This window comes from Mesorhizobium sp. B1-1-6 (genome assembly GCF_006443035.1).
Classification (GTDB): domain Bacteria; phylum Pseudomonadota; class Alphaproteobacteria; order Rhizobiales; family Rhizobiaceae; genus Mesorhizobium.
Map to the genome: position 1 here is coordinate 1 of NZ_VFWR01000018.1, position 57,671 is coordinate 57,671.

The 57,671-nt window shown below is 62.0% G+C and carries 49 protein-coding genes and 1 pseudogene (1 of these 50 running past the window's edge); 24 read left to right on the forward strand and 26 right to left on the reverse strand.

From position 1 onward, the window contains the following. Nucleotides 1-291: 291 nt before the first annotated feature. From FJ979_RS27775 to FJ979_RS27785, 3 genes are all read left to right on the forward strand, one after another. The gene (locus tag FJ979_RS27775) at nt 292-810 is read left to right on the forward strand and encodes a cytochrome b/b6 domain-containing protein (RefSeq protein WP_140584368.1); all 519 of its coding nucleotides are present in this window, start codon (nt 292-294) and stop codon (nt 808-810) included. A 4-nt stretch (nt 811-814) separates the two neighbouring features. Beyond that, nucleotides 815-1,510, forward strand: coding sequence for a VIT family protein (locus FJ979_RS27780; protein ID WP_140561951.1), 696 nt, complete (start codon nt 815-817; stop codon nt 1,508-1,510). 161 nt (nt 1,511-1,671) lie between these two features. Beyond that, a complete protein-coding gene (locus FJ979_RS27785) occupies nt 1,672-1,887 on the forward strand; it encodes a DUF1858 domain-containing protein (protein ID WP_140561952.1) in 216 nt (71 codons plus the stop codon). A 3-nt stretch (nt 1,888-1,890) separates the two neighbouring features. Here the strand turns inward: FJ979_RS27785 and FJ979_RS27790 are convergent, their stop codons facing one another. Continuing rightward, nucleotides 1,891-2,592 (reverse strand): Crp/Fnr family transcriptional regulator, encoded by a 702-nt coding sequence (locus FJ979_RS27790; RefSeq protein WP_128369138.1) that lies wholly within the window; start codon nt 2,590-2,592, stop codon nt 1,891-1,893. Nucleotides 2,593-2,743: 151 nt separating this feature from the next. Here FJ979_RS27790 and FJ979_RS27795 point away from each other — a divergent pair, with 151 nt between their 5' ends. Both FJ979_RS27795 and FJ979_RS27800 read left to right on the forward strand, forming a co-directional pair. Then, nucleotides 2,744-3,181, forward strand: coding sequence for a pseudoazurin (locus FJ979_RS27795; protein ID WP_023689271.1), 438 nt, complete (start codon nt 2,744-2,746; stop codon nt 3,179-3,181). 102 nt (nt 3,182-3,283) lie between these two features. Continuing rightward, nucleotides 3,284-4,459, forward strand: a complete 1,176-nt coding sequence (locus tag FJ979_RS27800; protein WP_140561954.1) for an NnrS family protein — start codon at nt 3,284-3,286, stop codon at nt 4,457-4,459. Nucleotides 4,460-4,516: 57 nt separating this feature from the next. Here the strand turns inward: FJ979_RS27800 and FJ979_RS27805 are convergent, their stop codons facing one another. The 12 genes and pseudogenes from FJ979_RS27805 to ccoN form a co-directional block, all read right to left on the reverse strand. Continuing rightward, a complete protein-coding gene (locus FJ979_RS27805; RefSeq protein WP_140561956.1) occupies nt 4,517-5,386 on the reverse strand; it encodes an SUMF1/EgtB/PvdO family nonheme iron enzyme in 870 nt (289 codons plus the stop codon). Nucleotides 5,387-5,438: 52 nt separating this feature from the next. After that, nucleotides 5,439-6,545 carry a copper-containing nitrite reductase gene (nirK, locus tag FJ979_RS27810; protein WP_140561958.1) on the reverse strand — a complete coding sequence of 369 codons (1,107 nt, stop codon included), beginning with the start codon at nt 6,543-6,545 and terminating at the stop codon, nt 5,439-5,441. Between the two features lie 446 nt (nt 6,546-6,991). Continuing rightward, nucleotides 6,992-7,534, reverse strand: a complete 543-nt coding sequence (locus tag FJ979_RS27815; protein WP_246679378.1) for a CBS domain-containing protein — start codon at nt 7,532-7,534, stop codon at nt 6,992-6,994. 68 nt (nt 7,535-7,602) lie between these two features. Next, nucleotides 7,603-7,731, reverse strand: a pseudogene (locus FJ979_RS33490) (CBS domain-containing protein); the annotation flags it as partial. A gap of 26 nt (nt 7,732-7,757) precedes the next feature. After that, nucleotides 7,758-7,928: a cbb3-type cytochrome oxidase assembly protein CcoS gene (gene ccoS, locus FJ979_RS27820; protein WP_140561960.1), complete on the reverse strand. Its 171-nt coding sequence runs from the start codon at nt 7,926-7,928 to the stop codon at nt 7,758-7,760. Continuing rightward, nucleotides 7,925-10,213, reverse strand: coding sequence for a cation-translocating P-type ATPase (locus FJ979_RS27825; RefSeq protein ID WP_140561961.1), 2,289 nt, complete (start codon nt 10,211-10,213; stop codon nt 7,925-7,927). The genes ccoS and FJ979_RS27825 overlap by 4 nt, the downstream gene beginning before the upstream one ends. Beyond that, nucleotides 10,210-10,707, reverse strand: coding sequence for a FixH family protein (locus tag FJ979_RS27830; protein ID WP_140561963.1), 498 nt, complete (start codon nt 10,705-10,707; stop codon nt 10,210-10,212). The genes FJ979_RS27825 and FJ979_RS27830 overlap by 4 nt, the downstream gene beginning before the upstream one ends. Further along, on the reverse strand, nt 10,704-12,263 hold the full coding sequence (gene ccoG / locus FJ979_RS27835; RefSeq protein WP_140561965.1) for a cytochrome c oxidase accessory protein CcoG: 1,560 nt from the start codon (nt 12,261-12,263) through the stop codon (nt 10,704-10,706). The genes FJ979_RS27830 and ccoG overlap by 4 nt, the downstream gene beginning before the upstream one ends. Before the next feature lie 178 nt (nt 12,264-12,441). Further along, the gene (ccoP, locus tag FJ979_RS27840) at nt 12,442-13,305 is read right to left on the reverse strand and encodes a cytochrome-c oxidase, cbb3-type subunit III (protein WP_140561967.1); all 864 of its coding nucleotides are present in this window, start codon (nt 13,303-13,305) and stop codon (nt 12,442-12,444) included. 2 nt (nt 13,306-13,307) lie between these two features. Next, the gene (locus tag FJ979_RS27845; protein ID WP_140522798.1) at nt 13,308-13,457 is read right to left on the reverse strand and encodes a cbb3-type cytochrome c oxidase subunit 3; all 150 of its coding nucleotides are present in this window, start codon (nt 13,455-13,457) and stop codon (nt 13,308-13,310) included. 11 nt (nt 13,458-13,468) lie between these two features. Next, complete coding sequence (gene ccoO, locus FJ979_RS27850) at nt 13,469-14,200, reverse strand: cytochrome-c oxidase, cbb3-type subunit II (protein WP_140561969.1); 732 nt, start codon at nt 14,198-14,200, stop codon at nt 13,469-13,471. Nucleotides 14,201-14,211: 11 nt separating this feature from the next. Next, entirely contained in the window at nt 14,212-15,822 is a 1,611-nt protein-coding gene (gene ccoN, locus FJ979_RS27855) for a cytochrome-c oxidase, cbb3-type subunit I (RefSeq protein ID WP_140561971.1), read from the reverse strand. Nucleotides 15,823-16,074: 252 nt separating this feature from the next. Between ccoN and FJ979_RS27860 the strand changes: the two genes are divergently transcribed. After that, nucleotides 16,075-16,485, forward strand: a complete 411-nt coding sequence (locus FJ979_RS27860; protein ID WP_140562004.1) for a hemerythrin domain-containing protein — start codon at nt 16,075-16,077, stop codon at nt 16,483-16,485. 2 nt (nt 16,486-16,487) lie between these two features. Here FJ979_RS27860 and FJ979_RS27865 read toward each other — a convergent pair whose 3' ends face one another. Further along, nucleotides 16,488-17,216 (reverse strand): Crp/Fnr family transcriptional regulator, encoded by a 729-nt coding sequence (locus tag FJ979_RS27865; RefSeq protein ID WP_140561973.1) that lies wholly within the window; start codon nt 17,214-17,216, stop codon nt 16,488-16,490. Between the two features lie 163 nt (nt 17,217-17,379). Between FJ979_RS27865 and hemN the strand changes: the two genes are divergently transcribed. After that, the gene (hemN, locus tag FJ979_RS27870; protein ID WP_140561975.1) at nt 17,380-18,729 is read left to right on the forward strand and encodes an oxygen-independent coproporphyrinogen III oxidase; all 1,350 of its coding nucleotides are present in this window, start codon (nt 17,380-17,382) and stop codon (nt 18,727-18,729) included. A 55-nt stretch (nt 18,730-18,784) separates the two neighbouring features. Here the strand turns inward: hemN and FJ979_RS27875 are convergent, their stop codons facing one another. From FJ979_RS27875 to FJ979_RS27890, 4 genes are all read right to left on the reverse strand, one after another. Further along, entirely contained in the window at nt 18,785-19,129 is a 345-nt protein-coding gene (locus FJ979_RS27875; RefSeq protein ID WP_128369011.1) for a DUF779 domain-containing protein, read from the reverse strand. A gap of 62 nt (nt 19,130-19,191) precedes the next feature. Further along, nucleotides 19,192-20,709 (reverse strand): aldehyde dehydrogenase, encoded by a 1,518-nt coding sequence (gene adh / locus FJ979_RS27880; RefSeq protein ID WP_140561977.1) that lies wholly within the window; start codon nt 20,707-20,709, stop codon nt 19,192-19,194. 143 nt (nt 20,710-20,852) lie between these two features. Next, a complete protein-coding gene (locus FJ979_RS27885; protein ID WP_140561979.1) occupies nt 20,853-21,821 on the reverse strand; it encodes a GAF domain-containing protein in 969 nt (322 codons plus the stop codon). Between the two features lie 192 nt (nt 21,822-22,013). Continuing rightward, nucleotides 22,014-22,520 carry a potassium channel family protein gene (locus tag FJ979_RS27890; RefSeq protein ID WP_246678482.1) on the reverse strand — a complete coding sequence of 169 codons (507 nt, stop codon included), beginning with the start codon at nt 22,518-22,520 and terminating at the stop codon, nt 22,014-22,016. A gap of 18 nt (nt 22,521-22,538) precedes the next feature. On the opposite strand from FJ979_RS27890, the gene FJ979_RS33415 reads away from it, so the two are divergent. Continuing rightward, on the forward strand, nt 22,539-22,670 hold the full coding sequence (locus tag FJ979_RS33415) for a hypothetical protein (protein WP_281061552.1): 132 nt from the start codon (nt 22,539-22,541) through the stop codon (nt 22,668-22,670). Between the two features lie 13 nt (nt 22,671-22,683). Here FJ979_RS33415 and FJ979_RS27895 read toward each other — a convergent pair whose 3' ends face one another. Both FJ979_RS27895 and FJ979_RS27900 read right to left on the reverse strand, forming a co-directional pair. Continuing rightward, nucleotides 22,684-24,321: an ATP-binding cassette domain-containing protein gene (locus tag FJ979_RS27895; RefSeq protein ID WP_140561981.1), complete on the reverse strand. Its 1,638-nt coding sequence runs from the start codon at nt 24,319-24,321 to the stop codon at nt 22,684-22,686. After that, nucleotides 24,318-25,811 (reverse strand): ATP-binding cassette domain-containing protein, encoded by a 1,494-nt coding sequence (locus FJ979_RS27900; RefSeq protein WP_181167308.1) that lies wholly within the window; start codon nt 25,809-25,811, stop codon nt 24,318-24,320. Before FJ979_RS27900 ends, FJ979_RS27895 begins: the two co-directional genes overlap by 4 nt. 265 nt (nt 25,812-26,076) lie before the next feature. Here FJ979_RS27900 and FJ979_RS27905 point away from each other — a divergent pair, with 265 nt between their 5' ends. From FJ979_RS27905 to cydX, 3 genes are read left to right on the forward strand one after another with little or no spacing between them, the layout of a single operon-like run. Then, entirely contained in the window at nt 26,077-27,651 is a 1,575-nt protein-coding gene (locus FJ979_RS27905; protein ID WP_140584369.1) for a cytochrome ubiquinol oxidase subunit I, read from the forward strand. A gap of 28 nt (nt 27,652-27,679) precedes the next feature. Continuing rightward, a complete protein-coding gene (cydB, locus tag FJ979_RS27910; RefSeq protein WP_140561986.1) occupies nt 27,680-28,834 on the forward strand; it encodes a cytochrome d ubiquinol oxidase subunit II in 1,155 nt (384 codons plus the stop codon). A gap of 24 nt (nt 28,835-28,858) precedes the next feature. Beyond that, entirely contained in the window at nt 28,859-28,990 is a 132-nt protein-coding gene (gene cydX, locus FJ979_RS27915; RefSeq protein WP_112618274.1) for a cytochrome bd-I oxidase subunit CydX, read from the forward strand. 36 nt (nt 28,991-29,026) lie between these two features. Here the strand turns inward: cydX and FJ979_RS27920 are convergent, their stop codons facing one another. Both FJ979_RS27920 and FJ979_RS27925 read right to left on the reverse strand, forming a co-directional pair. Next, nucleotides 29,027-29,356: a rhodanese-like domain-containing protein gene (locus tag FJ979_RS27920; RefSeq protein ID WP_181172808.1), complete on the reverse strand. Its 330-nt coding sequence runs from the start codon at nt 29,354-29,356 to the stop codon at nt 29,027-29,029. An 81-nt stretch (nt 29,357-29,437) separates the two neighbouring features. Continuing rightward, the gene (locus FJ979_RS27925) at nt 29,438-29,773 is read right to left on the reverse strand and encodes a metalloregulator ArsR/SmtB family transcription factor (protein ID WP_224518964.1); all 336 of its coding nucleotides are present in this window, start codon (nt 29,771-29,773) and stop codon (nt 29,438-29,440) included. A 125-nt stretch (nt 29,774-29,898) separates the two neighbouring features. Between FJ979_RS27925 and FJ979_RS27930 the strand changes: the two genes are divergently transcribed. The 7 genes from FJ979_RS27930 to FJ979_RS27955 all read left to right on the forward strand — a co-directional run bounded on the left by FJ979_RS27930 (nt 29,899) and on the right by FJ979_RS27955 (nt 48,887). Continuing rightward, nucleotides 29,899-31,191, forward strand: coding sequence for an FAD/NAD(P)-binding oxidoreductase (locus FJ979_RS27930; protein ID WP_140561989.1), 1,293 nt, complete (start codon nt 29,899-29,901; stop codon nt 31,189-31,191). A 31-nt stretch (nt 31,192-31,222) separates the two neighbouring features. Further along, a complete protein-coding gene (locus tag FJ979_RS27935) occupies nt 31,223-31,426 on the forward strand; it encodes a DUF2892 domain-containing protein (RefSeq protein ID WP_140561991.1) in 204 nt (67 codons plus the stop codon). Between the two features lie 89 nt (nt 31,427-31,515). After that, nucleotides 31,516-32,526 (forward strand): efflux RND transporter periplasmic adaptor subunit, encoded by a 1,011-nt coding sequence (locus tag FJ979_RS27940; protein WP_140561992.1) that lies wholly within the window; start codon nt 31,516-31,518, stop codon nt 32,524-32,526. Then, nucleotides 32,523-35,807 carry an efflux RND transporter permease subunit gene (locus FJ979_RS27945; RefSeq protein ID WP_140561994.1) on the forward strand — a complete coding sequence of 1,095 codons (3,285 nt, stop codon included), beginning with the start codon at nt 32,523-32,525 and terminating at the stop codon, nt 35,805-35,807. The genes FJ979_RS27940 and FJ979_RS27945 overlap by 4 nt, the downstream gene beginning before the upstream one ends. An 879-nt stretch (nt 35,808-36,686) precedes the next feature. Further along, nucleotides 36,687-48,266, forward strand: a complete 11,580-nt coding sequence (locus FJ979_RS27950; RefSeq protein WP_140562163.1) for an autotransporter-associated beta strand repeat-containing protein — start codon at nt 36,687-36,689, stop codon at nt 48,264-48,266. A 76-nt stretch (nt 48,267-48,342) separates the two neighbouring features. Continuing rightward, entirely contained in the window at nt 48,343-48,486 is a 144-nt protein-coding gene (locus FJ979_RS33200) for a hypothetical protein (RefSeq protein WP_246678488.1), read from the forward strand. Further along, complete coding sequence (locus tag FJ979_RS27955) at nt 48,483-48,887, forward strand: invasion associated locus B family protein (RefSeq protein ID WP_281406011.1); 405 nt, start codon at nt 48,483-48,485, stop codon at nt 48,885-48,887. The genes FJ979_RS33200 and FJ979_RS27955 overlap by 4 nt, the downstream gene beginning before the upstream one ends. Before the next feature lie 563 nt (nt 48,888-49,450). Here FJ979_RS27955 and FJ979_RS27960 read toward each other — a convergent pair. Both FJ979_RS27960 and FJ979_RS27965 read right to left on the reverse strand, forming a co-directional pair. Continuing rightward, nucleotides 49,451-49,732: an HU family DNA-binding protein gene (locus tag FJ979_RS27960; protein ID WP_140562159.1), complete on the reverse strand. Its 282-nt coding sequence runs from the start codon at nt 49,730-49,732 to the stop codon at nt 49,451-49,453. Between the two features lie 168 nt (nt 49,733-49,900). Further along, nucleotides 49,901-50,428, reverse strand: coding sequence for a MucR family transcriptional regulator (locus FJ979_RS27965; protein WP_140562157.1), 528 nt, complete (start codon nt 50,426-50,428; stop codon nt 49,901-49,903). A gap of 399 nt (nt 50,429-50,827) precedes the next feature. Between FJ979_RS27965 and FJ979_RS27970 the strand changes: the two genes are divergently transcribed. Further along, nucleotides 50,828-51,061: a DUF982 domain-containing protein gene (locus FJ979_RS27970; RefSeq protein WP_246678487.1), complete on the forward strand. Its 234-nt coding sequence runs from the start codon at nt 50,828-50,830 to the stop codon at nt 51,059-51,061. A 69-nt stretch (nt 51,062-51,130) separates the two neighbouring features. After that, nucleotides 51,131-51,724, forward strand: coding sequence for an SOS response-associated peptidase (locus FJ979_RS27975; RefSeq protein WP_140562155.1), 594 nt, complete (start codon nt 51,131-51,133; stop codon nt 51,722-51,724). Between the two features lies 1 nt (nt 51,725). Here the strand turns inward: FJ979_RS27975 and FJ979_RS27980 are convergent, their stop codons facing one another. Continuing rightward, nucleotides 51,726-52,106 carry a hypothetical protein gene (locus FJ979_RS27980; RefSeq protein WP_140562153.1) on the reverse strand — a complete coding sequence of 127 codons (381 nt, stop codon included), beginning with the start codon at nt 52,104-52,106 and terminating at the stop codon, nt 51,726-51,728. Then, complete coding sequence (locus tag FJ979_RS27985; protein ID WP_140562151.1) at nt 52,106-52,861, reverse strand: hypothetical protein; 756 nt, start codon at nt 52,859-52,861, stop codon at nt 52,106-52,108. The genes FJ979_RS27980 and FJ979_RS27985 overlap by 1 nt, the downstream gene beginning before the upstream one ends. Before the next feature lie 156 nt (nt 52,862-53,017). On the opposite strand from FJ979_RS27985, the gene FJ979_RS27990 reads away from it, so the two are divergent. The 4 genes from FJ979_RS27990 to FJ979_RS28005 form a co-directional block, all read left to right on the forward strand. Then, nucleotides 53,018-53,479, forward strand: coding sequence for a hypothetical protein (locus FJ979_RS27990; protein WP_140562149.1), 462 nt, complete (start codon nt 53,018-53,020; stop codon nt 53,477-53,479). A gap of 429 nt (nt 53,480-53,908) precedes the next feature. Then, nucleotides 53,909-55,852, forward strand: coding sequence for a DNA ligase D (gene ligD / locus FJ979_RS27995; RefSeq protein ID WP_140562147.1), 1,944 nt, complete (start codon nt 53,909-53,911; stop codon nt 55,850-55,852). 186 nt (nt 55,853-56,038) lie between these two features. After that, nucleotides 56,039-57,010: a zincin-like metallopeptidase domain-containing protein gene (locus FJ979_RS28000; RefSeq protein WP_140562145.1), complete on the forward strand. Its 972-nt coding sequence runs from the start codon at nt 56,039-56,041 to the stop codon at nt 57,008-57,010. A gap of 124 nt (nt 57,011-57,134) precedes the next feature. Next, nucleotides 57,135-57,671: the start of a ParB/RepB/Spo0J family partition protein gene (locus FJ979_RS28005; protein ID WP_140584370.1), read on the forward strand. The gene runs 1,596 nt beyond the window's last position; only the first 537 of its 2,133 coding nucleotides appear in the window; its start codon is at nt 57,135-57,137; its stop codon lies off the right edge, out of view.

A 57,671-nucleotide genomic window follows, 5' to 3' on the forward strand; every position in this document is an offset into this window, starting at 1 on the left:
TTTGCCGGATTCTTGCTGGCCTGATCCCAGACATAAGCGCCCGAGGCTGCGATCACGAAAAGTGACAAGGCGATCTGTTTCATCGAAATTGTGTTTCCACGTTGATTTCTCGCAGGCGGTCCATCCGCTTCGAAGGCAATATCCCACGACCAAGCTGACAACTGGCTGTCAGCCTAGGTCGAGCTGCGAGGTGGCGTGAAAGCTTAGGGAGACGGGAATTCATTTGTCCCAGATCAAGATTGTCGCATAAACAGCGAGGTAGGAAGGTTCCATCAAACGAGGTAACTGCCTATGACTGTGGCCAACAAGCCAGCCGGATACACCGCAACCCAGATATTGCTGCACTGGACTATCGCGATGCTGATCGTCCTTCAGCTTGTAATCGGTGAGGACATCAAGCCGGCTTACCGGGCGTTCTCACGCGGTACCGCACCGGCAGCGGACGACATCTTCAACGCGAACGTTCATGTCTATGTCGGTTTGGCCGTTCTGATGCTGGCGATCTGGCGGCTTGCGGTGCGTCTGCGGCATGGCGTGCCGGCGGCGCCGCCCGAAGAAAGCGTCCTGCTGAAACGGATTGCCGCGGCCGCCCATTTCCTGCTGTATCTTTTCATTTTCGGGATGCCGATCACTGGGGCGCTGGCCTGGTTCTTCAGCTTTCGAGCGATGGGTGAGATACACGAACTCGCCAAGCCGGTGATCATCATTGTCGTCGGCCTCCATGCCGCAGCGGCGCTATGGCAGCATTTCTATGTGAAATCGGATGTGCTGGTCAGGATGCTGGGACCTGCCGGACGGCGCGCGCGGTGATGACATGAGCCGCCTGCACAGTGAAAACCATCTTGTATCCCGCGTCGGCTGGCTGCGCGCTGCCGTGCTCGGCGCCAATGACGGCATCGTGTCGACGGCCAGCCTGATCGTTGGCGTGGCAGCAGCCAATGCGGCGGCCTCCAATGTGCTGGTGGCTGGCGTTGCCGGACTGGTCGCCGGTGCGATGTCGATGGCGGCGGGCGAATATGTATCGGTCAGTTCGCAGTCCGATACCGAACAAGCCGACCTTGCCCGCGAGAAAGGGGAACTGGCGACGCAGCCAGATTTCGAGCGACAGGAACTTGCGGAGATCTATGTCAAACGTGGCCTGGAGCCAACGCTGGCCTTGCAGGTCGCCGACCAATTGATGGCCAAGGACGCGCTCGGCGCCCACGCTCGTGACGAACTCGGCATTTCGGAGGTGACGACGGCCAGGCCGATCCAGGCCGCGCTGACCTCTGCAGCAGCATTTTCGGTTGGCGCTGCCATGCCATTGGCGATGGTGCTTGTTTCGCCGGCCGCCTGGCTTGCCGCAACGGTGTCTGTTGCCTCACTGCTGTTCCTGGCGGTTCTGGGCGCCATTGGCGCCAAAGCCGGCGGTGCCAATGTGTTAAGGGCAACTGTTCGCGTCACCTTTTGGGGGGCGCTGGCAATGGCGCTGACCGCCGGTATTGGAGCCGTCGTTGGGACTGCCATCTGACGGTCCTGCGACCTTGATCCCAGCGTATGCCGGAGGCGCCCGTTCTCTCGCAAAATAGCCCCGAGAGGGTTCGGCGCCGGTTCTGTGAAGTTGCGAAAGCGCAACGAAGGCGGCGCGGCGGGGATATATCACGAGGCTTCGCAAATCGCGGAGACCCCATCATGAAGGAACTCAGTTCGATCGGGAGGGACATGGTCGTTGACGAAATCATGAGGAAATGGCCGGCAACGGTGGCCGTGGTGCTGAGATACAAGATGCTGTGCGTCGGCTGCCCGATAGGCGCTTTCCATACGGTGACTGAGGCATGCCGGGAACATCAAGTCGATGAGGGCGACTTTCTGGTCGAACTCGAATTTGCCATTCGAGGAGAACGATGACTGTCAGTCCTTTTCCCGATTCTCCGCGAGAACGACAAGGCGATGCGCATCTTTGACCGTGACCCTCTGGCGCCCGCTGACAATTATTCCGTTCTCTTCCCATTTGCTGAGCAGCCGGCTGACGGTGTGCAGCGTCGTTCCCGTCATCTCAGCAATGTCCTGTCTCGAAATCGGGAAGTCGATTTCAATGCCACTGTCAGTCTTTCGGCCGGTCTGGTTAGCCAGTCGTAGAAGCGCATGCGCAACCCGCTGCTCTACCTGTTCCGTGGACATCTCCACCACCCGCGTCTGCGTCTCCTGCAGCCTGCTTCCAACCGTCCTGTAGGTGGCTGCCCCAAACAGGGGGAAGCGTCTCGACAGATCAGGCCACAGATCGTTTGACCAGGCCAGCACCACGCAGTCCACCGCCGCGACTGCGCTGGCAGGGTAGGTCGTCCGGCCGAGGGCCGCGGCGACGCCAAAGATCTCGCCTTCGCTGATGTATCTGGCGATGACCTGCTGTCCGTCCGGCGTTGTGCGGACCACCCGTATGTGCCCGGCGATCAGCACGAAGAAGGAATGGGCTTCGGCTTCCTGCTCGAAGATCATTGAGTCTTTGGCGTAGCGTGACGATCGGGCACTTCTGAGAATCTCGCTTTGCTCTTCGGGCGCCATCCCCTGGAAGAGGGGCAGCCGCGATATCAGCGATCGGTCCAGCGCAGCCAAGCGGATCCCTCACAGCCCTACGGTTCCGCATCAGTCATGCGGGAGATCTTTCTTACCCCGAGTTTGCGCCAGCGCAAATTGCCCACGGGCCAATCAGGCTAGATGGCATGGAACGGCGCAATGCCGCGAAGACGAAACAAAGGACAAACCGATGAAACTATCCATCCTCGCCGCCGCAATCTCCATCCTCGCGCTCGCCGGCGGTGCAAGCGCGGAAGAGCACGTGGTGCAAATGCTCAATAAGGGCGAAAAAGGCGCCATGGTCTTCCAGCCGGCCTTCGTCAAGGCGGCGCCCGGCGACACCGTGAAGTTCGTGCCGACCGACAAGACCCACGACGCCGAGTCGATCAAGGGCATGCTTCCGGATGGCGCTGAGCCTTTCAAGGGAAAGCCCAGCGAGGAAATCACCGTCACGCTGACAAAGGAGGGTGTCTACGGCGTCAAATGCGCGCCTCACTACGGCATGGGGATGGTCGCGCTGATCGTTGTCGGCAAGCCGGTCAATCTCGATACCGCCAAGGCGGTCAAGCATCCCGGGAAGGCAAAAACGGTGTTCGCCGACCTCTTCACCCAGGTTCCTGCCAACTGACAGCCATCGATACAGGCATGCCTGCCGCATAAAGGGTGGGCACGGGCCGGACGAACCGAGGGCGGCGGTTCATCCGGCCCTGTTCATTTGGAGACACAAATCATGGGAATTCCACGCCTGCGGGCCTATGCCGGGCCTGCACTCCTTTCCTATGGGTTCAGGCCCTTCTTTTTACTCGGGTCGCTGTATGCCGCGCTGTCCGTTCTGCTTTGGCTGCCGATCTATGCCGGCGAACTCGATGCTCATGGTGTTTTTGTTCCCGTCGACTGGCACATCCACGAGATGCTGTTTGGCTATCTGCCGGCGATCGTTACCGGGTTCCTGCTCACCGCCATCCCGAACTGGACCGGCCGGCTGCCGGTGCAAGGCCTGCCGCTGCTGGCGCTAGTTGTCCTGTGGCTCGCCGGTCGTGCCGCTGTCTTCTTCTCGGCCGATATTGGCTGGCAAGCAGCCGCGTTGATCGATGGTTCTTTTCTGCTTGCGGTCAGTGCTGCGGCGGCACGCGAAATCGTCGCCGGACGGAACTGGCGCAATCTCAAGGTGCTGCTGCCGCTTGCCGTGCTGGCCGGCGCCAACGGGGCGTTCCACATCGAGGTCCACCTTCACGGCACATCCGATATCAGCCGCAGGCTCGGCATGGCCGCCGCGATCATGCTCATTTCACTGATCGGGGGGCGTATCATTCCGAGCTTCACCCGCAACTGGCTCGTGCGCGAAAATCCAGGCAGGCTGCCTGCGCCGTTCGACCGCTTTGACATCGTATCGATAGCCATCTCAGCCATCGCGCTGGGGGCCTGGACGTTCGCACCCGTCAATAGCGTCTCGGGAACGCTCATGGCCATCGCGGCAGTCTGCCAGGCGTGGCGCCTGTCGCGCTGGGCTGGCGAGCGCACAGTGCAGGATCCGCTGGTGCTCATCCTCCATCTTGCATATGCCTTCGTGCCCACCGGTCTCGCCCTTGTCTCGGCGTCGATCTTCTTCCCGGATGCCGTTCCGGCCGCTGCAGGACTCCATGCGCTCGGAACTGGTGCGGTCGGCGCGATGACGCTCGCCGTGATGACCCGCGCGACGCTCGGGCATACCGGGCAAGAGCTCAAAGCTGGGAAAGGCGCCTTGTTCATATTCGTGAGCGTCCTCCTCGCAGGATCATTGAGAATCCTGGCCGCCTTCGTCCCCTTTGATGTGGCGATCGACATGGCCGGCACCGCATGGGTGGCGGCATTTGCCGGCTTCAGTCTGATCTATGGAACTGCGTTGATTAGGCCAAAGGCGCGGTGAGGCGGCAGGAGAGCAGGCGACCGTCCAAACGTGAATGGACAAGCCGCTTCTGATTTGTCAGGCAATGCCGAGGTAGCCGAGGAAACGGTTCGCCCACCCCCGGTGGGCCCGGACCAGCCTGAAACCCAGATTGTCGGGAGGCGTGCCAACGGCACAGCCGCCGCTTTTTCCGTCGCCGACGAAGTTGGACATGTAGGCTCTGTGAAGTCCTTCAAGGACGTGGACGCCGCAATTGTCGACCGAACTCGCAATGCCGCTTCCATCCGCAGCCAGCGTGGTGCGGACGTAGCAGGTCGAAGTCCACTCCCAGACGTTGCCGGAAAAGTCGGCGAGCCCGAGGGAATTGAAACCAAACGAGCCACGGCTCCTGGGCAATGGGTCCGGTTTGCGATTGAGGTCCGCCTCGGCCTTGTAGCTGGTGAGCCAACGTCTGGCGGGATTGTTGGCGTCGTTTTCGACACCCTCGAACTCACCCGCGAACCGTTCCGCCGCGGCAAACGCCCATTCCTCGTCGGACGGCAATCGCCAGTCGTCGCCGGTCGCTTGCGAATACCACCTGGCGTAGGCATTCGCATCGAGGTAGCTGACGCCGGTCACGGGAGCATTGCTCGGGATTGCGCGCGTCTCCTGTGCCGGCTGACAGGTTCCGCCCGACACGCAGCCCGCATAGTCGTCAGCGCTGACCTGATAGATCATGATTTCGAGCGGTTTGTTGAGCTGGCGCTTGAGGCGGGGATTGCCTTGCGGGCGGCCGTCCTTCATGAACTCGCCAGGCGTCGGATAGATTATGGAGCCGGATTGCAAGGTCGTCGTGGCAGCTGGGGAGTGAGGCTGCCGGTCCCAACTGGCCGCCTTTATCGACAGACCCACCGGCACAGAAGTGGCCGCCATGGCGACCGCGAGAATCTTCAGGATGTAACGAGACATGGCTGTTGTCCGTGCCCGGACAGCGACGCTGTCCGGGCAATCTGGAGTGCCGTCAGTTGGTGGCGATGGGTTTCGGCGCCTCGACCTGCGTCATCAAATCATCATTCCACTCGCCCTCGACCATGAAGTGAGCGGTCGCCCCGAGTTCCACGGCCTCGATCAGATTGTGATTGACGTAGGCGTAGACGCCGGGCTGCAGGAACGTATAGAGCGCGGATCCGGCAGAGCCGCCACGAATGAACCATGTTTCCAGATCCTTGGCCGGCGGGTTGGCGAATTTGCCCTGTTCCCAGACATAGTCGCCGTGACCACCGATCAGATGCGGCCGCGTATCGCGGTTGGCCTGCGAATGGACGACCAGCACGGTCTCGCCGACCTTCGCCTTCATGGCGTTGTCGCCGGTCAGCGAACCGACCTTGCCGTTGAACACCACATGCGTCGGGATCAGCCCGCGCATGACCTTGACGATATCGTCATACCCATCACCGGCCGATTCGTAACTCTTGAAGTTTCCCTTCTCATCGCGCGGAATATAGAAGTCGCTCTCGCCGATATAGAAGATCTTGTCGTATTTGACCGGCTCGCCCTTGTCGTTCCTGAGCCCGTCGCGCGGCAGCACCATGATGGCGCCGTTCATGCCGGAGACGACATGCCACGGGATCATCGGTCCGCCGGGGGCACAGTGATAGACGAACGTTCCCGTTCGCGTCGCCTTGAAGCGCAGTGTCACCTGTTCGCCGGGATTGACCAAGGTGAGCGCGCCGCCGCCCAGTGCGCCGGTCGCAGCGTGGAAGTCGATGTTGTGGGCAAGCGTGTTGGTATCGGGGTTGATCAGCGTCAGTTCTACATAGTCGTCCTGGTGCACGACCATCAGCGGGCCGGGGATCGAGCCGTCATAGGTCATCGCATTGAGCTTCGTGCCATCGGCATCGATGACAACAAGCTTTTCCTCGATCGTCATGGTGAACTCGAGGATCTTCGGTCCGCTCTTGGCGATCTGATCATGCGGATGCACGAAAGGCGGTGCCACGAGCTGGATCTTTTCGCGGGGAAGCCCGCGTATTTCTGCCTTTGTAACCGTGGCCGACAATGCTGGCAGTGCCGCAACGGCGGCAGCGCCAAGTGTTGCTCCAAAGAGGGCTTCGCGTCGCGTAATCATGTCAATCTCCTGTCTGTCGACCGTTGCGGATGAGCAGAAGCTAGATGACCCGACCCAGCGTTTCTTTGCGCTGGCGCAACTTGGTGGAAATTAATCGGGGAAACAACAGCCCTCGGATTGCCTCAGTCTTGTGAGCCAAGTTTGATATGCAGCAGTTTTGGTGTCGCATCTTTCTGCAAGCCTGCGCACTCACTGGCGGCTCTCTGAAGATCAGCCGCCGCTATTGCCTCACAGATCGATCAGAATTCGCTCGGTGGCCAAGCCCACTAAGAAAGAGGGCAACGGCCATCGCATTTCCCTCAGGACGGGTGCGTGCCGACAGCGTGCTCGCCAAGCATGAAGGGCGCTATACGCCGCAGGAACTCGCGGACGGCCTCACGTCCAAGAGATGTGAGAAGAGTGCAGAACCCAATAGGACTCTGCTTTGCGTCCCCGCTTCTCCGCAGCTACGAAACCATCATCACGGAGAGCGTATCTGTAGCGAGGAAGAGGCTGTCCTTGACTTGCCCGACGCCGGCAACGTTCTCCGCCGCAACGATTGCAGCTTTCCGTTGACGCTCGTCGACAATCGCCCCGGTCAGTTCGACGACGCCGTCGCTGACCCTAACATCAATCAAGTCACCACCGCCCCACGATTGTCCCTGCAGTCCGGCAAGTATCGCCTTGCGGATCAGGTCGTCATCGGGTGGCGTGGTGGCCTCTTTCGGCATGGCGCGGATCAGGACAGGCAGCAAATCAGTTCGCGTGATGATGCCGACGACCCTTTCCCGATCGACAATCGGCACATTGTTGATGCGGTGTTGCATCATCAAATTGACAATATGTGCAATCGAGGCGCCTGGAGCCGCCGAAATGACGGCTGTGGTCATCACCTCATGGATGATCCGTCCGTTCGAGCGCGCATAGTCATCGGCGATTGTGCCCGGGCCAAGATCAAACTCCAGCCAGCGTGGCCGCACACGCTGAGTCCCCAGTTCCTCCCGGCGCAAGAAGTCGCTTTGCTTACAATGCCAACCAAGACACCGTCGCTGTCGATTACCGGGAGGCAGCTGACTTTGTTTGAAAGCATGAGCTCGACCGCTTCGGCGATCGTTGCGTTCGCATCCGTCGTGATGACTGGCTTCGTCATTATGGCTTCGGCTTGCATCCTCACCCTCCTGATTTTCTTCGGAAGACGATGGGACATCCCGACCCGCAGCGCTTTGATCTAAGTCACTTGGAGCGAGGAGCATTCTCCGCGCCGTCGTCGCGTTCGATGAGAATGCGCTCTGCCGCGCCATCGAGATCGTCGTACTGGCCGCTTCTCAACGCCCACAGGAAGCCGGACAGGCCGAGTGCGCCAAGGAATAGCGCTACCGGAATGAGATAGGCGAGCGTCGTCATGACGATTGGGGCAAGGCGCTGGCCCGCGCGGGCCTGTCCTGCCGAGCGATTGCGGGCGACGCACCCGTCGCGAAGCCTTGCAGGCGCATGGCATTTCCGATCACGAGCAATGACGAGGCAGACATCGCTATCGCCCCGATAAGGGGGGTAACGTGGCCCAGAATGGCGATCGGCACCGCGACGGCATTGTAGACGATGGCGATGGCGATATTCTGCCGGATCAGGCTTCCCGCCTTGCGCGAGACGCTCAGGGCAAGGGGCACCGCCAGAAGGCTTTCGCGCAGGAATACGAAATCCGCCGCGTTGCGGCCAATGTCGGCGGCGGTGGCAGGGGCAATCGATACATGTGCCGCGCTCAGCGCAGGCGTATCGTTGAGGCCATCGCCGACCATCAAGACCTTATGTCCATCGCGCCTAAGGGACTCGATGCGTTCAACCTTGCCGGATGGCAGCAGACACGGAACGAAGTCGCCGACACCCAGCATTTTCGCAACATCCTGGCAGGCATGGGCGGTATCGCCTGACAGCATTTCCACCGCTATTCCAGCGTCGTTCAATTGGTGGACGGCAGCCCTGGCGTCGGCACGCAGCGCATCCTCGAAGGAGAAGGTAGCAACAATCAGCCCATTCCTGGTCAAAACCGTTCCGCCATAGCCATGCTTGCCTTCGCCACCGGTCCGGGCTTTCCATCCCGCCCATCCGCGCCGACCCAGTCGCCAGGTGGTCCCGGCGTGGGTGGCTTCGATTCCGAACCCTGCATGCTCGCTGACGGTATCGAATGTGAGTTGCCCGCCAGAAGTGGCAAAACCGGAGATGGCCTTTGAAAACGGATGACGCGAATGTGCGGCCATGCTGGCCGCAATCATCAACATTGCCGGATCGATCGAGGCCGCGTTGACGAGCCTGGGCTGTCCGAGCGTGAGCGTGCCGGTCTTGTCGAACACGGCCGTATCAATCGTTGCCAGACGCTCCATGGCCGACCCATCCTTGACCATGATTCCGTGCTCGAACAGGCGCCGCGCCGCGACCACCTGGACGATCGGCACGGCGAGGCCGAGCGCACATGGGCATGTGATGATCAGAACGGCAATGGCGATGGTTATCGCCCGGTGCCAGTCGCCGGTCGCCGCCATCCAGCCAAGGAATGTCACGAAGGCGGTGAGGTGGACCACAGGAGCGTAGAGAGCTGAAACGCGGTCGGCGATCCGGCGGTAACGTGCGCGACCGCCCTCGGCCGCCTCCATCAGCCGAACCATTTCTGCCAGGAACGAATCCTTCGCGGCGGCTGTGGCCTCTATCGTCAGCGGGCCGGTAAGGTTGAGCACGCCGGCCTGCACGGTATCTTCTGGCGCCACGCTTCTGGGCGTGCTCTCGCCGGAGACTAGGGAGCAGTCGACGTCGGATGTCCCACGCGCAATCCTGCCGTCGACAGGGATTCTCTCGCCGGCTGCAATGAGCAGCTGCATCCCTGGTTCGATCTCGCCAACCGGCAAATAGTCCCGTGCGCCGTCGCCGCGCAGCACCATGGCGCCACGCGCGGCCAACTGTGACAGACCTTTCACCGCGGTCCGTGCGCGCTCCCGCATCACGTGATCGAGCGTGCGACCGATCAGGAGGAAGAACAGCAGCGATACCGAAGCGTCGAAATAGGCGTGGTCGCCATGGGTGATCGTCTCATAGAGGCTCATGGCGTAGGCCAGCGAAACGCCGACGGCGATCGGCACGTCCATGTTCATGCGGCCGTGGCGCAGCGCATTCCACGCCGACTTGAAGAAGATGCCGCCGGCGAAGGCGAGGGCGGGAATGGCGATCAGTGCCGAGACCCAGTGAAACAAATCGCGCGTGGCGCCTTCGGCGCCGGACCAGACCGATACCGAGAGCAGCATGATGTTGCCCGCCGCAAAGCCGGCAACGGCGACGGCGCGTATGAGCTCCGATAGTGTCCTGTCCTTCGCATCGGTGTCGGCTTCGAACAGATGTGCCTGGTAGCCCAGGCGCCCGAGCACAGCGACGAATGGCGGAACCTCGTCGCCGCGCCAGCGGATAGAGACTCGCCTCGTTGACAGGTTGACGCGAGCGGCCTCGACGGGATCGAGTTTTCCCAACGCCGTCTCGATCGTCTGGATGCAGGCGCCGCAGTGAACAGTCGGTACCGACAGGTCGGTCTGATGAAGGTCGTCGCCAAGCGATCGGCTCGCCAGCTTGACTTCCTGGCTGGACGGCAGGACTGAAGTGAAACTGGTCAGATCCAGCGCCATTTGGGCGCCCGGCGCACAGCAGCTCATTTCAGCGCTCCATGGGAAATCATGATCCTGCGCACGTCGCGATAAGGTCTTGCCAGACCTGCATCGGCGTCGATTTCGATAATCCAAACACCATCCTTTGGCACGTGGTGTGCTGCAAACTCCTGGCCCGAGGCGAGGACGAGCGTGACCGACTCATCCTCCTTCTCGTAAGCCGGATGACGAAACAGCACCTTCACGCCATGCAGGGGTATCGGTTTGCCGGCGGTGTCGGTGAGGCCGTAGCGAACGTCACCCCATGCGATGGTCAGTTTGCCGGTCCAGCCGAGGGCTGCCTGCGCACGCCCTTCTTCCGCCTTCTTGTTGAATTGCTGGCTTGCCACATAGGTGTTTTCGACGACAAGGCCGGTCCAACTCGTATTGGCGAGCGTGGCCATTGTCAGGTTGACCGCGATGACCACCCCGAAAAAGGTGAGAATGATGGCCAGCATGTGCCTGCCGGTGAATTCGCGAGGCTTTTGGGCATTGGCGGTCATTTGGCGGCCTCTGGCGCATTGAATGTTGCGGTGTACTCGTTCGACTCGAAGCTCGCTCTGTCCTCGACACGGAACTTGAAGGTCTGTGCCGGGGCGTGGATCTGGTCCGCCGGCTGGCGAACGAAGACTTTCAGCATTTTCAGGCGGTCTGGTTCGACTGGAATGGAGAAGGAACGGCCTGCCGGGATGTCGTCGCCGACGATAGCCATGTCGGCACCTTCAAGACCCTGGATTGAGACTACTATCGTCCTTGGCTCGGGGATCATGTTGAGCAGCTTGACGGTATAGCCATTGCGGATGGACCCGTCGGACAGCGTGACGAACTGGGGATTGCGATCATGCAGCACGTTCAGTTCGAGCCGATCGCGCGTCAGCAGCGAATAGAGCAGGCCCAGCCCGATCAGCGACCACAGGCCCATGTAGACGTAGGTGCGCGGCCGGAAGATCTTGCGAATGTGAAAATGCGCCACCTGATCGGAGAAGGTGCCGACGGCAGTCCTGACCAGTGACGGATTGACTGAACTGGAGCCGCCCGCGGTCGCCAGCATCATGTTGGCGTTGAAGTCGGAGAGCGTCGCGTAGGAGATCAGCCCGCGCTCCTTGCCGAGCTTGTCCATGACGCCGTCGCAGGCGTCGATACACAGCGCGCAGGTAATGCATTCGAGCTGCTGGCCGTCGCGAATGTCGATCCCCATCGGGCAGACCGCGACACAGGCATTGCAGTCGACGCAGTCGCCGACGGACTGCCCCGATGCTTGCACCTTCTTCGCATGACGCGAGCGCGGTTCGCCGCGCCAGTCATTGTAGGTGACGGTGAGCGAATTCTCGTCGAGCATGGCCGCCTGGATGCGCGGCCATGGGCACATATAGGTGCAGACCTGCTCGCGCATCAGCCCGCCGAACGTGTAGGTGGTCGCCGTCAGGACGGCGATGGTGATGTAGGCGACAGGCGCGGCGGTACCGGTGAAAAGTTCGCCAACCAGCATCGGTGCGTCGGCGAAATAGAAAATCCAGGCGCCGCCGGTCGCCGCGCCGATGACCAGCCAGATCGTGTGCTTCGATACGCGCAGCATCAGCTTGCGGGCGGTCCAGGGACCTACATCGAGCTTCATGCGGGCGTTGCGGTCACCCTCTATCGCGCGTTCGACGACGAGGAACAGATCGACCCACACCGTCTGTGGGCATGTATAGCCGCACCAGGCACGGCCGACAGTCGACGTGATCAGGAAAAGGCCAACGCCGGCCATGACCAGGAGACCGGCCACGTAGAAGAATTCCTGGGGCCATATCTCGATGAAGAAGAAGTAGAAACGCCGATTGGCAACGTCGAGCAGCACGGCCTGGTCCGGGGCAAATGGACCGCGATCCCAACGCAGCCACGGCGTCAGGTAGTAGATGCCAAGCGTGATCGCCATCACCAGCCATTTGAAGCGGCGAAAGCTGCCCGAGGCGCGCTTTGGAAAGATCTTCTTGCGCGCGGCGTAGAGGGGCTGACGTGTCTTGGCGGAATTGACCGCCTCGGCTTCCAGCCGTTCTACCTGCGTCTTGTCCAGCAACGACTTTTCTCCACTTGCGCGCAGACGGTGATTTTGATTGCGCCGGGCAACATTGCCGCCGGGCGGATCGTCCCGCGTTGATGCAGGTCAATCTCCAGATGGCAGAAAGAAATCGAGGCCCGGCGGAGCCGGGCCTCGTCACTCAAGCGGTAAGGGCTGGAGAATAGTCCCTCGCTTCCTATTCTCCACCGCCGAGCGAATGCACGTAAACCGCCAGTTCCTTGACCTTGGTCTCGCCCAGGCGCGCGCCCCAGGCTGGCATGACGCCCTGCTTTGGTGCGCGAACCTGGTCGGCGATGGCGGTCTCGCCGGAACCGTAGAGCCAGATCGCGTCGGTCAGGTCGGGTCCGCCGAGTTCCTTGTTGCCTTTCGCGTTGTCGCCATGACAGGCGACGCAGTTTTCAGCGAAGACCTTGGCGCCGGGCTGGACCAGGCTGGCATCGCGGACCTTGCCGGACAGGCTGGCGACGTAGGCGCTGACCTGTGCGATCTGCTCGGCGGTGATGATGTCGCCAAAGGCTGGCATCTCCGACAAGCGCGTTTCTGCATCAGTCGCAAAGCGGATGCCATGCATGATCGTCTGCTGGATCTGCTCGGCCGTGCCGCCCCACAGCCAATCATCGTCATTGAGGTTGGGAAAGCCCTTGGAGCCTTGGGCGCCGGAGCCGTGGCACTGCGTGCAGTTGACCTTGAACGCGGCACCGCCGGCAGCGACCGCGAATTCTCGCAAGGCATCGTCCGCGGCGATCTCCGAGACGGTTTTCGACTCCACCGCCGCGACATATTTGCCCTTCGACACCTCTGCCGCCGCCAGCTCGTTCTTGACGTCCTTGCGGCTCGAATAGCCGAGTACACCGGTGGTCGCGGAGTGCAGCAGCGGCCATGCCGGATAGGCGATCGTGTAGCCGATCGCCCAGACGATGGTGACGTAGAAGGTTATGACCCACCAGCGCGGAAGCGGGTTGTTCAGCTCCCGGATGCCGTCCCACTCATGGCCAGTGGTTGAGACGCCAGAGATTTCGTCGATGTGCTCGTCGCTCATGATCACTCGTCCTCAAGAGGAATCCGGGCAGCTTCGTCAGCCAGCTTGCGGCTACCGGGGCGCAGGGCAAAGACAATTGCTCCGACAAAGAAAAGCGCCATGGCGACCAAACCCCAGCTGTCAGCAAACTCCCGCATCAAATTGTAATCCATGGATAACCTCCTCAGCGGTAGCCGGCGGCTTCGTCGTAGTTCTTGAAATCCACCAGCGTGCCCAGCATCTGCAAATAGGCGACGAGGGCATCCATTTCGGTGACCTGTTGCGGATTGCCGTCGAAGTCACCGATCTTGGCTTTGGGATAGCGTTTCTCGAGGCCGGAGGTATCGGCATTCGGGTCGGCCTGCGCCTTCAGATCGGCGTTGGCGTTGGCAATCATGTCATCCGAATAGGGGACACCAACGCGCGCATTCGCGACCAGATGTGTCGAGAAGTCCTTCACCTCGATCGGTGCGTCCTTCAGGAAGGCATAGCTCGGCATGACCGATTCCGGCACGACCGAGCGTGGGTCGGCAAGGTGCGCGACATGCCAGGCATTCGAATAGCGGTCACCGACGCGGGCGAGATCCGGCCCGGTGCGTTTGGATCCCCACTGGAAGGGGTGGTCGTACATCGACTCCGCAGCCAGACTGTAGTGGCCGTAACGCTCGACCTCGTCGCGGAACGGCCTGATCATCTGGCTGTGGCAGAGGTAGCAGCCTTCGCGCACATAGATGTTACGCCCGACAAGTTCGAGCGGCGAGTAAGGGCGCATCCCTTCCACCTTCTCGATCGTGTTGTCGAGGTAGAAGAGCGGTGCGATCTCGACGATGCCGCCGACGGTCACCACAAGAATGGAGCCAACGAGAAGAAGTGTGGCGTTCTTCTCGATGATTGCGTGTCTATCCATTAAGCCCATGGTCTGGCTCCTTATTCGGCAGGCTGAAGGGCGGGAATGGAGCCCGGCATTGCTTGCTCCTCGCGCTGGTGGCCGAGGATGGTCATGGTGATGTTCCAGGCCATGATCAGGGCGCCCGAGAGGTACATGGCTCCGCCCATGGCGCGCATGACGTAGTAGGGGTGCATGGCAGCGACCGTTTCGGCGAAGGAGTAGACCAGGAAGCCCTGCTCGTCGTATTCGCGCCACATCAGGCCCTGCATGATGCCGGACACCCACATGACCGCCGCGTAGACGACGATACCCAGTGTCGCCAGCCAGAAGTGCCAGGTGACGAGGCGCAGCGAGTAGAGCCGGTCGCGGTTCCATAGCTTCGGCACCATGTAATAGATCGCGCCGAACGAGATCATGCCGACCCAGCCGAGCGCGCCGGAGTGCACGTGACCAATGGTCCAGTCGGTGTAGTGCGACAGCGAGTTGACCGTCTTGATCGACATCATCGGACCTTCGAAGGTCGACATGCCGTAGAAGGCGATGGCCATCACCATCATGCGGATGATCGGGTCGGTGCGAAGCTTGTCCCAGGCGCCGGACAGCGTCATCAGGCCGTTGATCATGCCACCCCAGGACGGCATCCACAGCATGATCGAGAACACCATGCCGAGCGTCTGCGCCCAGTCGGGCAGGGCGGTGTAGTGCAGGTGATGCGGTCCGGCCCAGATGTAGAGGAATATGATTGCCCAAAAGTGGATGATCGACAGGCGGTAGGAATAGACGGGCCGGTTCGCCTGCTTGGGCACGAAATAGTACATCATGCCGAGGAAGCCGGCGGTGAGGAAGAAGCCGACGGCGTTGTGGCCGTACCACCATTGCGTCAGGGCGTCCTGGACACCGGAAAAGGCCGAATAGCTCTTGGAGCCGAGGAACGAGGCCGGCATCGACAGGTTGTTGATCACGTGCAACATCGCGATGGTCACGATGAAGGACAAATAGAACCAGTTGGCGACGTAGATGTGTGGTTCCTTGCGCTTCAGGATCGTGCCAAGGAACAGGATGAGATAGGCGACCCAGACGATCGTCAGCCAGATATCGACATACCATTCGGGTTCGGCGTATTCGCGGCTTTCGGTGATGCCGAGCAGATAACCAGTCGCGGCCATGACGATGAAAAGCTGGTAGCCCCAGAAGACGAACCAGGCGAGATCGCCACCGAAGAGGCGGGCGCGGCAGGTCCGCTGGACGACATACAATGATGTGCACAAGAGCGCGTTGCCGCCGAAGGCGAAGACGACCCCCGAGGTATGCAGCGGCCGCAAGCGGCCGAAATTGAACCAGGGCTGGATGTTGAGATCGGGGTAGGCAAGCTGCAGCGCGATGACGACGCCGACCAGCATGCCGACGACACCCCAAAACATCGTGGCGATGGCGCCGTAGCGGATCGGACCATCCATGTAAGCCGACGGATCGATTGGAGCAGCAGCTTCGAAGCTCGTGTTGCGGATGAGGATGCCGACAAAGCCTAGCAACACAAAGAACAGCACCCACATATGATGCCGGAACGGCTCGTCCACGCCGAAGCCAGCAGCCACCAGAGCCGCGAATGTGAAAAGGCTTAATGCGAAGATTTGTGTGCCGAACTTCATGACATATCCCCGACCTCGGATTTTGATGCGCGGACATCAATCCGCATCGACACCAATTCAGCAGTCGCTTCGTCGCCGCCTTGATCCATGTCAAAGTCATTTGCTTTTGGATTGGGCAGCCTTGATTTCACAAGGATTGGGAGATTGCCGTTGAACAGGGAGAAGGAGCCGGGATCGTCGCTGTCCGAGACAAGCCGCGAAAGTTCGATAATTGCGATTCGATCTGGGAGAGAGGTACTTCCGGCCGCGGTGATGAAACGTGCGCACCTCGAAAAGCTGCAACTGTGTGATGCTCTCGAAAGGATAGCAGACACGTTGCCGAAGGTTGACCGTTTGAAATGCCTAAGCACGGCAAACGCGATCGTCCCGTTGTTACGAAACATTCATCGATACGAAGAGACGATGATCTTCCCGGCCTACGAGGCTGCTTTGAACAGCCGCGACGCCAACCTCGATTCCACCCGGCGATTGCGCGCCGAACATGTCGAGGACGAATGCTTTGCCGGCGAGGTGACTGAAATTCTGCTGGCGATCGGCCATGGCAAGACCATCGACAATGCCGAAGCGGTTGGTTTCATGCTGCGCGGCTTCTTCGAAAGCGTGCGCCGCCACATCGCCTTTGAGCGCGAGCATGTCCTGCCGATGATTGGGATCGTCGGTTGATTCTAGGCGCCGGAGCGGCGCTGTAGCCGGTGCAGGCTATCGACAACAACATGCCGATTGTTCTCGATACGGATCACGTTGTCCGATCGCAGCCGGGTCAGCTGACGGCTGACAGTCTCGATCGTCAGACCGAGGAAATCGGCGATGTCGGCGCGGGTCAGTGGTAGCTCGAAACTTGTCGACTGGGCGGCGGGGTCGAGCGCGGGATCGATGTTTCTGGCGATCATCAACAGAAAGCTCGCCACCTTTTCCGAAGCACTCTTGCGCCCCAGCGTCACCATCCAGTCACGCGCCTCGTCGAGTTCGTTCAGCGTCTGTTTGAAGAGGCGGTGCTCCAGTCCCGGCGACTCTTTCATCATCCGTTCGATGGCGGCCATGGGGAATGAGCACAGGGAGACAGCGGTAGCGGCTTCGGCGTTGATCGCGCTTTCTACCTTGAAAGGCCGTCCCAGAAAATCGGGAGCAAATTGAAGCCCGACAATCTGCTGGCGTCCGTCCGAGAGGCTTTTCGTGAGCTTGACCACGCCGGAAAGCACATTCGAGTAACTCCCGACCGTCTCGGCGTCGCCAATCAATTCCGCGCCCGGTTCAACCGTATGTTTCGATGAGGTCTTGGCGAGACCCACCAGTTGTTCAGGGTCGAGCGCGCCGCAAACGCCATGGTGGCGCGCTTCGCATGATTGGCAAAGCACGGGAATGCCGGCGCTGTGTACATCCTGACGCACTGTCATCGTGGTCTTCCGCGGACGCAAAGTCCTGTCACGATATAGCATCGAGCCAAGAAAAAGGCGCTTGCGGCAGTTTGTCCGCAGCCGACGGGCTTTGACCGAAATCAAGGCGGCTATTGCCTCTCGTGAGCAGTGTCGTGCGAAACAGCCCGGAGCAGATTAGGACATGCGCCCAGATTTAGTTGCCCGACTTGGCGAGAACGTGCCGCGTTACACGAGCTATCCGACGGCGCCGCATTTTCATCCGGGTGTCGATGCTGCCGTTTGTCGCGGCTGGTTGCAAACGCTTGGCGAGGATGACGAGATCTCGCTCTATTTGCATATCCCTTACTGCGACAAGCTCTGCTGGTTCTGCGCCTGCCATACGAAGCAGACACGCCACTACGAGCCGGTGACCCAATATCTGCGCTCGCTGCATGACGAGATCGCGACCGTGGCCGGTCTTGTCGCAGGCAAGGGTCACGTGCGTGCCGTTCATTTCGGTGGTGGTTCGCCAACCATGCTCAAACCGCAGGATATCGTCGCACTGGCGGAAGTCTTGCGCGATAGATTCACATTTCTTCCCGACGCCAGGATCAGCGTTGAAATCGAACCCAACGACATGGACGAAGCCCGGCTCGACGCACTCGCCGAAATCGGCATGACAAGGGCGAGCCTCGGCGTCCAGGATTTCGATCCCAAGGTCCAGAAGGCCATCAATCGCGGGCAGACCTTCTTGCAAACGAAAGCTGTCGTTGACGGCGTTCGTTCGCGCGGCGTTGAATCGGTCAACTTGGACCTGCTCTACGGCTTGCCGCACCAGACCCGGGAGAGCGTTTCCTCTACGGTCGCGCAAGCGTTGAGCCTGGAGCCGGATCGGATCGCGCTTTTTGGCTATGCGCATGTGCCATGGTTCAAGAAACATCAGACAATGATCGACGAGGCCTGGTTGCCGGGCCCGGAAGAGCGGTTTGCCCAATCGCAACTGGCAGCGCGCGCTATCCTCAACCAGGGATACGAAGCAATCGGACTCGACCATTTCGCCAAACCTGACGATGCGTTGGCGCATGCCGCACGTTCGGGAACTTTGCATCGGAACTTTCAGGGCTACACCGAAGATCGCTGCGAGACTTTGATCGGCCTTGGCCCTTCGTCCGTCAGCCAGTACCGGCAAGGCTATGCACAGAACATGCCGTCGACAGCTGAATATGGCCGCATGGTCGGCAACGGCGAGTTGGCGACCGTCAGAGGCATCGCGCTCTCCGTTGATGATCGCGTTCGCGGCTGGATCATCGAACGGCTGATGTGCGACTTCGCCTTTTCCGCGATCGACCTGGTTGAGCGCTTCGGCGAAGCCGGCGAAAAGCTTCTCAGCAAGGCAAGCTCGACTGCCCTTCTTGATCCTGCACGCATGCTTGAATTGGACGGTGACCACTTCGTCGTGCCGGTGGAAAGCCGCCCCTTTGTCAGAAGCGTCGCGGCGAAATTCGACAAATATTTCGAAACCGGCAAGGCGAGACATTCCGTAGCGGTCTGAGCATCGGGTTTCGTTTCAGAAATGCTCGCACAAGTCGGCAACTCGGATGGGAAGCCTACAGCCCGATCTGAACGGTGCAAATCGTCGACCGCGTCAGGAATCGCTTCTCACGTCCATTGTCGAGCGAGAACATGCCGCCACGACCAGGCACAACGTCGATAATGAGATCGGTGTGCTTCCAGGCTTCGAATTGCGAGGCCCCGATGTAGAAGGGGGCGTCACCGATGTGGCCAAGAAGCACATCCTGGTCACCGATGATGAAGCCGGCCACCGGATAGCACATTGGCGAAGAGCCATCACAGCAGCCGCCGGACTGATGGAACAGCACCGGGCCATGATCGGTGACAATCTCCGCGATCAGTTCAAGGGCCGCCGGCGTCGCCGTAACTTTTGCATGCATGGTCTTATCCGGTTTCCAGTCATGCGCGCGGCCCCGTGGAGCCGCGCGCATGGGCGCGGTGATCAGAAGAAGCCGAGCTTCTTCGGGCTGTAGCTGACCAGCATGTTCTTGGTCTGCTGGTAGTGGTCGAGCATCATCTTGTGGGTCTCCCGGCCAATGCCGGACTGCTTGTAGCCGCCGAAGGCCGCATGCGCGGGGTAGGCATGGTAGCAATTGGTCCAGACGCGGCCAGCCTGGATTGCCCGGCCGAAGCGGTAGGCGCGGTTGGCATCGCGTGTCCAGACGCCGGCGCCGAGACCGTAGAGCGTATCGTTGGCAATCGCCAGGGCTTCGTCGTCGTCCTTGAAGGTCGTGACCGATACCACCGGCCCAAATATTTCCTCCTGGAAGATGCGCATCTTGTTGTGACCCTTGAACACCGTGGGCTGGACGTAGTAGCCGCCTGCCAGATCGCCGGGCAGAAGATTGCGCCCCCCACCGGTCAGCAGCTCGGCGCCTTCCTGGCGGCCGATGTCGATGTAGGACAGGATCTTTTCCATCTGCTCGGACGAGGCCTGAGCACCGATCATCGTCGCCGGATCGAGCGGATCACCCTGCACGATCGCCTCGACGCGCTTGAGGGCGCGTTCCATGAACCTGTCGTAGATCGATTCATGGATGAGCGCGCGGCTCGGGCACGTGCAGACCTCGCCCTGGTTCAGCGCGAACATGACGAAGCCTTCGATCGCCTTGTCGAAGAAATCGTCGTCTTCGGCGACGACATCCTTGAAGAAGATGTTGGGTGACTTGCCACCGAGCTCGAGCGTCACGGGGATCAGATTCTGGCTGGCATACTGCATGATCAGCCTGCCTGTCGTGGTCTCGCCGGTAAAGGCGATCTTGGCAATGCGCGGCGACGACGCGAGCGGCTTGCCGGCCTCGAGGCCGAAGCCGTTGACGATGTTGAGCACGCCCGGCGGCAGCAGATCGCCGATCAGATCGGCCCACAGCAAGATGGCAGCCGGGGTCTGCTCGGCAGGCTTCAGCACGACGCAGTTGCCGGCCGCCAGCGCTGGTGCAAGTTTCCAGCATGCCATCAGCAACGGGAAGTTCCAGGGGATGATCTGGCCGACCACGCCGAGTGGCTCATGGAAATGATAGGCGACGGTGTCGTCGTCGATCTGGGAGAGGCTGCCTTCCTGGCCGCGCACCGCTCCTGCGAAATAGCGGAAATGGTCGATGGCCAGAGGCAGGTCGGCCGCTGTCGTTTCCCGGACCGGCTTGCCGTTGTCCCAGGTTTCGGCACAGGCGAGGAGATCGAGGTTCTCCTCCATGCGGTCGGCGATGCGGTTGAGGATGAGCGCGCGCTCAGCCACGCTGGTGCGTCCCCAGGCATCCTTGGCCGCGTGCGCGGCGTCCAGAGCCGCCTCGATGTCGTGGGCATCCGAACGCGCGACTTCGCACAGGAGTTGACCGTTGACCGGTGAGTAGTTCTCGAAGTAGCGGCCGGACCGCGGCTCGGCCCATTTGCCGCCGATAAAATTGCCGTAGCGCTTGTCGAAGGGCGCCTTGACCGAGCGTGAAAATTCAACCTTGTTCATAAGTCTTCCTCCCAAAGCTGACGTCGCGGGATGCGACGCTTCGGAAGAGACTTGCGATTTCCGCCCGCAGTTGTCACGGCACCGGTCACCGCGGTCGGATATGATGTGTCGCAGAATTGCGACAGTCATGATCGCTTGGGTGTTCAGTGAGACCGGTGGACATCCAGGCGGTTGAGTTTGCGGTGAAGCGTCGCGCGGCTGATGCCAAGCGCTTGAGCCGCGGCGGACACGTTTCCGTCAGCGCGCGCGAGGGCACGCTGCAGCGCTCCGCGCTCTGCCTCGGCGAGGACTTTGGAGTCACTCTCAGCCCAGCCGAGCAGATCGGCGGCGGGCATCGGTTTGTCGAGACACTGCTGCGTAAGGCCAAGCGCCAGGCGGGCCGCACGGGTCGCGCCGACCACGAGATCGTCCGCGTCGACGGCAATCAGCACGCCGGAACCTTTGTCGATCACCGGCGCGAGCAGAATGCGCGCCTTTGGAAATGCCATCTTGAAGTTTTCACTTTCGATCCGACGGGCCGCGTCGACGACAGCCATCGAGATGAGATTGGCGAAGGCCTCCGTCAGATCTGCCCGGCAGGACGATACGTCAAGCGCTGCCACTAGATTCCCTTCATGATCATGGATCGGAGCAGTGGTACAACTGAGCAACGTGTTGCGCGTATGGAAATGCTGGTCGCGGTGAATTGTCAGCGCGCGCCGCTCGACCAGACAGGTACCGATACCGTTGGTTCCCTGGCTCTCCTCATTCCAAACGGAGCCAGTCCACAAGCCCCAGGAGTGAAACGTCTCGTCATCGACGACCGCGCCGCGCCGTTCGACCGGCACGCCGTTACGATCGGCGAGCAGGACACAGCATCCGACGCCGCCAACAGCAAGATAGAGACGGTCGAGACTCGATTGGGCAGCTTGGATGAGAGGTTCGATGCGTTGCCGGGCGTGCCCCAGTTCGGCCTCTGTCAGATAGGGTGGGGGACTGCAGTCCGCTGGATCGAGCCGATGCAAATTGGACGACCGTCGCCAGGAGGCTACCAGCGCGGACTTCGCTGCAGCGTCCGAGGCAATCGCCACCTGGATGCGGTCAGCATGATGACCGTATTGATCGTCGCGCATTACTTATCCTCCCGCAACCTGATGTCTTTCCTCCGTCCTGGCCGACCGGTTTGCGGTCCGATCAGCACGTAGTCAATTCGTCGAAAGAAGCAGAAAGGCAGATCGCTTCCTGTTGCCTAAGCTCCCAACGACAAAGCCTACCAACAGAATGCCACGCAATCATTGATCAGGAGCAAGTCTGAGCATCGTTGGTCAGAAATGCTCGCCGGCCTTGAACGGCCCGATACGGGTGCCGGCCGCGATCAGATAAGCCGTGGACCAGCCGATGAGCAGGAACCCGTTTACGCCTTCAAGCGCGGCCAGGACCCGCCACTGATGGGCGGGTACGATGTCGCCGTAGCCAACCGTCGAGAAGGTAATGGTGGAAAAGTACAACGCCGTTTCGAAATCAGCGAAGATATCGAGCAACCTGTAGAGCCCGGCCCAAAGCCAGACCTCTACGGTCATAACCGCAAAGAGCCCCATCACCACGCTGATCATCGCGACGATGCGGCTGCGGCGCCCGTGCATGCGAAACCGGGCGACCAGGTGCCCCATCGCGTGTGTGACGGCTATCAGACCAAATGTGTGGACGAGAACGGTCAAACTTATGACGACAGTGCCGATGAGCAGATTTAGGACCATGCGCGGAAGGTAGAAATCGCAGCGGCAAACTTCCTTGCGCAAAATCAAAAGCTGGCGGCGGCCCGCGAATTTCAAGAATAGCCAGCAGATTGGGTGCTATTGCTCAGCCAGATCGATCTCTACCTTGCGTCCTTTCTTCGCGAGGACGCCAAGGTCGAGATCGGCTCCGAGGAGCGGAGATCGGTACCGCGCGGCAAGGATGCCGCCTTTCTTCGACGGCTATAGCGGATTTCATTATCTACCCCCGCAGTCTAATCGCTGTGGCCCCTTTCGGTGTCAGGTCGTCATGGCTCGAGAAGATGACGATGCGTTGCCGCATCCGCTGCAGCAGCGCATCGAGGATGCGCTTGCCCTGCTCGGCCGCAAGATGCTCGGTCGGTTCGTCCAGGAGGATGACGGGCCTGTCGGAAAGCCAAACGCGGGCGAGGTTCAGTCTCTGCGCCTCGCCGAGCGACAGCACATCCTGCGTGATCCAGCCATCCAAGCCGCCAGCTGACCTGATCCGACCCTGAAGTTCCACTGCGTCCAGCGCACGCCACAATTCATCTTCGCTGGCGTGTGGCGCAAATAGGTTCTCGCGTACCGTATCGGCGAGAACCGTCGCGTCGTGGGTGCAGAAGCAACTCATGGCGCGCCGCGCGTCCTCACTCAGTTCGATGCCATCGCCCAGGACGCATTCGTCACGAGCGTCTAGCCAGCCAGCCACTTGCTTCAACAGGGAAGTCTTGCCGCAGCCACTGGCACCATGCAGGACAGTTGGCCTGCCGGCCCTGAGAGTCGCGCTGATTGGCCTGCCGATCAGCCGGCCATCCGGTGCGTGGCGCGGCAATCGGTCCAACGTCAACGACGAAATCCGTTCCGCGACATGCTTGTGCGTTACGCCGTCCGGCGTGTTCCATTGAGCCAGAGCCGACCGGGCTGCTTTCTCGCGTGCGAAGGCGACAACAATCTTCGATGCGCCCAATACAGATTCAGCAGCGGCCAGCCAGGCGAAGGCCAGTAGGGCAGTCGGCAGCAGGGCCTCACCACGCAGGCCCGACAACCAGGCGGACACCAGAATGCTCAGCATGGCGCATGGCGCCAAGCAGTTGGCCAGCGTATCGTACAGCGCCTGCCCGTGGCGTAGCACCAACGCGCGCGTCTGGGCATTGGCATAGCCATCGAACGGCGCTTCAAGTGTGAGACCCCAGCGGCGTTCGCCCTGCAACGGCACCACGGCTTGTATAGCGGTGCCAAGCAGGCGGGAGGCCTCTTGCCTGCTTTCGCGCGCGGCCGCCAGATCTGCCGTGGCTCGCTTTGCGAGGCAACGCGCCCCGACCATGTTTGCCGTGATGAGCAGCAGGATCGGCACGAATGCCAATGGCGTCATCCACAGGGTTGCCGCGACAAGCAAGACAATGGCGACGCCAAGCGTCGCCGACGGCAGGCTGACGCGCAGGCGCGCATAGTCAACGTCCTCGACGTCGTCGAGATAGTCGGCAAGGCGGTCCTGATTGCCAAGCTGCCAGCCGGCCCTGCGCACGGACGGTGCTGACGCCATTGCGGTGAAAAGCGTCGAGCGGCGCAGAACCTGATCAGTGAGCGCCGCCCGATGGCCGACAACGCGCTCGCCGTACTTGGCTGCCGTCCGGGTCAAGGCGAAGAGGCGTATGAATGCGGCCGGCACATGGAAGTTGAACGTCAACGCCGCAGGCGTCAGGCCCACCAGGGCGACCGCGCCAAGAAACCATATGGACACGCCGGTCAGCAGGATTCCGCCCGCCAGGGCGGCAAACGCCAAAACCAGGGCGAGGCGCCACGGAGCTTTGGTTTGGGCGAGCTCTTCCGGCGAGCCGGTCTTGGTTTCGGGGACAATCGGAGAAGCGCTGTCAATCATGCGGCACGCTCCCGTGCTTGCCTGTTGCCCACCCCGAGGTCGATCGTTTTGCCGGCAAGCAACGCTAGACTCCTGTCATGCGTGGCCACCAGTACGAGCCGGCTGCGCGCCGCCTGCACAAGCGCGTTGCGCACCATCGCGGCATTGGCGGGGTCAAGCTTGGCGGTCGGCTCGTCGGCGAAGATAGCGCGGCCCGAAATCAGGGCGCGCGCCAGGCCGATACGCAGCCGTTGCCCACCAGATAGGTTTTCACCGCCGGCCTTGATCGACGCGTCAAGCCCGCCGGGCAGAAGCACTTCGTCGAGAAGGCCGACATTGCCTGCCGCCAGAAGCAGGCGGGTCCGGCAACACGGTCCGGTTCCCCAGCCGATGGCGTCGCCGAGCGTGCCTTGCGGAACATAGATGTCGGTGGAGCACCATGCGATCTCCGGCCGTTCATCAGCGTCCTGTTGGATGGATGGCGCGGAGCCGATCCTGGCAAGATGGCGCAGCAGGGTGGACTTGCCCGATCCGCTCGGTCCGGTGATGGCCACCAGCCCGGTCCGCGACAGGGGTGGTGCGGCAGAGACCAGATTGCGGGTCAAGATGGCGGCTTCGAAAGCCTGGGATTGCGGGCGAGCAGCCAGAACGAGCGTGTCGAGCGCTGCGGCGGCGGCGAGGCCTTCAGCCTTGGCGTGATATTGCTCGGCGTAGCGACGGAACGGAGCGAAATACTCCGGCGCAATCATCAGGATGAACAGGCTTTGCCAAAGCTGAAGGTTGGCAAAGCCAGGTACACTCATGAGCTTGAGATGTCCGAGGCCAAGAAATACGGCAAGGATGGCTATCGACAGCGAAGAAAAGAAATCGATGATGCCGGCGTTGAGGAAGGCAATCCTGAGCACGCTCATCGTGCCCGAGGCATAGATGTTTAGTCGCGCCGTGAGCTTGCGCGTTTCGCGCGTTAGCGCATGGTTTCCAAGGATTGTCGGCAAGGTGCGGATGCGATCGGCGAACTGGGCGGCGAGGCGACCGAAGGCCTTCTCCTGCGCTTCGGCGCCGCTGCGGATCGCACCGCCGATGAGGACGAAGAAGACAATCATCACGGGGGTTAGCACGATGAGCGCCAGTGCCGCCTCCCACGAGATGGCCATGATCGCGGCTGCGGCAAGCAGGGGCCCCAGCCCCAGCATGATCGACGCCAGGCGATGCCCGACCGCCAGGCCTGCCACGGCCCGCGGATAGCGTTGAAGTCCTGCGATCAATGTTCCGAGCGGCATCACCTGGATGTCGCCGGGAGAAGCCGCGGCGAGGGCGCCGCGCGCCGCCTCAAGCAGGCCGTTGGCGACTTTCGTTTCGGTATTGGCGACAGCGCGGTCGGCCACCAGGCCGATGACCGAGCCGAGGATCAGGCTGGCCAAGGCCGCGCCGAGCAGCTGCCAGTTGGCTCGGCCCGAGATCATCTCGCCAACAAACATGGCCGCCAGACCGATGAAGGCAAGCCGCAGCACAGTGCGCGCTGCTTGCAATGCAAGGGAGGAACGCAAGCCCGGAGCGGCAAGGCCGTGCGCGACGCAAAGCGTTCGGCCGCGGGTGGGCGCCCCAGAATTGGTTTCCACCGGCGGACTTGCCACCGCTGGGCGTTTGTCGCGACGATGCAGAACGGCTTTAAGCATGACAGTTCAATCTCATGCCAGGGCCACGAATGAATTGATTCACGTCAAAGGCTCGGCGCCAGAACAGAGTTATCGAGATGATGTTTAACGGAGTTTTCGCATGACCAGCCCATTGCTCGTGGAACTGTCGCGGTTGCAATTCGCGCTGACGGCCATGTACCACTTCCTATTCGTCCCGCTGACGCTGGGCCTGTCGATCATGCTTGCGATGATGGAGACGGTCTACGTCATGACCGGCCGCACGATCTGGCGCGACATGGTCAAGTTCTGGGGTGTGCTGTTTGGCATCAATTTCGCGCTTGGCGTCGCCACCGGCCTCACCATGGAATTCCAGTTCGGCATGAACTGGGCCTACTACTCCCACTATGTTGGCGATGTGTTCGGTGCGCCCTTGGCGATCGAGGGCCTGATGGCGTTCTTCCTGGAGGCGACCTTCGTCGGCCTGTTCTTCTTCGGCTGGGAAAAGCTCTCGGCGCGCGGGCACCTTGTCGTCACCTGGCTTGTCGCGCTGGGCACCAATTTTTCGGCGCTGTGGATTCTGATCGCCAATGGCTGGATGCAAAACCCCGTCGGCTCGGCCTTCAATCCGGACACGATGCGCATGGAAGTGACCGACTTCGTGGCCGTCATCTTCAACCCGGTCGCACAGGCCAAGTTCGTTCATACGGTTTCGGCGGGCTATGTCTGCGGCGCTGTCTTCGTGCTCGGTGTGTCGGCCTTCTATATGCTGCGCGGGCGACACATCGATCTTGCCAAACGCTCCTTCGTCATTGCCTCGGCCTTCGGCATCGCCTCGTCACTGTCGGTCATCGTGCTCGGCGACGAGAGCGGCTACGCGATCACCGACAACCAGAAAATGAAGCTCGCCGCCATGGAGGCGATGTGGGAGACCGAGCCGGCGCCTGCCTCCTTCACCGCGTTCGGCATCCCCAGCATGGCCGATCGCACGACCCATTTCGCCGTACATATTCCTTGGGTCATGGGCCTTATCGGTACGCGCTCGATCGACAAGGAAATTCCTGGCATCTTCGAACTCGTCCAGAAGGCCGAGGGGCGCATTCGCGACGGGCTGACCGCATACGATGCGCTTGAAAAGCTCAAGGTCAACCATTCCGACACGGTGGCACGCGCAACGTTCGACGCGACAAGCAAGGATCTCGGCTACGCCCTGTTGCTGAAGCGCTACATCGAGGATCCGCGCCTGGCCAATGACGACCAGGTCAAGCAAGCGGCGTGGTCGACCGTGCCAGAAGTGCCGGCGATCTTCTTCACTTTCCGGCTGATGGTGCTGTGCGCCTTCCTGCTGCTTGCGGTCTTTGCGCTCTCGCTCTGGCACACGATGCGCGAGACGCCGGCGCCGCGCTGGCTGTTGCGCATGGCGCTGATCGCGATGCCGCTGCCATGGATTGCCGCCGAGGTTGGCTGGTTTGTCGCCGAATTCGGCCGGCAGCCATGGATCATCGAGGGTACGCTGCCGACTTTCCTGGCGACTTCCGAGCTTGGCATCCCCGACCTCCTGATCACCATCCTGGGCTTCACCCTCGTCTATGGCGTGCTGGCCGTGATCGAGGTGCGGCTGATGCTGCAGGCGATAGCAAAGGGTCCGGTCATCGACGGGGATGTCGCGCCTCCCGTCGGCGAAGGCACACGGATCCATCTCGCGGCCGCGCAATAAGCCCCCCGACCTGCAAGGAACAACGACGATGCTCGATTTTCTCTTCAACTACGAAATGCTGCGGATCACATGGTGGGTACTGCTGGGCGTTCTTTTGATCGGCTTCGCGGTCACCGACGGCTTTGACATGGGTGTCGGGGCATTGCTGCCCTTCGTGGCAAAAACCGATATCGAGCGTCGTGTTGCCATCAACACCATCGGGCCGGTCTGGGAAGGCAATCAGGTCTGGTTCGTGCTCGGCGGCGGCGCCATCTTCGCTGCGTGGCCGGCGCTCTACGCGTTGAGCTTCTCCGGTTTCTACCTCGCCATGTTCCTGGTGCTGTTCGCGATGATCCTGCGGCCGGTTGCCTTCAAATACCGCTCCAAACGGGAAGACGCCCGCTGGCGTTCGAACTGGGATTGGGCGCTGTTCATCGGCGGCGCCGTGCCGGCGCTCATCTTCGGCGTGGCGGTGGGCAATGTGCTGAGGGGGGTGCCGTTCCACTTCAACACTGATCTGCGGCCGTTCTACGAGGGCACCCTGTTTGGCCTGCTCAACCCGGTGGCGCTCTATTGCGGCCTGGTTTCGCTTTCCATGCTTGTCATGCACGGCGGGGCGTGGCTGGCCTTCAAGGCGGAAGGGCCGGTGGCTGACCGCGCCCGTATCATCGGCGGCAAGGCCGCGCTGGCCGCTGCTGTTTTATTCGCCGGCGGCGGCGTGCTTGTCTGGCTCGGGCTGCTCGGCGGCTATGAGGTCACGAGCGCCATCGTCTGGGATGGCCCGTCCAATCCGCTTGGCAAGACCGTGATTACAAATTCAAGCGGCTGGCTGCGCAACTTCTACGCCACGCCGGCTCTGTGCCTAGTGCCCGCACTGGGCATCGTGGCGCCGCTGATCGCCGCCGCGGGCTTCCGCGCGCGTCGCGAAGGCCTCACCTTCCTCGCGTCGAAACTTGGCATTTTCTGCATCATCGCGACTGTTGGGCTGGCGATGTTCCCGATCCTTCTGCCGTCAAGCACCAATCCGGGCCATTCGCTTGCCGTGTTCGACGCATCCTCAAGCCGGGCGACGCTGCGCAACATGCTGATCGCAACTGTTATCTTCCTGCCGCTGATCCTTGCCTACACGGCCTGGGTCTACAGCGTGCTTTGGGGGAAGGTCAGCGAAGCCTCAGTGCGCGAGGCAGGTACGTCGGCTTACTGACGACACAGACTGGAGTTTGCAACGATGTGGTACTTCGCCTGGATTCTCGGCCTCGGACTGGCCACCACGGTCGGCATCCTGAATGCCCTCTGGTACGAGCTGCGCGCGGTTCGCGCGCAACCTTCCGAACAGATTGAGCACTTGAAAGCACCGTGAGACGCCGCAGCCATACCTGTTGCGACAACGTCGCTGTCAGCTTGCCGACGGGAAACCTTGCGCACGCCAGGCGCTGATGCCGCCGCCCATATGCGTGTCGTGCGCCTGTCCTGCAGCCATGGCGATGGTGATCGCTTGCGATGACCGGCCGCCAGCGTGGCAATAAAACACGACGGGTTTGCCGGATGGAATGCGGTCCAACTCGTCACGAAGGCTGCCCAATGGAATATGGATGGCGTCCGCTATATGCCCGGACGCCCACTCGCCGTCCTCCCTGACGTCCACAAGCGTGACGGTGTCACCCATCTGCCGCACCTGCGTCGGGGTCAGCGTCCTGGCTGCCGACCGGGTTCCAAATCCAAACATTGTAATTCTCCTGTCTCCTGCAGATACGTCATGCTGTGCCAGCTTTGAGGCCTTCGGCGAGGGTGTCGCCATCGCTTATCGTCAGGAACAGAAAGCCGAGTGAAGCGCTTCGACAACCGTCAGTACTTCTGGCCGGGTGATGCGGTAGTAGACGGTCGTGCCATCGCGGCGCGATTCAACCAGGCCGTCAGCGCGCAAGCGCATGAGCTGCTGCGACATCGGCACCTGGTCGATGCCAAGCAATTCGCGCAGCTCCGCCACCGATCGCTCATCCTTCCCCAACGCGCAAAGGACCAGCAGCCGTTGCGGATGGGACAGGCTCCTGAGCAGGTCCGCTGCCTTTCCCGAAGCCGGGATCATCTCTTTTACATTCATACTCTTGAATTTATAATATTTGAATGTTAAATGCAAGCCCATCAGTCTGGCTTGCGAACGGTACGACCTTGCAAGCGTTCCGCCCGGTTTGGGAATTGAGCCAGATCAACACAAGCCTGCTGCATCGCTGTCAATTTGTTGGAACGAGAAACATCGGGAGGAACCCCATGTCACACATCGTCGTCCTTGGAGCCGGTCTTGGCGGAACCATCATGGCCTATGAAATGCGCGCGAAGCTGCGCGGCGAGGACTGCCTCACCGTCGTCAATCTTGGCACATCCTATTCCTTCGTGCCTTCCAATCCCTGGATAGCGGTCGGCTGGCGCAAGCGCGCCGACATCACAGTCGATCTCGCAGCATCCTTCAAGCGGCGAAACATCGCGCTCAAACCCGAGGGCGCCAAGAAAGTGTATCCCAAGGAAAACCGGATCGAGCTCAACGACGGGACGTTTGTCGACTACGACTACCTGATCATCGCGACGGGTCCCGACCTCGCTTTCGATGAGGTGCCCGGCCTCGGCCCTGCTGGTTATACGCAGTCGATCTGCCATATCGACCATGCGAGCGCCACCAAGGCGAAGGTCGATGAACTCGTCCGCAATCCGGGCCCTGTTATCGTCGGCGCCGTCCAGGGGGCGTCCTGCTACGGCCCCGCTTACGAATTCGCCTTTATCCTCGACACAGCACTACGCAGAGCCAAGGTGCGCGACCGGGTACCAATGACCTTCGTGACGCCGGAGCCTTATATCGGTCATCTTGGCCTGGATGGCGTTGGCGATACCAAGGGTCTGCTTGAGAGTGCCATGCGCGATCGCCACATCAAGTGGATCACAAACGCCAAGGTGTCATCAGTCGACGCTGGAACCATGCATGTGGAGGAAGTGAACGAGGACGGTTCGGTGAAGGCCAAGCACGACCTGCCATTCGCGTTCTCGATGATGCTTCCGGCCTTCCGCGGCGTACCGGCGGTGAAGGACATAGAGGGCTTGGTCAATCCGCGCGGCTTCGTCACCATCGACAAGCATCAGCGCAACCAGACCTATCCGAATGTCTTTTCGATCGGTGTCTGCGTCGCCATTCCTCCAGTCGGCAAGACGCCGCTGCCGGTTGGCGTTCCAAAGACCGGCTTCATGATCGAATCCATGGTCACGGCGACGGCGGAAAACATTGGCGCACTGTTGCGCGGCGAGGAGCCGCGGGCTGTCGCGACCTGGAACGCGGTCTGCCTGGCCGACTTCGGCGACGAAGGCATCGCCTTCGTGGCGCAGCCGCAGATCCCGCCACGCAACGTCAACTGGTCATCGCAGGGTAAGTGGGTGCACGCGGCCAAGGTCGGGTTCGAGAAATACTTCCTGCACAAGGTCCGACAAGGCAAGAGCGAGACCTTCTACGAGGGATTGGCACTCGACTTGCTCGGCATCAAGAAGCTCAAGGCCATTCAGATTGAGCCGGCCGAATAGGCACGGCACAGATTTCAGAGGAGACAAGATTATGACGATCGACAAAGCAGTTCTGATGTTCGCGGGTTTCATGGTGCTGATCTCGCTCGCGCTCGGCTATTACTATTCTCCCTACTGGTTGCTGCTGACCGCCTTTGCCGGGCTCAATATGGTGCAGGCTTCGGTGACGGGGTGGTGTCCGGCAGCTATTGTCTTCAAGAAAGTTGGCTGCAAGAGCGGCGTCGCCTTCAAGTAACACCTGACTTTCCAGGATTGGCGTCCCATGCGGGAGGTGCCTTCGCGCCCTCCCGTCCTTTCAATTCGTTGCGAGAATGGCACATTGCGATGAGATACGTACGATCCATCCTGGCCAACGGGCTTCTGCTGGGCATCACGGTGTTCGCCAGCGGTGGCGCTCTTGCCGGGGACTTCACTGTCGCGGCTGCCACCATCACAGAGATGAAGGCCGTTTTCGGCCAGGTCGAGAGCCGCACGATCGTGCCGGCGCGCGCGCGCATTTCCGGTACCATCACCGAGGTGCGGGTGACGGAAGGCCAGGTCGTCAAGAAGGGTGATGTGGTCGCTACCGTTGTCGACGACAAAATAGCTCTGCAGCTTCGCGCAGCCGATGCCAAGATCGGCGCCCTCAATTCCCAGATGGAGAATGCCAAGACCGATCTGCAGCGCGCCCAGGACTTGCTGGCCAAAGGCGCCGCGACCCAGAGCCGGGTCGATGCGGCTCAGACCCAGTTCGACGTGATCACGAGCCAGCTGGCCGCCGCGGTTGCCGAAAAGGCCGTTACCCAGCAGAGCGCCAAGGAAGGCGATACCCTGGCACCAGCCGACGGTCGGGTGCTGACGGTTCCCGTGACGGCCGGTTCGGTGGTCATGGCAGGCGAACCGGTCGCCCGGATCGCGTCGGGACAATATTATCTGCGACTGTCGCTGCCCGAGCGACATGCGACGGAGATCACGGAGGGGGCCCAGGTAGATATCGCCGAACGCGGAGCCGGTGCGGATGGCGGATTCGTCAAGGCCCGTCAGGGCCGCATCGCCAAGGTCTATCCGGAGATTGAGAACGGGCGCGTCATCGCCGATGTCGAGGTTGCCGACATCGGCAGCTTCTTCGTCAACGAGCGCACGCTGGTGTCGATCCCTGTCGCGAAGCGGACCATTCTGGGCGTGCCGCCACAGGCGGTCAACACGGTTCACGGGATCGACTACATCACCATCAATACGGCCGACGGACCACTCGGCGTCGCAGTCGTGCTGGGCGAGCGATACGAGGATGGCGGACAGCCACGGGTCGAGGTCCTGACCGGCCTCGCCGAAGGCGACAAGGTCGTCCTGCCATGAAACTTGGCATCGCCGGCGGGCTCACCCGCTCGTTCATCGGCTCGCCGCTGACGCCGCTCTTCCTGTTGGCGGCGCTGGCGCTCGGGCTTGTCGCCCTGGCCACATTGCCACGCGAGGAAGAACCGCAGATTTCCGTGCCAATGGTGGACATCCATGTCGCGGCCAACGGGCTGAAGGCGGAGGATGCCGTCAAGCTCGTGACCGAGCCGCTGGAAACGATCATCAAGGGCATCGACGGTGTTGAGCACGTCTACTCGCAAACCGTGGACGACGGTGCGCTGGTGACTGCCCGCTTCAAGGTCGGCACCAGTTCCGACGCCGCCGTTTTGCGTGTTCACGACAAGGTGCGCGCCAACATGGATCGCATCCCGGTCGGCATCCCCGAACCGCTGATCGTCGGGCGCGGCATCGACGACGTCGCGATTGTAGTGGTGACATTGACGCCGACACCCGAGGCGGCCGGCCGCTATTCCTCGGCCGATCTAAGCCGGCTGGCGCACGAGCTTCAGGTCGAGGTCGCCAAGCTGCCTGATATTGGCCTGACTTACATCGTCGGCGAGCAGCCGGAGGCGATCCAGGTCGAGCCTGACCCGGAAAAACTCTCTCTCTACGGCATCACGCTGCAGCAGTTGACGGCCAAGATCACCGGCGCCAACAGGTCCTTCCAGATCGGCACGGTGCGCGACGAGGGCAAGCAGCGTGTGCTGGTCGCCGGCCAGACCCTGCAAACCCTCGCCGACATCGGCAACCTGCTTCTGACTGCGCGGGACGGGCGGCCTGTCTATGTGCGCGACGTGGCCAGAATTGTGTTGGCTACGTCGCCGGCGGAGAACCGGGTCACCAACTTCGTCAAGTCCGACAAGGGACTTGAACGAGCCCCGGCCGTGTCGCTGGCGGTGGCCAAGCGGCCGGGCACCAACGCCGTCGTCATCGCGGATACCATCGTCAAGCGCCTTGACCAGGTGCGCGGCGAAATTTTCCCAAAGGACGTCGAAATGGTTGTGACTCGCGACTACGGCGAGACCGCTAACGAGAAGGCAAACGAACTGCTCTTCCACCTCGGCCTTGCCACGATCTCCATTGTCGTGCTGGTCGCAATCGCCATCGGTTGGCGCGAGGCGTTGGTGGTGGCTGTCGTCATCCCGACAACGATCCTGCTCACATTGTTTGCCTCACGCATCATGGGCTACACGCTGAACCGCGTCAGCCTGTTCGCGCTGATCTTCTCCATCGGCATCCTGGTCGACGATGCGATCGTGGTGATCGAGAACATTGCCCGCCATTGGGCCATGGATGATGGGCGGTCCCGCAAGCAGGCGGCGATCGACGCCGTCGCGGAGGTGGGCAATCCGACCATCGTGGCGACGCTCACCGTGGTCGCGGCGCTCCTGCCAATGCTGTTCGTGTCGGGTCTGATGGGGCCGTATATGAGCCCGATCCCGGCCAACGCCTCGGCGGCGATGCTGTTCTCCTTCTTTGTCGCGGTGACGCTGACGCCGTGGCTGATGATGAAGTTTGGCAAGAAGGACCACGCCTCGGCGCATGCCCATAACGCCAGCAGCCCCGGCGGCGCGCTCGGTCGCGCCTATATCGCAGTTGCAAGACCCATCCTGAAGTCGCGGTTCCGATCGTGGACCTTTCTACTTGTCGTTGGCGCGGCGACCATGGCTTCGATGGTGCTCATCTACACCAGGCACGTCACGGTCAAGCTCCTGCCTTTCGACAACAAGACCGAATTGCAGGTGGTTGCTGACCTGCCCAAAGGCTCCTCGGTCGAGGACACCAACCGGCTGTTGCAGGCTGTGGTGAATCGTCTCGCCGACGTGGCCGAGGTGGTCTCGTTCCAGACCTATGCCGGGACAGCAGCGCCTTTCAACTTCAACGGCCTGGTGCGCCATTACTATCTTCGCTCCGGATCGGAGCAGGGCGACGTCGCAGTCAATTTGACGGGGAAGGGGGAGCGCAGTCGTCCAAGCCATGCCATCGCCCTCGACATCCGCGAACGGCTGAAAGGCATTGCCATGCCAGAAGGCACCGTGCTCAAGGTGGTCGAGCCACCGCCTGGTCCGCCAGTGCTTGGGACATTGCTCGCGGAAATCTATGGGCCTGACGCCGAGACGCGCCGCGCGGTGGCGGCAAAGGTGCGCGAGACGTTCGCGTCTATCCCGTTTATCGTCGACGTCGACGACAGCTTCCACAACCTGCCACAGCGCGTGCGACTGGCGATCGATCAGGACAACCTTGAATATTACAAGGTCGAGCAGTCCGACGTCTACGATACGCTGACCTACCTCTATGACGGCACGACGGTCGGTTACTCACATCGCGGCGGCGGCCGCCAGCCGGTCCCGATCCGCGTGTCGCTCTCGAAGAGCGACGGCGTGGTCGACCAGCGCGCCCTTACGACGCCGGTCCCGGCGAACGCGCTACCCGGCGCACGCGACGTGGTGGAACTGGGCGACGTCGTGCGGGTGACGCGGGAGCCGGCATCCTACCCGATCTTCCGCCACAACGGCCGGCCCGCCGAGATGGTGATGGGTGAACTCGCGGGCGCGTTCGAGGCGCCGGTTTACGGCATGCTCGCCGTCGACGATGCCATCGCGAAAGCCGATTGGGGTAACCTCCCGAAACCGACGATCGCATTGCACGGGCAACCAGATGACGAGTCCAAGCCGACGCTTCTGTGGGACGGCGAGTGGGAGGTGACGTGGGTCACCTTCCGCGACATGGGCGCGGCCTTCATCGTCGCGATCCTGGGCATCTACATTCTCGTTGTCGCGCAGTTCGGTTCGTTCAGGCTGCCGCTGGTGATTCTGACGCCGATCCCGTTGACCCTGATCGGTATCATGCTCGGCCATTGGGCCTTCGGCGCGCCGTTCTCGGCCACCTCTATGATCGGCTTCATCGCGCTCGCCGGCATCATCGTGCGCAACTCGATCCTGCTGGTGGACTTCATTCGCCATTCCAAGGGAACCGAAAGGCCGCTGGTCGACGTGTTACTCGAGGCCGGGGCAATCCGCTTCAAGCCGATCCTGCTCACCGCGATCGCAGCGATGATCGGGGCAGCGGTCATCCTGACCGACCCGATTTTCCAGGGGTTGGCGATTTCGTTGCTGTGCGGCCTCGCCTCGTCGACGCTACTGACGGTGCTCGTCATTCCCGCCATTTACGTGGCGCTGCGCGGCGGTTCTCCGCGGGACACCGACAGCGACACGCCGGCAGTGCTCAATGCGACCGACGAACCAACCACAACGTACAGAAAGATGCCGGCTTCGGCATGATCACCGGGATCGACGTGCAGGACCTAGGCGGCGGCAAGGTCGAAGTCGCGGCCATCGATCGAAAGCCTTTGAGCCCAAAGGCGGGCATTCCGAGTCATCACGGGCAGCTCGAGCCAGAGGCCGGCACTCGATGCGGGTTCCCGGCGGTAGCGGCCGTCCATCAGGACTGGCCAGCGCTAAGAGTGAGGTCATTCAAACCAATTTGACCCCCTGATCTTGTTGTCTGCCCAGTGGTTCGATTGCAGGGCAGAGATACAGCGTTCCAGCCGTTGGAGCCGCGATTTGGAAGAATGGATGTGATAGCCGAGTTCGATGAGCCTTCTTGGCTTGGCGGGTCCTCGACGGGTAAGTAACTCAGTTTCCAGCTGGGCGATTTGTTCCCTGAGCTGTTGGGCGTCGGCAAGCCGCTGTTGCCGGATCCAGCTTCGACCGCGCATTCTCTCCGTTGTTGCGGCGGTAACCGTCCCCAGGCTCGGCTTCCAAACAGAGAATTCTAGGCGCATAATATTCGCGCACACTAATATAAAAGCGAAAATCCGTATTCGAGCGCGCCTATTCAGCTTTTGTTGAGCATAGACTGTGGCGCATTCGCCACAATGTCACGTGTCAGCTTGCATCTGCCGAACAGGTCATTGATTCTCGAGCATATCCTTTCATTATGCGGTCTAAGCGAATCTGGGGAGGCGATGATGATACGTTGCGGCGTATTCATCCATGCGGGGGGCAACGGACGGTGACGAGCGTCGTGCGCCGTTTGCTCTCCGGCACCAACCTCCCAGATCGAGCGCCTTCCGACAGCATACAGCTTCGAATTTGCAATGGCGGAGGCAGGCCGGCGGCTGCGGCTAGCGTGCTTCCGGCGCCGGTTAGGTAGACTCAATGAGCACGCGAACCAATTCCATGAAGTCTCGCTCCCAGGCGCAAGAGCCGCAGGTCTCTATGGCGCACCGTCGCGAAATGCAGCTTCTGCGCGGTGGCCGCATGACCAAGTGGAAGGGCGAGGCGGCGAGCTTCGCGCCCAATCTCACTCAGCGTGTTTCAGCGGTCGAGAAATTCTCGTCCGGCCGCCTGTTGGCTGCAGTGCTCCTCGCCGGATTTGCCGCTAGTCCAGCCGGGGCGGCGGACCGGTATTGGGACGTGAACGGCACCGGAGTCGGGCTCGGCGGCGCAGGTGCCTGGAACACTTCCTCTCTGTTCTGGAATGAGAGCAGCAACGGCGTGTCGGGTCCGATGGACGCCTGGAACAACGCCGGGGGCGACAATGCCATTTTCGACGGCACTGCCGGAACGGTGACGATCGGCGGATCGATTGGGGCAGGCAGCCTGATCTTCAACACCGGCGGCTATACGATCGCTGGCGGCACGCTGACGCTCACTGGTGCAGCGCCGACCGTTTCGGTCGTCACCGGCGCCGCCGCCATCAACTCGATCATCGCCGGCAACGCGGGCCTGACGAAGGTGGGTAGCGGTACCTTGACACTGGGCGGCGCGAACAGCTTTACGGGCGACCTCAACGTCAATGCCGGTGCGCTGACCCTTGCCGGTTCCGGCACGTATACGGCCAACATCAACCTCAACAGCGGCGCTCTTACCGTTGCCAACAACGCGGCCCTCGGCAATGCCGGCAATGGCATCTTCACGGCCGCCGGCACGCAACTGACGATCAACGGCGCTCTCGGCGCAGGCCACGTGGTCACGCTTGGCGCTGGCGGTCAAACCACCGTCTCAGGTGCTGGCGCTGCATCGACCCGCTACACCGGCGCGGGTGGTCTCACTGCTGCCCGGACATCGCTGACCAACAATGCCAACGACTACACCGGCCAGACCATAGTCCAGATCGGCACCAACGATGTCATAGGTTTCAGCTCGGTTGGCAATCTCGGCCAAGCGAGCGCGCTCGGGGCCGGTACAGGTTCCAGCGGAACGATCATCATCCAGCGCCAATTCGGCGCCACCGGCACGTTCTCGTACACCGGCACGGGAAGCGATTCCAATCGCGACTGGCAATTGCCCACTGCCGGCGGCAACCTGATCTTCCAGAACAACGGAAGCGGGACCCTGACGCTGCGAGGAAATATTGCCGTCAATGGCCCGGCGGGCACTGGCGTGGGCTTCTCGGCGATGTCCGCCGATCTGCAACTCCTGGGGCAGATCAGCGGCACGGTCGGGTCGGTCAATTTTTCAGGCAGCAGCAATGCGCGCACCATAACGCTTGGCGACACCAGCAGCTTTAACGCGGGGGTCTCGATCGGCGCCGTCACCGTAAAGGCTGGCGTCCTGGCGAATGCCGGTTCAAACAGCTCGCTTGGCGCCGGAGCCAATGTGACTTTGGATAATGGCGGCATTCTGAGCTACGCTGGCGCCGGTGCCTCAAGCAACCGCACCTGGACGGTCTTGTCCAATGCCAACGGAACCGTCAGCAATGATGGCACGGGGGCGCTGGCACTGAGTGGCGCGGCCGCGCTCAACGCCAATTCGACCCTGACCTTTGGAGGCGCCTATCTTGGCGGCCCCAACACTTTCTCCGGCGTGATCTCCGGCTCAGGCAATCTTGCCAGCAGCGGCCCCGGGACGTGGCTACTCTCCGGCGCCAACACCCGGACAGGCGGCATTACTGTGAATGGCGGCACGTTGCGCGCCGGCAGCGCCTCGGCCTTCGGCACGACCACGACGGTCACCGTCAATGGCGGCACGCTCGATCTCAACAATTTCAACCTGACGGCCACCAGCCTGGCTGGATCGGGCGGAACCGTCGCCCTCGGCAGCGGCAATCTCACAATCAATCCAGCGTCCGGCAGCACGACGTTCGCTGGAAGCGTAACCGGTAGCGGCGGCAGCCTGACCAAACTCGGCGCCGGCACGCTGACGCTGACCGGAGCCAATTCCTATAGCGGCCCCACCAATATCGGCGGCGGTACGCTGGCCTTGAACTTCACGGCGGGCGGGGCGCCGGCGAGCAACATCATTTCCAGCGCCTCCACGCTGAACATGGCGGGCGGAACGCTCGCAGTGACCGGCTCGGCAGGCCAGACGCAAAGCTTCGCGGCGACCAACATCACCGCGGCCAGCAACACCATTGCGGGATCGGGCAACGTCAACATTAATCTCGGCGCGATCAACCGCTCCGGTGGCCTGGTCAACTTCGTCCTGCCCACAACCGGCAACATCACGACCACACCCGCCACCGTCCTGGGCGGCTGGGCCACGGTGACCAGCGGCATAACCACGGACTACGCACAGGTCGATGCTTCCGGGAACGTCATTGCCCGTACCAGCTATGCGACCAAGGATGACGCCGGCAGCTGGCTGACGGGCGATGTCGTCAGCGACACGGCCGGAGCGGCGAACACACCTTACTTCGGCACGGTCGCAAGCGACATACATCTCGGCGGCCTTAAATACACCGCGGCTGCGAATTCCACAGTGACGATCGGCAGTGCCAACACGCTCGGCATCGACGGCACCATCATCGTGTCCGCTTCTGTGGGCAACACCGCGCAGAATATCACCGGCGGCAAACTGACCGGACCCGCAGGCGGCGGCGCGCTCGCCATCCTGCAGAACAGCCCAGGCGGTTTCAGGATCTCCTCGACCATCGTTGACGCCAGCGGCGGCACAACAGGGTTTACCAAGGCGGGCACCGGCGGCGTCATCCTCGCCGGTGCAAATACCTATAGCGGCGCCACCGTCGTGAGCGGGGGCGTGCTGTCCGTCAACACGATCGCGAATGGCGGGACGGCAAGCGCGATCGGCGCTTCCAGCAATGCATCCTCCAATCTTGTGCTGCAGGGGAGCACACTCAGCTACACCGGGAACTCGACATCGAGTGATCGCGGCTTCACGCTTGCCACCAACGGCGCCGTCACTGCGGGCACGATCGACGTCACCCAAGCGACGGCCAACCTGCAATTCTCGGGTGTGGTCACAAGTCCGGACAATGCCGGGCTCACCAAAATAGGCGCCGGCACCCTGACGTTGTCGAACGCCAGCAGCAACTACACAGGCGTGACCACCGTGAGCCAGGGCACGCTGGCTGTCAGCACGCTGGCTGATGGGGGCGTAAACAGCAGCATCGGTGCGTCTTCGAACGCCTCGTCGAACCTGGTGCTGCAAGGTGGGGGCGAACTGGAATACATCGGAGGGACTGCGGGGAGCAACCGCGGATTTACCCTGGGCGCAGGCGGGGGCGCCATCGACGTTGCCCCAAGCGCCACGACGCTGACACTCAGCGGCGTAGCAACAGGCGCAGGCGCCCTGACCAAAAATGGCGCGGGCACCTTGGTGCTGTCAGGCGCGAACAATTATACTGGCGGGACCGTTGTGAGCGCGGGCACGCTGCGTGCGGGGTCGACCGGCGCGTTCGGCACTGGTCTCATGACCGTGAACTCCGGCGGAACCCTGGATCTCGCGGGCCGGGCCAACACTGTGGGTGGGCTCAGCGGGACAGGCAATGTGCAACTGGGCGGCGCCGCGCTGACGACGAATGGCGTCGGCAGTTTTTCGGGAGCCATCAGCGGTACGAGCGGCGTCAACATCGGCATCTTCGGCCAACCGAGCAACCAGACCTTCAGCGGCTGCGGCAACAACTATCAGGGGCCCACGACGATCCAGAGCGGCAGCACGCTCAACGTCGACTGTCTTGCCAACGGCCTGGCGCCCAGCGACATTGGGGCATCGAGCAGCGCCTCGACCAACCTCGTCCTCATCAACGGAACGCTGAATTACACGGGCGCCACCGTGACAACCGATCGCGGCTTCTCGATGCCGGGATCGGTGACTGGTGCAATCGGCGTGCAGAACGCCGCGACAACGCTGACGTTTACCGGTCAGGTCACAGGAGCAACTGGCGGCGTCGCAAAAAGTGGCGCAGGCACGCTCGTGCTCTCCGGCAACAACACCTACGGGGGCGGGACGAATGTCTCGGCCGGAACGTTGCGGGCCGGATCCAACAGCGCTTTTGGCACCGGCGGAATGACGGTGAACACGGGCGCCACGCTGGACCTTGCGAATCTGAGCAATACGGTCGCCAGCCTCGCTGGAGCCGGCAGCGTCACGCTTGGCTCCGCAACGCTCACCATCAGCAGCGGGGTGAGCGGCGGGCTCAACCAAGATTTCAGCGGCGCCATCAGCGGCTCGGGCGGGCTGGTGAAGAACGGCACCGGCACCCAGACACAGACGCTCTCCGGCACCAGCAGCTATACAGGTTCGACCGTCATCAATGGCGGCGTCCTCGCCGTGACGAGCCTTGCCAATGGCGGCAGCAACAGCTCGATCGGTTCTTCGGCTTCGACGCCCGACAAGCTCGTGCTCAACGGCGGGGTGCTGCAATATATCGGCACCGGCGGCAGCACCGACCGGCAGTTCACACTTGGCGCCAGCGGCGGAACACTCGACGCCTCGGGCGCCGGCGCGATCAATTTCACCAGCACTGCCGCGGCTGTGCTCGCTGGTCCCGGCAATCGCACGCTGACGCTCTCCGGCACCAATACGGCCAACAACGCGCTTTCGGCCCGCATAGACAATCCCCCGAGCGGCGCCACCGCGTTGACAAAGACCGGCACCGGCACATGGGTGTTGAAGAACGCGGCGAGCACCTATACGGGAGCGACGACGATCAGCGGTGGCGTGCTTGCCGTCGACAAGCTCGCCAATGGCGGCCAAGCCAGTTCGATCGGCCAATCATCGAGTGCGGCTTCCAATCTCGTCATCGGCAGCGGATCGACGCTGCGCTACACCGGCGGCGGCGACACGACCGACCGGCTCTTCACTTTGCAGACCGGCGTCAGCTTCATCGAGTCTTCCGGCACCGGCGCCGTCGTCTTCAGCAATACCGGCTCGGCGGCCTACAATGGCAGCGGCAATCGCACGCTGGCGCTTGGCGGCACCAACACCGGCCTCAACACCATGGGTGGGACCATCATCGATGGTCCTGGCGGCACGACCCAACTTGCGAAGAACGACTCTGGCACCTGGGTTTTGACCGGCAACAGCAGCTATTCGGGCAACACCGTCATCAATGACGGCAACCTGATGATCGGAAATGGCGGGACGTCGGGCAATGCAGGGACCGGCAACGTCATCGTCGTCAACTCGACCTCGACGTTGTCGTTCAACCGCGGTGATACGTTCAATTTCGCGGGCAATCTGAGCGGTGCCGGCAACATCGCGCAGATCGGCGCGGGCACGACAAGGCTGACCTCTGCGATCGATAGCAGCATAGGCGGCACAACGCGGGTCGATGCCGGTACGCTGGAGCTTGCCAGCAACCTGACGAGCGGCGGCGGAACCACCGTGAATGGCGGGACGCTGCAGGTTGATGCTGGGAAAACATTGACCACGCCAACGCTTGCTATGAATGCCGGCTCGACGTTGAACGCCAACGGCGTCGTTCAGGCGGCCGGCGCTACTCCCACCGCAATTACCGGCGACGCCGGAGCGAGCACGATCAACATCGCCGCTGGCGGAACACTGCTTGGCAATGGCGATCTTGGGGACGGAAGTGACGCCGTCAATCTGACGGGGACCTTGAACACCGGCGCCGGAGCGCTCAACCTCGGCGCCGGCAACGACACGTTCGTGCTCAACGACGGAGCCGTTATCACTGGAACGATCAACGGCGGCACCGGTGGCGAGACGGGCGCGGGCGACACGTTTCGCGTCGTCAACACGGCAAATCGCACAGTGCAGGCCGCGGGCATCAGCGGGTTCGAGAGCCTGGACAAGCAGGGCACTGCGACGCTGACACTTATTGGGGCGCACAGTTATACCGCCGGCACGACCATCGCGGCAGGCTCGCTGCAGGTCGGCAATGGCGCGACCGCCGGTGCGCTGGCTACGCCAACCGTCGCCAACAATGGCACGCTCGCTTTCAACATGAACAGCGATTATGCGTTCGCCGGCATCATCTCCGGCACGGGCTCGGTCAACAAGCTCGGCACCGGCACAACGACGCTGACCGGCGCCAACACATATTCCGGCGCCACCAACGTCACTGCCGGTACGCTGCTGATCGACGGCAACCAGTCCGGTGCGACCGGACCGGCGAACGTCGCGACGGGCGGCACTCTGGGTGGCACCGGCATCATCGGCGGCAGCGTCACCGTCGCCGATGGCGGCACGCTGAGCCCCGGCGATGCGGGCAACGCGCCCGGTACGCTCACCATCAACGGCAATCTGGCGCTCGGTAACTCCAACCTCAACATCAATTTCGGCCAGGCGAATGTGCCCGGCGGCCCGCTCAACGATCTCATCAATGTCGGCGGCAACCTGACGCTCGACGGCACGCTGAACGTTACTCAAAGCGCCGGCGGCACTTTCGGCCCCGGCGTCTACCGGGTCATCAACTACAATGGCTCCCTGACAGACAACGGGCTTGACATCACCGATCCCAACTATTCCGTGCAGACGTCCGTCGCCAACCAGGTCAACCTGATCAATTCGGCCGGGCTTCAATTGAGCTATTGGGACGGCGATGCCGGCCCGCATTCGAACGGCGCCGTTAATGGCGGCAACGGCACCTGGCGCGCCGCCGGCGACCAGAACTGGACCGATAGCACCGGAGTTTTCGCGGCGCCTTTCGCCAATGGCAGCTTCGCCATCTTCCAGGGCACCGCGGGCACCGTGACGGTCGACAACACCAATGGCCAGGTCGGCGTTGCCGGCATGCAGTTCGCGACCAATGGCTACTTGGTGCAAGGCGGGGACACCGCGCTGGTCAATGCGCAATCGATCATTCGCGTCGGCGACGGCTCGGCGGCGAGCGCGGGTTATACGGCGACCATTGCCTCGAACCTCACCGGGGTCGGGCAACTGGTCAAGACCGACGCGGGCACGCTGGTGCTGGCGGGCGCCAACACCTACACCGGCGACACCGCCATCAATGGCGGCACGGTGCAGGTCGACGCCGACGGCAGGCTCGGCAACTTTGCCGCAGGTCTTTCGCTTGACGGCGGCAGGCTGCACACCACGGCCGATAGCACTTCCGCGCGCACCGTGACACTCAACGCCGGCGGCGGCACTTTCGATACCGACAGTGTGACCAGCTGGTTTCTAGGCAACACGGTCGGCGGCGTTGGCGCCCTGACCAAGGAGGGCGGCGGCACGCTCGTCCTGACCGGCACCAACACCTATCAGGGTGGCACGTTCATCAATGACGGCACGGTCCAAATCATCGCCGACGCCAATCTTGGCAACGCAAGCGGCAAGGTCACCTTCGACGGCGGTACCCTCCGCCAGAGCGTGTCCAGCATTGTAACGGGACGCGATGCGACGCTCGCTGCGGGCGGCGGCACATTCCAGACTGACACAGCGCTGCAGTGGGAGGGAACCGTCGACGGTGCAGGTGCGCTGACCAAGACCGGGCCCGGTACGCTGTTCCTCGGCGCCGACAACACCTATACCGGCGGCACGACCATTGCGAGCGGGCAGTTGACACTTGGCACCGGAGGCACGACCGGCTCCATCCTGGGCGATGTGGTCGACAATGGTCAGTTGGCCTTCAACCGGTCCAACCTTTATACCTTTGGCGGATTGATCTCCGGCAGCGGCAGCGTCACCCAGACCGGAACGGGGACCACCGTGCTCACGGCCGACAACAGCTATGCCGGTGAGACGCTGATCACAGGCGGTGGCGCGCTCTACATCAACGGCGATCAGAGCGCTGCGATCGGAGTGACCGACGTCAATGACGGCACGCTAGGCGGTAGGGGCACCATCGGTGGCGATGTCTTCGTTGATGCCGGCGGCAGGCTGGCCCCCGGTGATAATGGCAGCACCCCCGGCACACTTACCATCAACGGCGGTCTTAACCTCGCAGACGGCTCGAACCTCGACTATTCGTTCGGCCAGGCTGGCGTCGTCGGCGGCGCCTACAACGACCTCACCGTCGTGCATGGCGACTTGACGCTCGACGGCACGATCAATGTCACGGAAGCACCCGGCGGCAATTTTGGCCCGGGCATCTATCGCGTCATCAGCTATGACGGAACGCTTGCCGACGATGGACTGAACACGACATCGCCCAACCACATCGTGCAAACGTCGATCGCTGGCCAGGTCAATCTTGTCGACATCAGCGGCCAGACACTCAATTTCTGGGATGGCGACGCCGGCCCCAAGAGCAATGACGTCGTCAACGGAGAAGACGGCACCTGGCGCGCCGCCGGAGACGACAACTGGACCGGTTCGGACGGCAACCTGAACGCTGCTTTCTCGAATGGCAGCTTCGCGATCTTTGCCGGCGCCGCCGGTACGGTCAGCGTCGACAACACCAATGGCCAGGTCCAGGCCGCGGGCATGCAGTTCGCCACCAGCGGCTATGTGGTCCAGGGGCAGGATATCCAGTTGCTCGGACCGCAGTCGACCATCCGCGTCGGCGATGGCACGCTGCCCGGCGCCGCCTACACGGCAACCATCGCTGCCAACCTCACCGGCGCCACCCAGTTGGCGAAGACCGACCTTGGCACGCTGGTGCTTGCCGGCACCAACAGCTACACCGGCGGCACGGCCGTCAAGGGCGGCACGCTGCAGGTTTCGGCCGATGCCAATCTTGGCGCCGCCGCCGGCGGATTGAGCCTGGACGATGGCGCAACGTTGAAGACCACCGCCGCCTTCACCTCGGCGCGCGACGTCACTCTCAATGCAGGTAGCGGCACTGTCCAGACCGATGCGGACCTCATCCTTTCGGGCGCGATCAGCGGCGCAGGCGGCTTCAACAAGACGGGCGCCGGAGCACTCATCCTGACCGGCTCCAACAGCTATGCGGGGCCAACCACGGTGGGCGCGGGTGGCCTCTATGTCGATGGCGACAACAGCGCGGCGACCGGCCTTGTGTCGGTTGCCAGCGGCGCGACGATTGGCGGCAAGGGCTCGATCGGCGGCGACGTGACTGTCGCCGACGGCGCAACCCTGTCGCCCGGATCGGCCGACGGCACGCCGGGCACGTTGGCGATCGCCGGCAACCTCAATCTTTCCAGCGGCTCGGTTCTCAACTATTCCTTTGGACAGGCTGACGTCGTCGGCGGAGCTCTCAACGACCTGACGACGGTCGGCGGCAATCTGGTTCTCGACGGCACGCTCAACGTCACCGCGAGCGCAGGCGGCACCTTCGGACCAGGCGTCTACCGCGTCTTCAGCTATGACGGCACGCTGACCAACAACGGCCTCGCCGTCGGCACGATCCCGTCAACTGGCTATTCGATCCAGACCTCGATCGATCACCAGGTGAACCTCGTCAACACGCAGGGCCTCACCTTCAACTACTGGGACGGCAATGCCGGGCCGAAGAACAACGGCGTGATCAATGGCGGCGACGGCGTCTGGCAGACCTCTGCCGGCAATGACAACTGGGCCAACGAGACCGGCACCATCAATGCCCCCTTCGCCGACGCTTCGTTCGCCATCTTTGCCGGCCAGGCCGGCACGGTGACCGTGGACGATGGCTTGGGCCAGGTGACGGTCTCCGGCATGCAGTTCATGACCGGCGGTTATATTGTCCAGGGCGATGGCATCGCGCTTACCGGACCGTCCAGCAGCATCGTCGTCGGTGATGGCACGGCGGCTGGCGCCGGCATGACGGCCACGATCGCCTCGGTTCTTTCGGGCGACGCGCAGCTGGTCAAGTCCGACCGCGGCACGCTGGTTCTGACCGGCACCAACACCTACACCGGCGGCACCGCGATCAATGGCGGCACGCTGCAGGTGTCGGCCGACGCCAATCTGGGCGCGGCCGCCGGCGGGCTCAGCTTCGATGGCGGCACGCTGCGCACGACGGACAGTTTCGCGACCGCGCGTGCGGTCAATGTGATGAGCTCCGGCACCGTCTCCACCGCGGCCGCCACGACCTTGACGCTCAACGGCGCGCTGACAGGTTCGGGCGCCTTCACCAAAGCCGGCGACGGAACCCTTGTGCTGGCCTCGGGGGGCTCCGCCTTCGCCGGTCCGACCTCTGTCCAGCAAGGAACCTTGGCGGCGGGTGCTGTTGATGCGCTTGGCGCCGCATCGGCATACACGGTCGCCTCCGGAGCAACGCTGGATCTAGGCGGCTTCAATCAGACCGTGGCCTCGCTCGGCAATGCGGGCTCGGTGCGGTTGGGCACTGCACCTGGCACGACGCTGACCGTCAATGGCAATTATACCGGCAATGGCGGGACCATCTTCCTCAATGCCGCGCTCGATGGCGATGCTTCGACCACCGACAAGGTCGTCATCCATGGCAGCACTTCCGGCACCGGCGTTCTCGCGGTCGCCAATGTCGGTGGGGCAGGGGCCCCGACCGTCGAGGGTATCAAGATCGTCGATGTCGACGGGAGCTCGGCCGGCACCTTCTCGCTGGCCGGCGACTATGTCTTCCAGGGCGACCAGGCCGTGGTCAGCGGTGCCTATGCCTACCGCCTCTACAAGAACGGCGTGAGCACGCCGACGGACGGTGACTGGTATCTACGTTCGGCGCTGATCAATGGATCGCCGAACCCGCTCTATTCGCCGGCCGTGCCGATCTATGAGGCCTATCCGGCAGTGCTGCAGAGTCTCAATGAACTCGGCACCCTGCAGCAGCGCCTCGGCAACCGCTCCTGGACAGGTGCCGCACAGGGCGCCGACGAGATCGGCAGCGTTCCAACGCAGAACGCGATCTGGGCCCGCGTCGAGGGCGCCCACACAAGGCAGAGCCCCGAGAGCGCCACAACGGTCTCGGACTACGACGTTACGACATGGAAGCTGGAGACGGGGGTCGACGGGCTCCTCTACGAGGATTCCACCGGCATCCTGCTCGGCGGTGTCTCTTTCCATTACGGCACGGCCTCGTCGGACATCTCGTCCATCTATGGCGTCGGCTCCATCAATGCCAAAGGCTACGGCTTTGCCGGCACGCTGACCTGGTATGGCGATAACGGCTTCTACACCGATGGCCAGGCGCAGGTGACGTGGTATGACAGCGACCTGAAGTCCGCCACGCTGGGCAGCGAGCTCGCCAAGGGCAATAACGGCTTCGGTTATGCTTTGAGCCTCGAAGCCGGCCAGAAGTTCGCGCTCGGTGGCAAATGGACGCTGACGCCGCAGGCCCAGCTTTCCTACTCCTCGGTGCGCTTCGACAGCTTCACCGATCCGTTCGGCGCAGCGGTGTCGCTCGACAAGAGCGAAGCGCTCATCGGCCGGGCCGGGCTGTCGCTCGACTACGAGGATGCCTGGACGGGTGCTCAGGGCAAGGTCAGCCGCTCGCACCTCTACGGGATCGCCAACCTCTATTACGACTTCCTCGACGGCAACGATGTCGACGTCTCGGGCACGTCGCTTCACGAGCACGATCAGCCGCTATGGGCCGGCGTCGGTCTCGGCGGATCGCTCTCCTGGGCCGACGATCGCTACACCGTCTTCGGCGAAGCCTTCGCCAAGTCGAGCCTGAAGGAGTTCGGCGACAGCCGCTCCATCGGCGCGAAGCTCGGGCTGAGCGTCAAGTGGTAAGTCGGCAGGCTGCCGGCTGACAGAGACAATGAGCCCGGGGTCGAGTGCGCCGGGCCTAATAGGAATGGATGAAGATATGACCCGTAAGAACTGGGGCAGAAGCCTCCTGCTGGTTGCCACCGCGCTGCTCGTCATGGGTTTTGCCATCTCGGCATTTGCTCAGGAGAAGAGCGGCCTTCCGGGTGGGGCCACCTCGCTCCAGGAGAGCTACCAGGACTGAACCTCACCTGTCAGAGCAGCGCACCCCCAATCGCGTGCGCTGTCTCGCAGCAGCAAACCCAGCAGAACGGACAGCGGGTGATGGCTGTCGAGCTCAAGCGCAACAGCGATGCGACACTCGCCGGCAGCCTCGTGCTTCCGTTTGGACTTCAGCTCGACGCCGGCGCCACATTGCAGATAGACGACGGCCAGCCGCTCCAGCCATTGCGCTTCTCCACCTGCCTGCCGGCCGGCTGCGTCGTGCCGCTTAGCCTCGATGAAGGGACGGTAGCCGCATTGCGCGCGGGCTCAGCGCTGAAGATCAAGGTCAAAAGCGCCGATCAGAAAGACGTCGTCCTGCCCGTGTCGTTGAAAGGTCTTGCACCCGCGCTGGACAGGCTCAGCGTTCTGGCTGGAGCGTAACGCGGCCGTGCGGGCCGACTACGAGCGTGCTGTGAGGCGTTCGCCTCATTCGACCACTGACGCTGTTCGCGCTTTACGCCTCGCTCACCGTCAATGCCGTGAAGCAGCCGTGGGCGCAGGCCACGCACCCACGAAATGGCGGGCAGGTTGGCAACGCGGTCGCTCTCGAGGTAGCGACGGAGTGAACGCCGGCCGTACGCGCTTGACCAAGACGTAATCCTCGACGGCGCGCCGGAAGCACCCAGCCAAGACGCTTGGACAGTTATCCACCTTGAAAAGGCGGCCCATGGCGCAAACCGCCAAGCAGCTTCTCGCCGGAACGAGATCGCTTCCCGCCATGACGCGGACCCAAGAACCTGCGGCGTCCGGCAAGGCAAGAAGACGCAAAGCGACAAAACTCAGCGCGAGATTTTTCGCCAGCGCCATTGGCGCGGGCCGCAGACCTCGATTCCCTGGCGTTGGGAAACGCAGCGGTAAGAAGTTATCGAGAAATCATCTTAGCCTGCCCCCAAAATCGGAGCATCTTCGCGACCAGCCAGGGTGCATCACCGTTCATGCGGCCATCAGCCGTTTACGGCATCCTTGAGTGCCTTTGCCGGCTGGAAGACGATCTTCTTCGAAGCCGCGATCTTGATTGTAGCGCCGGTTGACGGATTGCGCCCCTCACGTGCCGGTTTGTTCTGCACCTTGAACTTGCCGAACCCGTTAAGACTGATTTCCTCGCCCTTGGCCGCGCTCTCTGAAATGCCTTTCAGCACATCCTCGACCACAGCCTTCGCTTGCGTTTTCGACAGACCGTGCGCGTTTGCAAGGCGTTCGGCAATATCGATTGTATTGACAGCCATCGTTTCCATCCCTTTCGTTGTGTTGGTTTGGCGGCTGGCCTTATGCCACAGGAGATTCCGCACTGTCATCGGCCAAGAACGGAATCTGCTGCAAACCAAGGCCTGAACCGGGTATTTCCGCGGTCAATCAAGACACTCATGCGCCGCATGACGTCATGGTGCAGAACGCTACCGGTTGGCGGCTGCTTTGCTAGCCTTCTTCACTGATGATTTGGCTGCCGTTGGGATCGTTGCCGCCGCGACCCGAGCCGTCCGTTTTCGTTTCTCGGCCGCAACTGGCGCGGTCGCTGCCTTGCGCCCAAGCCCGATCGATTTCGCAAGAGCCGAGCGGGTGGCTGCGTAGTTCGGCGCCACCATCGGATAGTCAGAGGGCAGACTCCATTTCTGGCGGTACTCGTCGGGCGTCAGATTGTAATGGACCCCGATGTGCCTCTTAAGGGATTTGAATTTCTTCCCATCCTCCAGGCAGATAATGAAATCCGGCGTCACTGACTTCCTGACCGATACTGCCGGCTCCTGCTTGGCCGCAGGTTCCGTCAACGGGCTGCCGAGCCCTTGCAAAGCTGAATGAACATCGCCAATCAGCTTCGGCAACTCGCCGATCGGCAGTGGGTTGTTCGACACGTAGGCGGCGACAATTTCGGCGGCAATCGACACGATATCCGTTTGCCCGTCTTGTTCAGGAGAAATGGTCATACAGCTTTCCACTTATCTTGCCGGACGCATTAAAGATGCGTGATTTACCCGCCACCAACCAGGCAAATAATCCGTTTCCTTTCTACAATCCACAACTCTCGGCAATATTATAGACGTAAGCTCGCTTTCATACTTCCGATCGGCTGCCGATGGCTTGCCGTTGATCGGGCAGCGGCTTGCGGCGGGACGGCTATTTGATCTGCTGTTTCCCGACACCGGACGGCTCTCCTCTTCGCGGGCGAGATCGCCGTCGAGGTCGCCCAGTCTGAGCGCAAGTTCGTCAGTGTCGAGCTGCTCGGAACCACGGCCAACTACGTGCACTGCAGCTGCTTGATGATGGATTAACGCACGCGCTCTCACCGCCGTGGCGCTCGACGATCGTCGCGATGTCACCTGTGCATGTGGCGCTCGGCATTTCGAGCAACACCGTCTCCACCGTGGGACCGAGTAGCCCAGGCAGCGGACATCTTGCTAAACCGATGGCCAGCAACGACCGGCAAGAAGCATGTCGCTGCCCGCAAAGCCTGCCTTGGCGTTCTCGATGGGCTCAACGAGGCCAGCGACGCCTACAAGGCGTTCGTTGAGGCCGCGAAGGAGGTAGACATCCTCGTTGAATGGAATCCGTTCAGTTGAGCGCCGAGCCGCTTTTCATCCCGCCCTCTATGGCCTTACTGTAAACAGGTCGAGCAGGCCGGAGGACCCATGTGCAACGATTACGAACAACATGTACTCTGGGCTGAATATTGCCGGATGATGGCGTCGCTGGCGCTCAAAATCCCCAGCCACCAGACCGAACTCGATTTGCCGCAGGCGGACGACGTCCGCATCAACGATCCAGCGCCGATAATGCGGGCCGCTGATGACACGATCGAACTGGCATCGATGACGTTCGGGTTTCCGCCGAACGGACCAAAAGGCGGGCCTGTGTTCAACTTCCGTTCCGAGGGACGGCAATTCGGAAACAGCAGGCGCTGCCTCGTTCCTGCGTCCGCGTTCTTCGAGTTCACGGGAACGAAATATCCGAAGGCGAAACATCGCTTCACGCTCAACGGCTCTCCGTTCATGGCCATCGCGGGGCTTTGGCGTGAGGCTGTCGGCAACAAGCCGCCCACATTCACCATGCTGACGACCGATCCCGGGCCGGATGTCGCGCCATATCACAATCGTCAGGTCGTGGTACTTCAGCCGGAGAATTGGGCGGCCTGGATCAGTCTGACAAAGCCTGAGGCTGAGCTTTTGCGGCCGCTTCCGGCAGGCTCACTCTCGGTCGAAACAGTTCGCCCCGAAAGCTCGTGACTTAGCTGCGCAGAATCTCTGGTACGCTGAGCGGACCGAGATCGAGAACCCGCCGGTATTCGCCCGCGCGGCGCCAGACGCCTCGCACGTTTTCATTCTCCCGATCACGCCTCGGATCGAACATCAGTCCCTCGAAGTGATCCAGAAAGGCCTCTGCAGATGCGGCGTCGCTGAAGCAATGGAGCCGATAGGTTTCATATTTGCCATTCGGCCATATCGCCTGCACATGGCGCGTCTGGTGTTTAAACCCTCGTTCCTGGCAGAACTTTGCGATCGTGGTGAAGTTCCGGTCGGTGCAGAGGTCGTCCGGCAGCGCAACCTGGTGAGGCCAGTCGCGGTCGATGACCGAAGGTGTTGGGGAGCCCCGACTGCGTTTGACCACTATTCGAAATGCATCGACTGGCCGCGCATCATGGCCAGCGTCAGCGCGATTGCAGGATGTGCCGGTGGCCTTTCCATATACAGGTAGCCGTCGAAATTACGCCATGCCGCCATGCGCAACTCATCATCGTCATCACTGGCCGCCGGGTCGAAAACGTGGGCGTCACATGGATCCCGGTCAATCTCGATTGTCCAGTCCTTAAGCGCCTTGCGAGCCATCTCTTCAACCTGGGCAAGGTCGCTGGTGAAGAAGGGGATTCGGTCTCCCTCTTCCGATAGGGGCTCAACGCGATCCAGCGTTGGCCGCTCGGGAACCCAACCCAGAACGAAGGCAATATCGAAATCGATCTGGCGGTCTGGGCCGGTCGTGATCTCCAGCCGCTTGACGACGTCAGGATAGAGCTGCTTGCGCTCTGGCCAGGTGTCTGGAATAGCCTCGGCTTGCAGCTTCGTGCGGGGAACGTTGATCAGTTCCATGACCTGGTGGTGCGGGACTTTTTCCTCCGGCCAGCCCGCACAACAAGCCGCTGCCGCAGCCTTGTCTGCTTCCATCCAGACTGAAGCAGCCTGGTCCTCGTCCTCGGTAGGCTTGTCGTCTTCTGGGAAGCCTTTGATATCCCACCCTTCCAACGCAAACAGCCCTTCAGCTCCTTGCAAAGCTGTGATGCCGGCGCGTGCAAACACTGCTTCGGCTGCGGCGATGCCTCGTGCGAGCTCTTGGGGTGTTGCGTCCTCGATGTTCAAGCGAAGTTCCATCGTTCGCCTCCTATGACCTAATCCAGCCATGTGAACAAAGTGAGAACAAAGAGTCAAGCGTGCCCTTGACGGGAGAGGAATATGATCCTTATTTCAGCGTGATCTGGAGCAGCAAGGGACCATGGCTCGGCGTCAATCGCGCTGGCCGGCGAAGCTATGGCAAAGACGGCGGAAGACAATTTTCGGATCGAGGTCTGGGATCGCGAGGAGCAGGCTCTGTCGGAAACCATTTCGCGTTCCCCCGATTCAACGGTCAGCCAGGCAGCCTGGCAAGCTGCCATCCGGCGCCGGCCGGGCATGTTGCTGATCCACTACAACAGCCGGCATGTGATGGAGAAAATCCTGACACCAGGCGAGGTCAAGATCCCACCGCAGGCCATCATCGATGGCAGCGTTCACGCGGGCCTCGATGTGGCGCTCGGCGATCTTCGCGAATGGCATGTGTTGCGGGCCTGGTGCAGATCCTGTTCGCACCATGCAACGGTAAAGCCTGCCGGGCTGATCCAACGCTATGGAAAAGGCGCTCTGTTCAGTTCGGTCGAGCGAGCGCTTTTCTGCACGAGTTGTGACAGGGGCGGGCCTGTCCGGCTGGAAATTCACAAGCTGCCACGCAACTGAGCAGAGCCGAAGGGCGCGAGACTGGATCAATTCCTTCAGGCAAACTCGCCCTGTACCGACCAATCCGATCGCCGCCGATCAGCGGCGGGATTGTCGAGAACAGGAAATGCGCGCGAACGATACCGGTCATTTCTATATCCTGAATGCAAACCATGCGGACCGCCGCGGACGGGGACAGTCGGTCCCGCGTCCCGTCCTGCGGCCGGCGCTATGCTGACGCTCCTACGGCTGTCCCGTTCACCGCCCGCGGCGGAGGCGAATTTCCTCCGTCCTGCGCGCGACAATGTCCGCTGCTGCGGACGCGCGTAGGACTGCGGTTTATACGCCGTTCTTCCTTAGAGCGCCGACGGCTGCCGGCGCGTAGATGCTTGGGGATGGAACCGAACCCCCAGGCAGGGTATTGAATCGGACTATGGATCCGAGTTCCGCATGTCGCCTGGAGATGGCATCCTAAGCATCAGCAAAAGGCGCAGGCGGCGCAGAGAGTCAGAATCTGTCCCTGCATATCCGCTGCCGGGGTTTCGGTCGTTCCAGCTCTGCACATTGACAGACCAAATACCGGTGGGCGGGGATTGGCTTTTCGAGATGAAGTTCGACGGCTATCGTGCCCAAGTCGCCATCTCCGGCTCGAATGTCGTCGTCTATACGCGCAATGGCCACGACTGGACCCGACAGTTCAAGGTCATCCTGCCGCCGCTTCAGAGACTGACAAAGGGCGCGGCACTGATCGATGGTGAGATCGTCGCCATCGACAGCCAGGGCCGTACGAGTTTCTCCATGCTGAAAGCTGGCATTGCCACGGGTTTGCCGCTCAAGTTCTACGCTTTCGATCTGCTTGAATTCGATGGCGAAGATCTGTCGAACCAGCCGCTGCTGGAACGCAAGGCGCGACTTGAGTCCCTGCTGGGCGCGCGCCGCCCTGACGACAGCCTGCAATTCTCCAACCACATCGTCGACCATGGCAGAAGGGTGTTCGACGCCATGTGCGAGGCCGGCCACGAAGGCGTCATCGCCAAGCGCGCCGACAGCTCTTACGTCGGCGACCGCACCGGGAGTTGGCTCAAGATCAAGTGCACGAAGCGACAGGAATTCGTCGTCGGCGGCTATCGCCCAAGTGACACAGGACATGGCATGGCCTCACTAATCCTCGGCACTTACGACAATGGCAAGCTCATCTATCGCGGCCGCGTCGGCACGGGGTTCACCGCGGCGATGCGCAAGGAAATCCTCGCGAAGCTCGAGAAACGCGTTGTTGAGAAACCGGCTTTCGCCTCCGTTCCAAGAGACATTGCCCGCCGTGCCCGGTGGGTAAAGCCCGAACTTGTCGCCGAAGTCACCTATGCCGAAGTGACCCCGGACGGCAGCTTGCGACATCCAAGCTTTGAGGTAATGCGCGAAGACAAGCCAGCCGACCAGGTGGTGATGGAAATGCCGAAGACGCCGGCAACTCTTGGCTCCGCCAATCTCGGTCCGGGGATCGGCAAGGAGATCGCCGCTGCTGTCGGCGTCAAGCTGACGCATCCGGACAAGATCATGTATCCGGGGACCAAGGTGACCAAGGCCACGCTTGCGGCCTACTACGCCGCGGTCGCCGAGAAGATGCTGCCGCACATCCAAGATCGGCCACTGTCGCTGGTGCGCGACACCGACGGCGACCTTCAGCAGACCTTTTTTCAGAAGCATAAACTGCCAGGCATGCCCAAGGCCATTCATGACGGCCAGTTGGCGAAGATGTCCGGTAAGGAAAGCCGCATCCTCTGGGTCGGCGACCTGGCGGGGTTGATCGCAGGCGTCCAGATGAACGTGCTCGAATTCCACATCTGGGGAAGCCTGCGCCAGCAGCCGAGTCTGCCGCACCGCATGATCTTCGACATCGATCCGGACGAGGGCCTTGGCTTCACCGCCGTCAAGCAGGCAGCCCTCGACATTCGGGGCATTTTGGAAGCGCTCGGACTGCAGTCGTGGCCGTTGTTGTCCGGCGGCAAGGGCGTTCATGTGGTCGTGCCGCTCGTCCCGGAGGCAGACTGGGACGAGGTCAAGAGCTTCTGCCAAGACTTCGCCGAACTACTAGCCCGTACAGATCCGTCGCGTTTCGTCGCCAACATGAGCAAGGCGAAGCGCAAGGGCCGGATGTTTCTCGATTACCTGCGCAACGGCCAGGGCGCCACTGCAATCTGTCCCTGGTCGACTCGGGCACGCGCGGGGGCGTCGTGCGCGGTGCCTGTCAGCTGGGAGGATTTGCCCGCCTGCGAAAGCGCCAACGGTTTCGATGTTTTCGCTGCCGCCGCGCGGGCTCAGCTGCCCGAAGCCTGGGAGGGTTATTTCGATGTCGAACAGACGCTTACCGACCGCATCCGCCACGCAGTCCGGTAGCAATAACCATCCTGGATGGTCAGCGACATTTGCCTATTCGGCGCCGACCGCCTTTGCCCAAATTCGAGAGCGTCCTCTCTTCTGAGGAGGACCCGCAACGCCGTCTAGAGTGAGAGTACGGACCGGTTTGCCGTGACGGGTTGAGAGCTGGAGGAGGGCCTTCGGCGCCCGTCGCGGAGAACCGCAATGCCCAGACATTACGCTCGCGTCGGCGCCGACCGGGCAAGCCTCTATGACGATATCACCAACAAGATCATCGCCGAGCTGGAGGCTGGGCGCTTTCCCTGGGTGCAGCCCTGGGGCACGACGGCGACGAAAGCTTCTCTGGCCATGCCGGCCAACGCCGCGACCGGCCGCGCCTATTCCGGGATCAATGTGCTGATCCTGTGGGGTGCGGTCGTCGAGCATGGGTTTCCCGTCCAAAGCTGGCTGACTTTCCGCCAGGCGCTATCGCTAGGCGGTCATGTCCGCAAGGGCGAACACGGCACCACCGTCGTCTATGCTGACCGCTTCGTCCCTGAAGACCAGAAGAGCCGTGCGCGGGAAACCGGCGAAGCAGCCCAAGCCATACCGTTCCTGAAGCGCTTTAGCGTGTTCAACGTAGCACAATGTGAAAATCTGCCCGACGATCTGGCCGTGGCTCCGCCTGCACCAGAGCCTGGACTGATCGAGCCGGCCGTCGACGCACTGATCAAGGCGACCGGGATCGATTTCCGCATCGGTGGCGATCGCGCCTATTACGCTCCGGCGCATGACTATGTTCGGGTGCCGCCGCCGCAGGCCTATTTCGAGACCATCGACTGGCACCGCACCGCCCTGCACGAGCTTGGGCATGCGACCGGCCATGCCTCCCGCGTCGGCCGTGACCTCGGCGGCGCCTTCGGCACCAAGAAGTATGCTTTCGAGGAACTGGTCGCCGAGTTGAACGCAGCCTTCTGCTGCGCCTCGCTTGGCATCGTGCCGACCGTCCGCCACGCCGACTACCTGGCCTCCTGGCTTGAGGTTCTGCGCGAAGACAACCGCGCCATCGTGCGTGCCGCCTCCCAGGCCAGCAGGGCGGCCGACTGGCTGCTCTCCTTCCTGCCGCAACCTGACGGGGCATCCAGGACGGACCCAGGCGAGGTCGATGAGACCGATATCGACAGGAGGGCGGCGTGATCCTCCTTACGTGCCTCAGATATTCCGTGTGCGGCGCGGTCCGTAGAGTGAGAGGGCTGCGCCGGTCTTTGTGACGGGTTGGAGGTCGAGAGAGTCTCGGCCGCCCGTCGCGGAGATAATCAAGATGGCTACCGTCAAGCAGAAGATCACCCTCAACGCTTCGCGCGACATCCCGTTCAACAAGCTGATGCTGAGCCAGTCCAACGTCCGGCGCACCAAGCGCGGGGAAACGATCGAGGACCTCGCCGCCTCGATTGGACGGCGCGGCCTGCTCCAGAGTCTCAACGTCCGGCCAGTGTTGGATGGTGAGGGCAACGAGACCGGCATGTTTGAGGTGCCGGCTGGTGGCCGCCGCTATCGCGCCCTTGAGCTGCTGATCAAGCGGAAGCGCATGGTCAAAACCGAGCCTGTGCCTTGCGTCGTCACCAACGCCGATAGCGAGGTGCCGATCGAGGAAGATTCGCTGGCCGAGAACTTCCAGCGTGAGGACCTCGATCCTCTCGACATGTTCCGTGCCTTCCAGACCCTGCACGATCAGGGCGCGAGCCACGAGGAGATTGCGGCACGCTTCTTCGTGTCCGCGACCTTTGTCCAGCAACGCCTGCGGCTCGCGAAGGTCTCGCCCAAGCTGCACGATGTCTACGCGCAGGACGGGATGAAG

Excerpts from the sequence above, each read along its gene's own strand:
- FJ979_RS27780 (WP_140561951.1), top strand. The coding sequence starts at position 815 with ATGAGCCGCCTGCACAGTGAAAACCATCTTGTATCCCGCGTCGGCTGG.
- ccoO (WP_140561969.1), bottom strand. The coding sequence starts at position 14,200 with ATGGGCTTAATGGATAGACACGCAATCATCGAGAAGAACGCCACACTT.
- FJ979_RS27905 (WP_140584369.1), top strand. The coding sequence starts at position 26,077 with ATGACCAGCCCATTGCTCGTGGAACTGTCGCGGTTGCAATTCGCGCTG.
- FJ979_RS27865 (WP_140561973.1), bottom strand. The coding sequence starts at position 17,216 with ATGACAGTGCGTCAGGATGTACACAGCGCCGGCATTCCCGTGCTTTGC.
- FJ979_RS27785 (WP_140561952.1), top strand. The coding sequence starts at position 1,672 with ATGAAGGAACTCAGTTCGATCGGGAGGGACATGGTCGTTGACGAAATC.
- FJ979_RS27885 (WP_140561979.1), bottom strand. The coding sequence starts at position 21,821 with ATGCGCGACGATCAATACGGTCATCATGCTGACCGCATCCAGGTGGCG.
- ccoP (WP_140561967.1), bottom strand. The coding sequence starts at position 13,305 with ATGAGCGACGAGCACATCGACGAAATCTCTGGCGTCTCAACCACTGGC.
- FJ979_RS27975 (WP_140562155.1), top strand. The coding sequence starts at position 51,131 with ATGTGCAACGATTACGAACAACATGTACTCTGGGCTGAATATTGCCGG.
- FJ979_RS27935 (WP_140561991.1), top strand. The coding sequence starts at position 31,223 with ATGACGATCGACAAAGCAGTTCTGATGTTCGCGGGTTTCATGGTGCTG.
- FJ979_RS27960 (WP_140562159.1), bottom strand. The coding sequence starts at position 49,732 with ATGGCTGTCAATACAATCGATATTGCCGAACGCCTTGCAAACGCGCAC.
- FJ979_RS27875 (WP_128369011.1), bottom strand. The coding sequence starts at position 19,129 with ATGCATGCAAAAGTTACGGCGACGCCGGCGGCCCTTGAACTGATCGCG.
- FJ979_RS27965 (WP_140562157.1), bottom strand. The coding sequence starts at position 50,428 with ATGACCATTTCTCCTGAACAAGACGGGCAAACGGATATCGTGTCGATT.
- FJ979_RS33200 (WP_246678488.1), top strand. The coding sequence starts at position 48,343 with ATGACCCGTAAGAACTGGGGCAGAAGCCTCCTGCTGGTTGCCACCGCG.
- FJ979_RS27830 (WP_140561963.1), bottom strand. The coding sequence starts at position 10,707 with ATGACCGCCAATGCCCAAAAGCCTCGCGAATTCACCGGCAGGCACATG.
- ccoS (WP_140561960.1), bottom strand. The coding sequence starts at position 7,928 with ATGACGACGCTCGCCTATCTCATTCCGGTAGCGCTATTCCTTGGCGCA.
- FJ979_RS27920 (WP_181172808.1), bottom strand. The coding sequence starts at position 29,356 with ATGTTTGGATTTGGAACCCGGTCGGCAGCCAGGACGCTGACCCCGACG.
- FJ979_RS27925 (WP_224518964.1), bottom strand. The coding sequence starts at position 29,773 with ATGGGCTTGCATTTAACATTCAAATATTATAAATTCAAGAGTATGAAT.
- cydB (WP_140561986.1), top strand. The coding sequence starts at position 27,680 with ATGCTCGATTTTCTCTTCAACTACGAAATGCTGCGGATCACATGGTGG.
- FJ979_RS27930 (WP_140561989.1), top strand. The coding sequence starts at position 29,899 with ATGTCACACATCGTCGTCCTTGGAGCCGGTCTTGGCGGAACCATCATG.
- FJ979_RS27860 (WP_140562004.1), top strand. The coding sequence starts at position 16,075 with ATGAAACGTGCGCACCTCGAAAAGCTGCAACTGTGTGATGCTCTCGAA.
- adh (WP_140561977.1), bottom strand. The coding sequence starts at position 20,709 with ATGAACAAGGTTGAATTTTCACGCTCGGTCAAGGCGCCCTTCGACAAG.
- FJ979_RS27805 (WP_140561956.1), bottom strand. The coding sequence starts at position 5,386 with ATGTCTCGTTACATCCTGAAGATTCTCGCGGTCGCCATGGCGGCCACT.
- cydX (WP_112618274.1), top strand. The coding sequence starts at position 28,859 with ATGTGGTACTTCGCCTGGATTCTCGGCCTCGGACTGGCCACCACGGTC.
- FJ979_RS27800 (WP_140561954.1), top strand. The coding sequence starts at position 3,284 with ATGGGAATTCCACGCCTGCGGGCCTATGCCGGGCCTGCACTCCTTTCC.
- FJ979_RS27775 (WP_140584368.1), top strand. The coding sequence starts at position 292 with ATGACTGTGGCCAACAAGCCAGCCGGATACACCGCAACCCAGATATTG.
- FJ979_RS27950 (WP_140562163.1), top strand. The coding sequence starts at position 36,687 with ATGAGCACGCGAACCAATTCCATGAAGTCTCGCTCCCAGGCGCAAGAG.
- FJ979_RS27825 (WP_140561961.1), bottom strand. The coding sequence starts at position 10,213 with ATGAGCTGCTGTGCGCCGGGCGCCCAAATGGCGCTGGATCTGACCAGT.
- FJ979_RS28000 (WP_140562145.1), top strand. The coding sequence starts at position 56,039 with ATGCCCAGACATTACGCTCGCGTCGGCGCCGACCGGGCAAGCCTCTAT.
- FJ979_RS27990 (WP_140562149.1), top strand. The coding sequence starts at position 53,018 with ATGGCAAAGACGGCGGAAGACAATTTTCGGATCGAGGTCTGGGATCGC.
- nirK (WP_140561958.1), bottom strand. The coding sequence starts at position 6,545 with ATGATTACGCGACGCGAAGCCCTCTTTGGAGCAACACTTGGCGCTGCC.
- FJ979_RS27845 (WP_140522798.1), bottom strand. The coding sequence starts at position 13,457 with ATGGATTACAATTTGATGCGGGAGTTTGCTGACAGCTGGGGTTTGGTC.
- FJ979_RS27945 (WP_140561994.1), top strand. The coding sequence starts at position 32,523 with ATGAAACTTGGCATCGCCGGCGGGCTCACCCGCTCGTTCATCGGCTCG.
- FJ979_RS27985 (WP_140562151.1), bottom strand. The coding sequence starts at position 52,861 with ATGGAACTTCGCTTGAACATCGAGGACGCAACACCCCAAGAGCTCGCA.
- ccoN (WP_140561971.1), bottom strand. The coding sequence starts at position 15,822 with ATGAAGTTCGGCACACAAATCTTCGCATTAAGCCTTTTCACATTCGCG.
- hemN (WP_140561975.1), top strand. The coding sequence starts at position 17,380 with ATGCGCCCAGATTTAGTTGCCCGACTTGGCGAGAACGTGCCGCGTTAC.
- FJ979_RS27970 (WP_246678487.1), top strand. The coding sequence starts at position 50,828 with ATGTGGCGCTCGGCATTTCGAGCAACACCGTCTCCACCGTGGGACCGA.
- FJ979_RS27940 (WP_140561992.1), top strand. The coding sequence starts at position 31,516 with ATGAGATACGTACGATCCATCCTGGCCAACGGGCTTCTGCTGGGCATC.
- FJ979_RS27795 (WP_023689271.1), top strand. The coding sequence starts at position 2,744 with ATGAAACTATCCATCCTCGCCGCCGCAATCTCCATCCTCGCGCTCGCC.
- FJ979_RS27895 (WP_140561981.1), bottom strand. The coding sequence starts at position 24,321 with ATGATTGACAGCGCTTCTCCGATTGTCCCCGAAACCAAGACCGGCTCG.
- ligD (WP_140562147.1), top strand. The coding sequence starts at position 53,909 with ATGTCGCCTGGAGATGGCATCCTAAGCATCAGCAAAAGGCGCAGGCGG.